The organism is Streptomyces sp. NPDC048462 (assembly GCF_043200175.1).
Lineage (GTDB): Bacteria > Actinomycetota > Actinomycetes > Streptomycetales > Streptomycetaceae > Streptomyces.
On sequence record NZ_JBICXG010000034.1, the window covers coordinates 1 to 55,595 of the forward strand.

55 protein-coding genes and 1 pseudogene (1 of these 56 running past the window's edge) are annotated in these 55,595 nt (G+C 72.3%); 37 read left to right on the plus strand and 19 right to left on the minus strand.

Going from position 1 to position 55,595, the window contains the following annotated elements; all coding sequences use genetic code 11:
• Window positions 1-489: 489 nt before the first annotated feature.
• The 3 genes from ACGFU6_RS34595 (at window position 490) to ACGFU6_RS34605 (ending at window position 3,018) form a co-directional block, all read left to right on the plus strand.
• Complete coding sequence (locus tag ACGFU6_RS34595) at window positions 490-1,830, plus strand: transcriptional regulator (protein WP_393616538.1); 1,341 nt, start codon at window positions 490-492, stop codon at window positions 1,828-1,830.
• A gap of 51 nt (window positions 1,831-1,881) precedes the next feature.
• Window positions 1,882-2,412, plus strand: a complete 531-nt coding sequence (locus tag ACGFU6_RS34600) for an NUDIX domain-containing protein (RefSeq protein ID WP_393616539.1) — start codon at window positions 1,882-1,884, stop codon at window positions 2,410-2,412.
• Between the two features lie 147 nt (window positions 2,413-2,559).
• Window positions 2,560-3,018 (plus strand): hypothetical protein, encoded by a 459-nt coding sequence (locus ACGFU6_RS34605; RefSeq protein WP_393616540.1) that lies wholly within the window; start codon window positions 2,560-2,562, stop codon window positions 3,016-3,018.
• Window positions 3,019-3,106: 88 nt separating this feature from the next.
• On the opposite strand, the gene ACGFU6_RS34610 is transcribed toward ACGFU6_RS34605, so the two are convergent.
• Window positions 3,107-3,964 (minus strand): 3-hydroxybutyryl-CoA dehydrogenase, encoded by an 858-nt coding sequence (locus ACGFU6_RS34610; RefSeq protein ID WP_123528218.1) that lies wholly within the window; start codon window positions 3,962-3,964, stop codon window positions 3,107-3,109.
• A gap of 187 nt (window positions 3,965-4,151) precedes the next feature.
• Between ACGFU6_RS34610 and ACGFU6_RS34615 the strand changes: the two genes are divergently transcribed.
• Window positions 4,152-5,432 (plus strand): glycoside hydrolase family 10 protein, encoded by a 1,281-nt coding sequence (locus tag ACGFU6_RS34615; protein WP_393616541.1) that lies wholly within the window; start codon window positions 4,152-4,154, stop codon window positions 5,430-5,432.
• 14 nt (window positions 5,433-5,446) lie between these two features.
• Here ACGFU6_RS34615 and ACGFU6_RS34620 read toward each other — a convergent pair whose 3' ends face one another.
• Together ACGFU6_RS34620 and ACGFU6_RS34625 are read right to left on the minus strand one after the other, a co-directional pair.
• Complete coding sequence (locus tag ACGFU6_RS34620; protein ID WP_393616542.1) at window positions 5,447-5,653, minus strand: DUF1918 domain-containing protein; 207 nt, start codon at window positions 5,651-5,653, stop codon at window positions 5,447-5,449.
• A gap of 83 nt (window positions 5,654-5,736) precedes the next feature.
• Window positions 5,737-6,738 (minus strand): DMT family transporter, encoded by a 1,002-nt coding sequence (locus ACGFU6_RS34625; protein WP_393616543.1) that lies wholly within the window; start codon window positions 6,736-6,738, stop codon window positions 5,737-5,739.
• Between ACGFU6_RS34625 and ACGFU6_RS34630 the strand changes: the two genes are divergently transcribed.
• From ACGFU6_RS34630 to ACGFU6_RS34645, 4 genes are all read left to right on the plus strand, one after another.
• Window positions 6,737-8,206, plus strand: coding sequence for a PLP-dependent aminotransferase family protein (locus tag ACGFU6_RS34630; protein ID WP_393616544.1), 1,470 nt, complete (start codon window positions 6,737-6,739; stop codon window positions 8,204-8,206). The genes ACGFU6_RS34625 and ACGFU6_RS34630 overlap by 2 nt on opposite strands.
• Window positions 8,203-8,634 (plus strand): GNAT family N-acetyltransferase, encoded by a 432-nt coding sequence (locus ACGFU6_RS34635; RefSeq protein WP_393616545.1) that lies wholly within the window; start codon window positions 8,203-8,205, stop codon window positions 8,632-8,634. Before ACGFU6_RS34630 ends, ACGFU6_RS34635 begins: the two co-directional genes overlap by 4 nt.
• Before the next feature lie 61 nt (window positions 8,635-8,695).
• Window positions 8,696-9,271 carry a histidine phosphatase family protein gene (locus ACGFU6_RS34640; RefSeq protein WP_393616546.1) on the plus strand — a complete coding sequence of 192 codons (576 nt, stop codon included), beginning with the start codon at window positions 8,696-8,698 and terminating at the stop codon, window positions 9,269-9,271.
• Window positions 9,272-9,385: 114 nt separating this feature from the next.
• Entirely contained in the window at window positions 9,386-10,537 is a 1,152-nt protein-coding gene (locus ACGFU6_RS34645; protein WP_393616547.1) for a serine hydrolase domain-containing protein, read from the plus strand.
• Window positions 10,538-10,558: 21 nt separating this feature from the next.
• Here ACGFU6_RS34645 and ACGFU6_RS34650 read toward each other — a convergent pair whose 3' ends face one another.
• The 5 genes from ACGFU6_RS34650 to ACGFU6_RS34670 form a co-directional block, all read right to left on the minus strand.
• Window positions 10,559-12,799: an MMPL family transporter gene (locus tag ACGFU6_RS34650; protein WP_393616548.1), complete on the minus strand. Its 2,241-nt coding sequence runs from the start codon at window positions 12,797-12,799 to the stop codon at window positions 10,559-10,561.
• Between the two features lie 206 nt (window positions 12,800-13,005).
• Window positions 13,006-13,749 (minus strand): Clp protease N-terminal domain-containing protein, encoded by a 744-nt coding sequence (locus ACGFU6_RS34655; protein ID WP_393616549.1) that lies wholly within the window; start codon window positions 13,747-13,749, stop codon window positions 13,006-13,008.
• A gap of 154 nt (window positions 13,750-13,903) precedes the next feature.
• Window positions 13,904-14,401, minus strand: coding sequence for a peptidylprolyl isomerase (locus ACGFU6_RS34660; protein WP_393616550.1), 498 nt, complete (start codon window positions 14,399-14,401; stop codon window positions 13,904-13,906).
• 141 nt (window positions 14,402-14,542) lie between these two features.
• Entirely contained in the window at window positions 14,543-15,055 is a 513-nt protein-coding gene (locus tag ACGFU6_RS34665; RefSeq protein ID WP_393616551.1) for a DinB family protein, read from the minus strand.
• Between the two features lie 39 nt (window positions 15,056-15,094).
• Window positions 15,095-15,898: a LysR family substrate-binding domain-containing protein gene (locus ACGFU6_RS34670; protein ID WP_393616552.1), complete on the minus strand. Its 804-nt coding sequence runs from the start codon at window positions 15,896-15,898 to the stop codon at window positions 15,095-15,097.
• Window positions 15,899-15,956: 58 nt separating this feature from the next.
• Here ACGFU6_RS34670 and ACGFU6_RS34675 point away from each other — a divergent pair, with 58 nt between their 5' ends.
• The gene (locus ACGFU6_RS34675) at window positions 15,957-16,361 is read left to right on the plus strand and encodes a DUF5997 family protein (RefSeq protein WP_393616553.1); all 405 of its coding nucleotides are present in this window, start codon (window positions 15,957-15,959) and stop codon (window positions 16,359-16,361) included.
• A gap of 138 nt (window positions 16,362-16,499) precedes the next feature.
• On the opposite strand, the gene gap is transcribed toward ACGFU6_RS34675, so the two are convergent.
• From gap to ACGFU6_RS34690, 3 genes are all read right to left on the minus strand, one after another.
• Window positions 16,500-17,498: a type I glyceraldehyde-3-phosphate dehydrogenase gene (gene gap, locus ACGFU6_RS34680; RefSeq protein ID WP_393616554.1), complete on the minus strand. Its 999-nt coding sequence runs from the start codon at window positions 17,496-17,498 to the stop codon at window positions 16,500-16,502.
• Window positions 17,499-17,603: 105 nt separating this feature from the next.
• Window positions 17,604-18,560, minus strand: coding sequence for a GlxA family transcriptional regulator (locus ACGFU6_RS34685; RefSeq protein WP_393616555.1), 957 nt, complete (start codon window positions 18,558-18,560; stop codon window positions 17,604-17,606).
• A gap of 37 nt (window positions 18,561-18,597) precedes the next feature.
• On the minus strand, window positions 18,598-19,485 hold the full coding sequence (locus ACGFU6_RS34690; protein WP_393616556.1) for an alpha/beta fold hydrolase: 888 nt from the start codon (window positions 19,483-19,485) through the stop codon (window positions 18,598-18,600).
• Window positions 19,486-19,616: 131 nt separating this feature from the next.
• On the opposite strand from ACGFU6_RS34690, the gene ACGFU6_RS34695 reads away from it, so the two are divergent.
• The 4 genes from ACGFU6_RS34695 (at window position 19,617) to ACGFU6_RS34710 (ending at window position 21,845) form a co-directional block, all read left to right on the plus strand.
• Window positions 19,617-20,060: a winged helix-turn-helix transcriptional regulator gene (locus ACGFU6_RS34695; RefSeq protein WP_393616557.1), complete on the plus strand. Its 444-nt coding sequence runs from the start codon at window positions 19,617-19,619 to the stop codon at window positions 20,058-20,060.
• Window positions 20,057-20,482, plus strand: coding sequence for a VOC family protein (locus tag ACGFU6_RS34700; RefSeq protein ID WP_393616558.1), 426 nt, complete (start codon window positions 20,057-20,059; stop codon window positions 20,480-20,482). The genes ACGFU6_RS34695 and ACGFU6_RS34700 overlap by 4 nt, the downstream gene beginning before the upstream one ends.
• Before the next feature lie 96 nt (window positions 20,483-20,578).
• A complete protein-coding gene (locus ACGFU6_RS34705) occupies window positions 20,579-20,722 on the plus strand; it encodes a hypothetical protein (protein WP_393616559.1) in 144 nt (47 codons plus the stop codon).
• A gap of 208 nt (window positions 20,723-20,930) precedes the next feature.
• Window positions 20,931-21,845, plus strand: a complete 915-nt coding sequence (locus ACGFU6_RS34710; RefSeq protein ID WP_393616560.1) for a GNAT family N-acetyltransferase — start codon at window positions 20,931-20,933, stop codon at window positions 21,843-21,845.
• 55 nt (window positions 21,846-21,900) lie between these two features.
• On the opposite strand, the gene ACGFU6_RS34715 is transcribed toward ACGFU6_RS34710, so the two are convergent.
• The gene (locus ACGFU6_RS34715) at window positions 21,901-22,680 is read right to left on the minus strand and encodes an SDR family NAD(P)-dependent oxidoreductase (protein ID WP_393616561.1); all 780 of its coding nucleotides are present in this window, start codon (window positions 22,678-22,680) and stop codon (window positions 21,901-21,903) included.
• A gap of 204 nt (window positions 22,681-22,884) precedes the next feature.
• On the opposite strand from ACGFU6_RS34715, the gene ACGFU6_RS34720 reads away from it, so the two are divergent.
• The 8 genes from ACGFU6_RS34720 (at window position 22,885) to ACGFU6_RS34755 (ending at window position 29,079) form a co-directional block, all read left to right on the plus strand.
• Window positions 22,885-23,034 carry a hypothetical protein gene (locus tag ACGFU6_RS34720; protein WP_393616610.1) on the plus strand — a complete coding sequence of 50 codons (150 nt, stop codon included), beginning with the start codon at window positions 22,885-22,887 and terminating at the stop codon, window positions 23,032-23,034.
• Window positions 23,035-23,358: 324 nt separating this feature from the next.
• Entirely contained in the window at window positions 23,359-23,739 is a 381-nt protein-coding gene (locus tag ACGFU6_RS34725; protein ID WP_393616562.1) for a tol-pal system YbgF family protein, read from the plus strand.
• A 34-nt stretch (window positions 23,740-23,773) separates the two neighbouring features.
• The gene (locus tag ACGFU6_RS34730; protein ID WP_393616563.1) at window positions 23,774-24,166 is read left to right on the plus strand and encodes a hypothetical protein; all 393 of its coding nucleotides are present in this window, start codon (window positions 23,774-23,776) and stop codon (window positions 24,164-24,166) included.
• A gap of 85 nt (window positions 24,167-24,251) precedes the next feature.
• Window positions 24,252-25,280: an N-acetyl-gamma-glutamyl-phosphate reductase gene (gene argC, locus ACGFU6_RS34735; RefSeq protein WP_393616564.1), complete on the plus strand. Its 1,029-nt coding sequence runs from the start codon at window positions 24,252-24,254 to the stop codon at window positions 25,278-25,280.
• Window positions 25,277-26,431, plus strand: coding sequence for a bifunctional glutamate N-acetyltransferase/amino-acid acetyltransferase ArgJ (gene argJ, locus ACGFU6_RS34740; RefSeq protein WP_393616565.1), 1,155 nt, complete (start codon window positions 25,277-25,279; stop codon window positions 26,429-26,431). The genes argC and argJ overlap by 4 nt, the downstream gene beginning before the upstream one ends.
• A complete protein-coding gene (argB, locus tag ACGFU6_RS34745) occupies window positions 26,428-27,330 on the plus strand; it encodes an acetylglutamate kinase (protein WP_393616566.1) in 903 nt (300 codons plus the stop codon). The genes argJ and argB overlap by 4 nt, the downstream gene beginning before the upstream one ends.
• A complete protein-coding gene (locus tag ACGFU6_RS34750) occupies window positions 27,327-28,517 on the plus strand; it encodes an acetylornithine transaminase (protein WP_393616567.1) in 1,191 nt (396 codons plus the stop codon). Before argB ends, ACGFU6_RS34750 begins: the two co-directional genes overlap by 4 nt.
• A gap of 25 nt (window positions 28,518-28,542) precedes the next feature.
• A complete protein-coding gene (locus ACGFU6_RS34755) occupies window positions 28,543-29,079 on the plus strand; it encodes an arginine repressor (RefSeq protein WP_393616568.1) in 537 nt (178 codons plus the stop codon).
• Between the two features lie 3 nt (window positions 29,080-29,082).
• Here the strand turns inward: ACGFU6_RS34755 and ACGFU6_RS34760 are convergent, their stop codons facing one another.
• From ACGFU6_RS34760 to ACGFU6_RS34770, 3 genes are all read right to left on the minus strand, one after another.
• Window positions 29,083-29,784, minus strand: a complete 702-nt coding sequence (locus ACGFU6_RS34760; RefSeq protein ID WP_393616569.1) for a L,D-transpeptidase — start codon at window positions 29,782-29,784, stop codon at window positions 29,083-29,085.
• A gap of 64 nt (window positions 29,785-29,848) precedes the next feature.
• Window positions 29,849-30,442, minus strand: coding sequence for a pyridoxamine 5'-phosphate oxidase family protein (locus tag ACGFU6_RS34765; RefSeq protein ID WP_393616570.1), 594 nt, complete (start codon window positions 30,440-30,442; stop codon window positions 29,849-29,851).
• Between the two features lie 43 nt (window positions 30,443-30,485).
• Window positions 30,486-31,727: a hypothetical protein gene (locus tag ACGFU6_RS34770; protein ID WP_393616571.1), complete on the minus strand. Its 1,242-nt coding sequence runs from the start codon at window positions 31,725-31,727 to the stop codon at window positions 30,486-30,488.
• A gap of 185 nt (window positions 31,728-31,912) precedes the next feature.
• Between ACGFU6_RS34770 and ACGFU6_RS34775 the strand changes: the two are divergent.
• The 4 genes and pseudogenes from ACGFU6_RS34775 to ACGFU6_RS34790 form a co-directional block, all read left to right on the plus strand.
• Window positions 31,913-32,065 (plus strand): annotated as a pseudogene (locus tag ACGFU6_RS34775) (argininosuccinate synthase); the annotation flags it as partial.
• 89 nt (window positions 32,066-32,154) lie between these two features.
• Window positions 32,155-33,588 (plus strand): argininosuccinate lyase, encoded by a 1,434-nt coding sequence (gene argH, locus ACGFU6_RS34780; protein ID WP_393616572.1) that lies wholly within the window; start codon window positions 32,155-32,157, stop codon window positions 33,586-33,588.
• A 141-nt stretch (window positions 33,589-33,729) separates the two neighbouring features.
• Window positions 33,730-34,701: an aldo/keto reductase gene (locus tag ACGFU6_RS34785; RefSeq protein WP_393616573.1), complete on the plus strand. Its 972-nt coding sequence runs from the start codon at window positions 33,730-33,732 to the stop codon at window positions 34,699-34,701.
• Between the two features lie 111 nt (window positions 34,702-34,812).
• Window positions 34,813-35,706 (plus strand): sigma-70 family RNA polymerase sigma factor, encoded by an 894-nt coding sequence (locus tag ACGFU6_RS34790; RefSeq protein ID WP_393616574.1) that lies wholly within the window; start codon window positions 34,813-34,815, stop codon window positions 35,704-35,706.
• Between the two features lie 41 nt (window positions 35,707-35,747).
• On the opposite strand, the gene helR is transcribed toward ACGFU6_RS34790, so the two are convergent.
• A complete protein-coding gene (gene helR, locus ACGFU6_RS34795) occupies window positions 35,748-37,895 on the minus strand; it encodes an RNA polymerase recycling motor ATPase HelR (protein ID WP_393616575.1) in 2,148 nt (715 codons plus the stop codon).
• Between the two features lie 625 nt (window positions 37,896-38,520).
• Between helR and ACGFU6_RS34800 the strand changes: the two genes are divergently transcribed.
• A complete protein-coding gene (locus ACGFU6_RS34800) occupies window positions 38,521-39,072 on the plus strand; it encodes a TetR/AcrR family transcriptional regulator (RefSeq protein ID WP_393616576.1) in 552 nt (183 codons plus the stop codon).
• Window positions 39,069-40,613 carry an MFS transporter gene (locus tag ACGFU6_RS34805; RefSeq protein WP_393616577.1) on the plus strand — a complete coding sequence of 515 codons (1,545 nt, stop codon included), beginning with the start codon at window positions 39,069-39,071 and terminating at the stop codon, window positions 40,611-40,613. Before ACGFU6_RS34800 ends, ACGFU6_RS34805 begins: the two co-directional genes overlap by 4 nt.
• A gap of 127 nt (window positions 40,614-40,740) precedes the next feature.
• Here the strand turns inward: ACGFU6_RS34805 and ACGFU6_RS34810 are convergent, their stop codons facing one another.
• A complete protein-coding gene (locus ACGFU6_RS34810; protein WP_393616578.1) occupies window positions 40,741-41,412 on the minus strand; it encodes a lysophospholipid acyltransferase family protein in 672 nt (223 codons plus the stop codon).
• 232 nt (window positions 41,413-41,644) lie between these two features.
• On the opposite strand from ACGFU6_RS34810, the gene ACGFU6_RS34815 reads away from it, so the two are divergent.
• The 3 genes from ACGFU6_RS34815 (at window position 41,645) to ACGFU6_RS34825 (ending at window position 44,076) form a co-directional block, all read left to right on the plus strand.
• Window positions 41,645-42,817 (plus strand): glycerophosphodiester phosphodiesterase, encoded by a 1,173-nt coding sequence (locus ACGFU6_RS34815; protein ID WP_393616579.1) that lies wholly within the window; start codon window positions 41,645-41,647, stop codon window positions 42,815-42,817.
• Window positions 42,818-42,968: 151 nt separating this feature from the next.
• Window positions 42,969-43,535: a sigma-70 family RNA polymerase sigma factor gene (locus tag ACGFU6_RS34820; protein ID WP_393616580.1), complete on the plus strand. Its 567-nt coding sequence runs from the start codon at window positions 42,969-42,971 to the stop codon at window positions 43,533-43,535.
• Between the two features lie 37 nt (window positions 43,536-43,572).
• Window positions 43,573-44,076 (plus strand): GNAT family N-acetyltransferase, encoded by a 504-nt coding sequence (locus ACGFU6_RS34825; protein ID WP_393616608.1) that lies wholly within the window; start codon window positions 43,573-43,575, stop codon window positions 44,074-44,076.
• A gap of 44 nt (window positions 44,077-44,120) precedes the next feature.
• On the opposite strand, the gene ACGFU6_RS34830 is transcribed toward ACGFU6_RS34825, so the two are convergent.
• Together ACGFU6_RS34830 and ACGFU6_RS34835 are read right to left on the minus strand one after the other, a co-directional pair.
• Window positions 44,121-44,558 carry a hypothetical protein gene (locus ACGFU6_RS34830; protein ID WP_393616581.1) on the minus strand — a complete coding sequence of 146 codons (438 nt, stop codon included), beginning with the start codon at window positions 44,556-44,558 and terminating at the stop codon, window positions 44,121-44,123.
• A gap of 2 nt (window positions 44,559-44,560) precedes the next feature.
• Entirely contained in the window at window positions 44,561-44,920 is a 360-nt protein-coding gene (locus ACGFU6_RS34835) for a hypothetical protein (protein ID WP_073737483.1), read from the minus strand.
• Between the two features lie 611 nt (window positions 44,921-45,531).
• Between ACGFU6_RS34835 and ACGFU6_RS34840 the strand changes: the two genes are divergently transcribed.
• From ACGFU6_RS34840 to cobA, 7 genes are all read left to right on the plus strand, one after another.
• Complete coding sequence (locus tag ACGFU6_RS34840; RefSeq protein WP_393616582.1) at window positions 45,532-46,590, plus strand: methionine ABC transporter ATP-binding protein; 1,059 nt, start codon at window positions 45,532-45,534, stop codon at window positions 46,588-46,590.
• The gene (locus ACGFU6_RS34845) at window positions 46,587-47,258 is read left to right on the plus strand and encodes a methionine ABC transporter permease (RefSeq protein WP_393616583.1); all 672 of its coding nucleotides are present in this window, start codon (window positions 46,587-46,589) and stop codon (window positions 47,256-47,258) included. The genes ACGFU6_RS34840 and ACGFU6_RS34845 overlap by 4 nt, the downstream gene beginning before the upstream one ends.
• Window positions 47,259-47,328: 70 nt before the next feature.
• On the plus strand, window positions 47,329-48,195 hold the full coding sequence (locus ACGFU6_RS34850; RefSeq protein WP_393616584.1) for a MetQ/NlpA family ABC transporter substrate-binding protein: 867 nt from the start codon (window positions 47,329-47,331) through the stop codon (window positions 48,193-48,195).
• Window positions 48,196-48,296: 101 nt separating this feature from the next.
• Entirely contained in the window at window positions 48,297-48,974 is a 678-nt protein-coding gene (locus tag ACGFU6_RS34855; protein WP_393616585.1) for a GNAT family N-acetyltransferase, read from the plus strand.
• A 104-nt stretch (window positions 48,975-49,078) separates the two neighbouring features.
• Window positions 49,079-50,317 carry a precorrin-6y C5,15-methyltransferase (decarboxylating) subunit CbiE gene (gene cbiE, locus ACGFU6_RS34860; RefSeq protein ID WP_393616586.1) on the plus strand — a complete coding sequence of 413 codons (1,239 nt, stop codon included), beginning with the start codon at window positions 49,079-49,081 and terminating at the stop codon, window positions 50,315-50,317.
• A gap of 333 nt (window positions 50,318-50,650) precedes the next feature.
• Window positions 50,651-54,139 carry a nicotinate-nucleotide--dimethylbenzimidazole phosphoribosyltransferase gene (gene cobT / locus ACGFU6_RS34865; protein ID WP_393616587.1) on the plus strand — a complete coding sequence of 1,163 codons (3,489 nt, stop codon included), beginning with the start codon at window positions 50,651-50,653 and terminating at the stop codon, window positions 54,137-54,139.
• A gap of 306 nt (window positions 54,140-54,445) precedes the next feature.
• A protein-coding gene (gene cobA / locus ACGFU6_RS34870; RefSeq protein WP_393616588.1) for a uroporphyrinogen-III C-methyltransferase crosses the window boundary here: on the plus strand, window positions 54,446-55,595 show its 5' portion. Its footprint extends 104 nt past the window's final position; 1,150 of the gene's 1,254 nt are visible here — the first part of the coding sequence; the start codon lies at window positions 54,446-54,448; the stop codon falls past the right edge of the window.

Consider the following 55,595-nt stretch of genomic DNA (forward strand, 5'->3'; position numbering starts at 1 on the left):
CTCGCCCCAACACGCACCTCACACTTCGCAGCACTCCGCCCCACCGGATAAATCCGATGGGGCGGAACGAAGGGGCATTCGCCAACAGCATCCGGCCACCGGACACGCCCCTCCTGTGTGCTCGCCCGGAGGCGGGGGACCGCACGCGGGCCCTGACCGGGTCCGGGGGAACCCGGCGCCCGGCCGACCCCGCAGCCACCCTCCGATCAGTGGGCAGTGGGTCGTGCGATCCGGCGCCGTCCGCACTGCCGCGGAGTGTCGGGCAGGTCGGCAGAGCGGACGGCGCGGGTGCGGGTCGTCATGCTGTACGAGGGGGAGCAGACGACCCGGCCGCCTCTTGCGAGGGATCCAGTCAAGCCATTCACCGACCGCCGCAACAGAGTGCGCAGCGGGACGGTTCGGGCATTCCGTTCACACCCCGTGTGAATCGTGCTCCACTGGGGCGACACGTCCTGGCGTGCCGACCCACCGGAGGGGGCAATGGGGGCAATGGAGCCCAACACTCTGCTAGAGGCTCTGATCGACGAGGCGGGTGTCTCCCGGGCCGGGCTCGCCGCGCACGTCAACCGGGCCGGCCGGGACCGGGGCCTGTCCCTGCGGTACGAACACACCGCCGTCGCCCGCTGGCTGAAGGGCCAGCGCCCGCGCGGCCAGGTGCCCGACCTGATCTGCGAAGTGCTCGGCACCCGGCTGAGCAGGGCGCTCTCCCTCGACGACATCGGCATGGCGGGCCACAGCGGCAGCCCTCCCGCGCAGGGCTGTTCGCTCACCGGATTCGTCGAACGGGCCACCGCGCTGTGGCGCTCCGACGAACAGCAGCGCCCGCACGTCGTCGCCGCCCCCGCCGTCACCGGGACGATCGCGGTGATGCCCGTGTGGGAGTGGGAGAACCCGCCGGAGGACGCGGACGTGTCCCGTACCGGGCCGACCCGGGTCAGCATGGCCGACATAGCGACACTGCGCGCCGCCCGGGCCCACTACGAACTGATGTACCGCAGGGCGGGCGGCATCGCGACGCGCTCGCGCATCGTCGGCTTCCTCAACGCCGAGACCGCCCCGCTGCTGCGCGGGGGCTACAGCGACGCGATGGGACGTCAGCTGCACCGGGCCACGGGCGGGCTGGTCGCCGTCGCGGGCATCTGCGCCTACGACTCGGACGCGCACGGGCTCGCCCAGCGCTACTTCCACCAGGCACTGCGGCTGGCCAAGGCGAGCGGGGACCGGGGGCTCGGCGGATACGTGATCGCGCTGCTGGTCAACCAGTCGCTGTTCCTGGCCGACTACCGGCAGTCCGTCGCCTTCGCCGAGGCGGCGCTGCGGGCCGCCGGACGCGACATCACCCCCGCGCTCGCCGCCGACCTGCACGCGATGCAGGCCAAGGCGTACGCGCATCTCGGCGACGGCGGCAACGCCCTGAGGTCCATCCGGTGCGCCGAGTCGGAGGCCGAGCGCATCCGGCCGGGCCAGGAGCCGGACGAGACGGGGTACGTCCAGCCGGGCCTGGTCAACGTCCAGGTGGCGGAGGCACTGCTGAGCCTCGGGGATCTGTCGTCAGCCAGGGAGCACGCGGTGGCCGCGGTGCGTACGCCCGCGCACGACCGGGGAAGGGTGCACCGCCTCGCCATGCTGACCACGATCGAGCTGCGGCAGGGCGAGGCCGACCGGGCGGCGGTCACGGCGGCCGAGATGGCGGAACGGGCCAGGGGGATGGAGTCGCAGCGGCTGCGCGACCGGCTGCGGTCGGTGCGCGAGTGCCTGGTCGCGAGCGGCAGCACCGAGGCGGAACGGGCCGCGGAGCTCATCGACGGTTCGCTGCGCGTACCGCTGTGAGCGCGGGTCTGCTGCGATATGGCCACCTACTAGTCAGAAGGTGGCAGAACTGTGCAGTGGACGAACTTGAACGAACAAACTGTGTATGAGAACCGTTGGTTCCGGGTCAATCTGGCTGATGTCGTCCTCCCGGACGGCGACCACCTCGACCACTACGTCATCCGGCTCCGCCCCGTCGCCGCGGCCACCGTCGTCAACGCGGCGAACGAGGTGCTGCTGCTCTGGCGGCACCGGTTCATCACCGACAGCTGGGGCTGGGAACTCGCCGCAGGAGTCGTCGAGGACGGTGAGCAGATCGCCGAGGCCGCCGCCCGGGAGATGGAGGAGGAGACCGGCTGGCGCCCCGGGCCGCTGCGCCCGCTGCTGACCGTGGAGCCGTCCAACGGGCTCACCGACGCCCGGCACCACTTCTACTGGGGCGAGCGAGCCGAGTGGACCGGCGAGCCCTGCGACGCCTTCGAGTCCTCGCGACGCGAGTGGATACCGCTCAAGCTGGTGCCCGACATGATCGCCCGCGGTGAGGTGCCGGCCGCCGGTATGGCGGCCGGGCTGATGATGCTGCACCACTTACGGCTGGGCTGAACCCCGCCCGCACCGGTGCGGGCGGGCCGCATGTGCGGCGTTAGGCCTGAGAGCGCTCCCAGGCCTATGGTCCGGACTGTTGCGACGAATCGCACGCACGGCAGTGGAGGGTGTGGACAGCGATGACCGGGTTCAGACCCACGATCAATGACGTCGCGCTCGCGGCGGTGTGTCCAGGTCGACGTCGGGATCCAGCCGCTCGTCGAGATCATCCTGATGCCACTGGCCGTGGTCCTCGCCCGCCGGACCGGGATGATGCGGCTGATGGCCGTCGCCGCGGCCCTGGGTGTCGCCGCCAACATCTGCTTCGCCACCACCGGGACCGCCGCCGGCCTGTTCGCCGGCCAGATCCTCATGGGCGGCGTATGGGGGGTCTTCGCCGCCCTCGGTATCACCGTGGCTCAGCGCCTCCTCCCGACAGCCGTCGCCACGGCTTGCGCGATCTTCCTCAGCTCCACCGCTCTGGCATCCGCCCTGGGCGGCGTCGCCGGAGGCATCGGATCGGCCGCCATCGGGCTGCCCCACCCGTTCGTCATCCCGGCCGCATTCGGGTGCCTCGCCGTGGCCGGCCTGGCCTGGATGGCCAGGGGGAAGGCGACGGACTGACCGTCGGCCGGTCCTCGGACGGCCCGCACACTGCTGCCGCCCCCCGACAGGCCCGGCGCTGATGCCGCCGGGCCCGTCGGCAGGACGGTCAGTACGGGTAGAAGCCCGACCCCGTCTTCCGGCCGAGCCGGCCCGCGTCGACCATCCGCTGGAGCAGCGGGGGAGCGGCGTACAGCGGCTCCTTGTACTCGGCGTACATCGAGTCGGCGACCGAGGCCACGGTGTCCAGGCCGATCAGGTCGGCGAGCTTGAGCGGGCCCATCGGGTGGGCGCAGCCCATCTCCATGCCGTTGTCGATGTCCTCGCGGCTGGCGATGCCCGACTCGAACATCCGGATCGCGGAGAGGAGGTACGGAATCAGCAGCGCGTTGACGACGAAGCCGGACCGGTCCTGGGCGCGGATCGGGTGCTTGCCGAGTATGTCCTGCACCACGGCCTCGGCGCGCTTGACCGTCTCGTCCGACGTGGTCAGCGCGGGGATCAGCTCGACGAGCTTCTGCACCGGGGCCGGGTTGAAGAAGTGGATGCCGATGACCCGGTCGGGGCGCGAGGTCGCCACGGCCAGCTTCACCAGCGGGATCGAGGAGGTGTTGGAGGCCAGGATCGCGTCCTGCCGGGTCACCACCTGGTCCAGCACCTGGAAGATCTCGGTCTTGACCTGCTCGTTCTCCACGACGGCCTCGATGACGAGATCGCGGTCCGCGAACTCACCGAGGTCGGTGGTGAAGCTGAGGCGGCCGAGGGTCTCGTCGCGCTCCTCCTCGGTGATCTTTCCGCGCTCGGCGGCCTTCGAGAGGGAGTTGTAGAGCCGGGTGCGACCGATCTCCAGCGCCTCGCCGGTGGTCTCGGCCACTCTGACATCGAGGCCGCTGCGGGCACACACCTCCGCGATGCCTGCGCCCATCTGGCCGCAGCCGACCACTCCGACGCGTGCGATGTCCGCCATAGAGTCCGTCACCTCGTGCCTTTCACTGTTCTCCGTGCGGCGGCATCCGTTCGGTTCCGGGCTCCGCCTCGACCCCACGACGTTACTCCGCGCCCCGCACGGGATCGCAGGCCGGGGCGTGCACGCGCAGCCCCGGCCGGTGTTTCCGGGGGCCGGACGAGGACAGAGAGACGGCAGGTGCGAAGAAATGCGGCAAATCGCCAGAAGGAGCTTTGTGGCCGGTGCGGCCGGAGCGGCGGCGGCAGCGGTGGTGGCCTCGGGCACGGTGGCCGCCGAGGCGGCCTCGGACCCGCCGGGCGAAGGGGGCGCGGAGGGGGCGGGAGCGCCCCGCGACGCGCTGCGGCGTGAGCTGCGGGGCATGTGGGTGGGGACGGTCGACAACCTCGACTGGCCCTCGAAACCGGGGTTGTCCGCCGCCGCGCAGGAGGCCGAGCTGACGGCCTACCTCGACGAGGCAGTTGACCGCCGGCTGAACGCCGTGATCCTCCAGGTCCGCCCGTCCGCCGACGCGCTGTGGCCCTCGGCGTACGAGCCGTGGGCCAAGTGCCTCACCGGCGTCCAGGGCAAGGACCCCGGCTGGGACCCGCTGGGGACCGCGGTGCGGGAGGCGCACAGCCGCGGCCTGGAGCTGCACGCCTGGTTCAACCCGTACCGGGTCGCCAACCACACCGACCGCTCCCGGCTGGCCGCCACCCACCCCGCCAGGGTGCACCCCGACTGGGCGCTGCCGTACGGCGGGAAGCTCTACTACAACCCGGGCCTGCCCGAGGTCCGCAGCTTCGTCCAGGACGCGATGCTGGACGCGGTCCGCCGCTACGAGATCGACGCCGTCCACTGGGACGACTACTTCTACCCCTACCCGGTGGCCGGGCAGTCCTTCGCGGACGACGCCGCGTACAAGAAGTACGGTGCGGGCTTCGCGAACAAGGCGGCCTGGCGGCGCTCCAACACCGACAAGCTCGTGCAGGAGACCGCCCGGCGGATCAAGACGGTCAGGCCGGGCGTCCGGTTCGGCATCAGCCCCTTCGGGGTGTGGCGCAACGCCTCGACCGACCCGCTCGGCTCGAAGAGCGCGGCGGGGGTGCAGACCTACGACGATCTGTACGCCGACACCCGCGGCTGGATCAAGAAGGGCTGGATCGACTACATCTGCCCGCAGCTCTACTGGAACATCGGCCTCACCGCCGCCGACTACGCCGTGCTGGTGCCCTGGTGGAACGAGGTGGTACGGGGTACGGGCGTCGACCTCTTCATCGGTGAGGCGCTCTACAAGGCGGGCGATCCGGCCCAGCCGAAGGCCTGGCAGGACCCGGCGGAGCTGTCCCGGCACATCGACCTCGCCGCGAAGTACGACCAGGTCCGCGGCCACGCCTACTTCTCGGGGAGGGCTGTGGTCGCGGACCGGATCGGTGCGATGGAGCGGGTGGTGGCCGACCACTACCGCTCGCGGGTGCGCCCGCCCGGCTGACCGGGCCGGGTACCCTACGGTCCCGGCGCCCGGGGGGCTTCGTCGTGCCGGACGACGCTGTCGGGGCCCGGGGCCAGGAGATGTTCATGTCCGTCGTCGAAGCGGACGCGGTACGGGGGAGTGCCCCCGTCCCCGAGCACCTCGACGATCTCTGCGACCCGGTCCTGCTGCCCCACGGTCCTGCCGTGCGTCACCAGCCGGTCGCCCGTGTGTGCCTCCATCGGGAGTGACCTCCTCACGGGTGGCGGTTCATGTCGACAAGTCTATGTCCGGTCGGCCGGACGGCCGGGTCCGCCCGGTGCGGTCACCTGCCGCGCCCGGTGCCGCCCGTGCGCTGGGTGGCCGCGATGCAGAGGAGCACCGCGACCGCCGCCACCGGTGCGGCCGCCGACACCTCCTCGCCGAGCAGCAGGTACGACCAGACCAGCGTCAGCAGCGGCTGCGCGAGCTGCAACTGGCTGGCCCGCGCCACCCCGATCTCCGCCATGCCCCGGTACCAGACGTACAGCCCGAGGAAGGTCGAGCACGCCGCGACCCAGACCACACCGATCACCCCGTGCGCGGTCAGCCGCACCGGCTCGTACGGCAGTGCGAGCGCTGTGCCGGCCACGGCGAGCGGCAGGGTGAGGATCAGCGCCCAGCCGATCACCTGCCAGCCCGGCATGACCTTCGCCAGCCTGCCCCCTTCCGTGTACCCGGCCGCGCACACCAGCAGGGCGCCGAACAGGAAGAGGTCTCCGGCCGAGAGGGTGCCGCCGCTCTGCAGCACGGTGAAGGCGATCACCACACCGGCGCCGGTGACCGCCGCGGCCCAGAACGTACGGGAGGGCCGCGAGCCGGTCCGCAGCGAGGAGAACACCGCCGTGGTCAGCGGCAGCAGCCCCACCACCACGGCCGCGTGCGAGGTCGTCGAGGTCTGCAGCGCCAGGGTGGTCAGCAGCGGGAACCCCACCACCACCCCGCCCGCGACGACGGCGAGCCCGGCCCAGTGCCGCCGCTCCGGCACCCGTACCCGGGCCGTCAGGAGCACGCCGCCCGCGATCACGGCGGCCAGCAGGCTGCGCAGCGCCACCAGGGACCACGGGCCGAAGCTCTCCAGACCCCACGCGGTGGAGGGGAAGGTCAGCGAGAAGGCGAGCACCCCGAGCCCGGCGAGCAGCGTGCCGTTCGGCCCCGTACGCCGGCTGCCGGGCTCACCGCCCGGCGATTTTGGTGCGCGGGCCGTGCGAGCCGTGCCGTCCGCGTCGCCCACCGTGGGGCCGACCGCTATCGTGCTGGTGGGAGTAGCGCTATCCTCTGCTTTCATGCATGAGCGTAGCAGTGTGGCTGATCTAGCGGGTTCTCTCCGTAGCGAACTGAACCGCTACTCGCCCGGTGAGAAGCTGCCGTCGAGCCGCGCCCTGGTGAAGCGCTTCCGCGCGAGCCCCGTGACGGTCTCGCGGGCCATCGCGCAGCTCGCCGCGGAAGGGCTCGTCGTCACCCGCCCCGGCTCCGGCGCGTTCCGGGCGCAGCCCCGGAGTGCCGCGCCGGCGCCCGGGGACACCTCGTGGCAGGAGGTGTCCCTCAGCGGCGACGGCGGCCCCGAGGTCGTACCCCGCAGCGTCGACGCCTCGGGCGTCCTGGCCACCCTGGCTGCCCCGGCCGCCGGCGTCATCGAGTTCAACGGCGGCTATCTCCACAGCTCGCTCCAGCCCGAGCGCGCCCTCGCCGCCGCCCTGGCGCGGGCCGGCCGGCGCGAGGGCGCCTGGGGCCGGCCGCCCACCGAGGGGCTGACCGGGCTGCGCGCCTGGTTCGCCCGCGAGATCGGGCCCGCGCTCACCGCCGCGGACGTGCTGATCACCGCCGGTGGCCAGAGCGCCCTGGCCACCGCGTTGCGCGCGCTCGGCAGCCCCGGCGCCCCGGTGCTCGTGGAATCGCCCACCTACCCGGGCATGCTGGCGGTGGCGCGGGCCAGCGGGCTGCGGCCCGTGCCGGTCCCGGCCGACACCGACGGCGTACGCCCCGAGCTGCTCGCCGCCGCCTTCCGGGCCACCGGCGCCCGGGTCCTCGTCTGCCAGCCGCTGTTCCAGAACCCGACCGGCGCCGTCCTCGCCCCGGCCCGGCGCTCCGAGATCATCCGGATCGCCAGGGGGGCGGGGGCGTTCGTCATCGAGGACGACTTCGCCCGCCGGCTCGTCCACGACGACGCCGGACCGCTGCCGCCACCGCTGGCCGCCGACGACCCCGACGGAGTCGTCGTGCACGTCTGCTCCCTCACCAAGGTGACGTCGCCCAGCCTCAGGGTGGGCGCCCTCGCCGCGCGCGGCCCGGTACTCGAACGACTGCGTGCCATCCAGGTCGTCGACAGCTTCTTCGTCCCCCGGCCGCTCCAGGAGGCCGCGCTCGAACTCGTCGGAACACCGGCCTGGAGCCGCCATCTGCGCTCCCTGGCGGCCGAGTTGTCGGCCCGCCGCACCGCGATGACGGCGGCGCTGCGCCAGGAGCTGCCCGCTCTCGCGCTCCCGCACGTCCCGGCGGGCGGCGGCAGCCTCTGGGTGGGCCTGCCCGGCAGTGGGCCCGGCGCCGACGAGTCCGCCATGGTCTCCGCGGCCCTGCGCGCCGGTGTCGCCATCGCGCCGGGACGGCCCTACTTCTGCGCCGAACCCCCGGCCCCCCACGTCCGGCTGAGCTACGCGGCGGTCGCCGGGACGGCCGGCATCGCGGAGGGCGTACGACGCCTGCGCACGGCCTGGGAAGGTGCCCTCGACGGGCCGGTGGCTACGCTCGGGGCATGACGGAAACTCCCCAGCAGCGTTACGAGATCTCGTCCGACCCGTCCCGGCTGGATGCGGCCAGGATTCACAACTGGCTCTCCACCGACGCCTATTGGGCGCTCGGGCGGACCCGGGAGCGCCAGGATCTGGCCATCGCGGGCTCCCTCGGATTCGGCGCGTACGACCTCGCGTCCGGCGAACAGGTGGGCTACGCAAGGGTGGTGACCGACTACGCCACCTTCGGCTGGCTCTGCGATGTGTACGTCGACCGCGCAGCCCGCGGCCACGGACTCGGCGCGAGCCTCGTCGCCGCGGCGCGCGACCGCCTCGCCGAGGCAGGTGTCCGCAGGGTCGTGCTCGCCACGGAGGACGCCCACGGCGTCTACGAGAAGGTCGGTTTCAAGCCGCTCGACAGCCCGGACAAGTGGATGTCCCTCAAGCTCGGCTGATCCGGAAGCGCTTGCGGCCGCGCTCTTGACCTGCGGGGCGAACGGCTCCACGATCGCGGCCATGAGTGTTCGAGTCTCACTCGTCGCCGCGGCGCGCAACTCCTCCCTGCTCGGCGAGCGCTTCGACGACGACCGGCCGCTCGACGAGACCGGCTGGCACGAGGTCCAGTTCGCCGCCCCCGCCCTGCTGCACCTCGGGGCGGCCGAGCTGCGCTACTGCTCACCGACCGCCCGCAGCCGTGCCACCGGCCAGGCGCTCGGCTTCGCCCCGATGGTCCAGCCCGCCCTGCGCGACTGCGACATGGGCCGGTGGCGCGGCCTCACCCTCGCCGATGTCACCGCGCGCGAGCCCGCGGCCGTGGACGCCTGGCTCGCCGACCCCAGGTCCGCGCCGCACGGCGGTGAGACGCTGCTCGCGTTCATCTCCCGGATAGGTGGCTGGCTGGACACCCGGCCCGCCTGCGACGGGCTGATCGTCGCCGTCGCCGAACCCGCCGTCGTCCGGGCCGCCCTGGTCTACGCGCTGCGGGCACCGCCCTCGACGTACTGGAACGTCGACGTCCGCCCGCTCTCCACCGTCACCCTGACCGGTCTGCCCCGCCGCTGGAGCCTGTGCCTGGAGACCGGGGCGCGCTGACGGCGTCGGGCCGGGGCGGGATCGGGGCGCACCACGTCTTCCCGCCGGTCCGACCAGTCGGTACGTTGGCCGGTGACCGGGCCCGACCGGTCGCGCCCGAGCGAGGGAGGCCATGTGCCGGCGGTCCACGGTCACTGCGACGAGCGCTTCCTCGCGGTGCGCGCCGCCTTCGAGGCGAACTTCCGCGAGCGCGACGAACTCGGGGCCGCGGTCACCGTCCTGGTCGACGGGCGGCCGGTGGCCGACCTCTGGGGCGGCTGGGCGGACGGCGCCCGCACCCGGGCCTGGGAGCGGGAGACCCTCGTCAACGTCTGGTCGACCGGCAAGGGGCCGACCGCGCTCTGCGCCCACATCCTCGCCGACCGAGGCCTGCTGGACCTCGACGCCCCGGTCGCCGCGTACTGGCCCGAGTTCGCCGCGGCGGGCAAGGAGGGCGTGCTCGTCCGGCATCTGCTCTCCCACCGCGCGGGCCTGGCCGGGCTCCGCGAACCCCACACCCTGGACGAGCTCTACGACTGGGAGCTGACCTGCGCCCGGCTGGCGGCGACCGAACCGTGGTGGGAGCCCGGCACCCGGTCCGGCTACCACGCGCTCACCTACGGCTTCCTGGTCGGTGAGGTGGTCCGGCGGGTCAGCGGGCTGCTGCCGGGGGAGTTCCTCCGGCGGGAGGTGACCGGCCCGCTCGGCATCGACTTCACCATCGGCCTCCCCGGCGGCGATGCGGGGCGCGCCGCCGAACTCGTCGCCCCGAAGCCGGACCGCGCCCGGCGGGCGGCAGTCTTCGCCCGGATGGAGCCGGTCGCCGTCGCCTCGCTGCTCAACCCGCCCAGCGGCGCGGCCGCCGCCAACACCCCCGCGTGGCGGGCGGCCGAGATCCCCGCGGCCAACGGCCACGGCACGGCCCGCGCGGTCGCCGCGCTGTACGCCCTCCTCGCGGGCGGCAGCGGCCCCGACGGCCGGCCCGTCCTCTCACAGAAGGCCGCCGAACGGGTCCGCGAGGGTCAGGGGAGCTGCCGCGACCTGGTGCTGGGCGCGGGCTTCGACCACGAGACGGAGATCGCGCTGGGGCCTTGGCTGAGCGGCCCCAACGGCTCGTACGGCCCCAACCCGCGGGCCTTCGGCCATGACGGCGCGGGCGGCTCCTGCGGACTGGCCGACCCGGAGGCCGGGATCGCCCTGGGGTACGTCATGAACCGGATGGGCCCGCTCATCGCCGACGATCCGCGCAAGAGGGCGCTGATCGACGCCGTCTACGCGTCGCTGTGAGCGGTTGAGGGTCCGGTCCCGTCACGGCGACGTCAGCGGCGGGACGGACTCGCCCTCGGTGTCGATGTGCGGGAGCACCCGGTCCAGCCATCCGGGAATCCACCAGGCGCCCCGTCCCAGCAGCGTCATCACGGCGGGGACCAGCAGCAGCCGGACGATCGTTGCGTCGATGAGCACGCTGACCGCCAGCCCGAGGCCGAGCATCTTGATCACGACGGTGTCGCTGAGGATGAAGGCGGCGAACACGCTGACCATGATCAGTGCGGCACAGGTGATCACCCGGGCGGTGATCTCCAGCCCGTGCGCCACCGCGTCCTTGCTGTCCCCGGTGCGCAGCCAGGCCTCGTGCACCCGGGTGATCAGGAACACCTCGTAGTCCATGCTCAGGCCGAAGACGATCGCGAACATCATCATCGGCACATAGCTCTCGATGGGTACGGTCCCTGAGACGCCCAGCGACGGCCCGCCCCAGCCCCACTGGAAGACCGCCACCACCACCCCGTAGGAGGCGGCGATCGACAGCAGGTTGAGGATGGCCGCCTTCAGCGCGACCAGCACGCCGCGGAACACGATCAGGATGATGACGAAGGCCAGCGCGACCACCACGGCGATGATCAGCGGAAGCCGGCTGACGATGATGTCGAGGAAGTCCTCCTGGGCGGCGGTCGTACCGGTCACGTAGGCGGAGGCCTTCGTGCCGGACACCCCCTCCGGCAGCACGTCGTCCTTGAGGCGGTTGAACAGGGTGGTCGTGCCCGCGTCCTGGGGGGCCTGCGCCGAGACGGCGGTGCCGACGAGGAGATCGCCGTCCGACGTCGCGCCGAGCGGGCTCACGCTGGCCGCGCCGGGGACGTCGGTGAGGGCCTTCTGGAGACTGCTCGCCAGCGCCGAGCGGTCGTCGGCGGGCACCGCCCGCTGATCGACGACCAGGGTGAAGGGCCCGTTGGCGCCCGGCCCGAAACCGGTGGAGATCAGGTCGAACGCGCGCCGGTCGGTGAAGTTCGACGGATCGGCTCCGTCGTCGATGTGCCCGAGGCGGATGGAGAACAGCGGGATCGCCAGGACCCCCACCACGACGAGCCCCGCGAGCAGGAACCACCAGGGCCGCCGCTCCACCCGCCGGGCGTAGCGGTGCCAGCCGCCCTGCGAGGCGGTGCCGGGCACGGCCCCGCCCTCCGCGACCGGCGGCCGGACCCGGTAGCGGTCGATCCGCCGGCCGATGAGGCCCAGCAGGGCGGGGACCAGGGTGATCGCGCCGATGACCGCGGTGACGACGGTGACCGCGGCGGCCGCCCCCAGCTTGCCGATGAAGCTCACCCGGGACACGTACAGCCCGGCCAGCGCGACGATGACGGTGCAGCCGGAGACCAGCACGGCCCGCCCGCTGGTGGCCACGGCCCGGCCGGCGGCCCGGACCGGGTCGCCGCCGTCCATGACGAGCTGGCGGTGGCGGGTGATCAGGAACAGGGCGTAGTCGATGCCGACGCCCAGCCCGATCATCGTGGCGAGCGTGGGGGAGACGCTCGCGAACGTGGTGGCCGCAGCCACCAGCGACAGGACGCTCAGCCCGACGATCACGCCGATCAGCGCGGTCACCAGCGGGACACCGGCGGCGATGACGCTGCCGAACCCGATGAGCAGTACGACCACGGCGACGGCGAAGCCGATGGCCTCGCTGGTCAGGTCCTTGGTCTCGGGCCTGGCGAGCTCGCCCAGCGGCCCGCCGTACTCGACGTCTACCCCGGCGGTGCGCAGCGGTTCGACCGCCGTGTCGACCTGGTGGAGATAGCCGGTGCCCAGTGAGGTCGGGTTCACGTCGAACCGCACGGTGATGTACCCGGTCCTCCCGTCCTTGGACAGTGACGTCGACGTCGGGGAGGACGAGGACGGCAGCGGGTTCTGGGCGGACAGTACATGCGGCAGTTTCTGGAGGTTGCCCACCACCTGGCCGACCTGGCCGCTCACGTCGGTCAGGGGTTTGTCCGCGTCGTGCAGGACCACCTGGGCGCCGGTGCCGCCCGCGGCGGGGTCGTGCGCCCTCAGCAGCTCGGCGCCGGTGTTCGACTGGGTGCCGGGCAGGTTGAAGTCGTCGGAGTACGTTCCTCCGAACGCGCTCTGGAGGGCGTGCAGGCCGCCGAGGGCGACCAGCCAGGCGATGATCACCACGACGAAGTGGCGGGCACACCATTCGCCGAGCCGGAGCAGCCACCCCCCGCGCGGTTTCGCCGGTGCCGCGTACGTGCTGCTGCTGGGCGGGGCCATGCGTTCTCCCGGAGGAAGGGACGGGCCGTTCAGCCGGGGCGCGCCGCGTCTGAGGTGTGCGACGCGCCGCGTTCCCCTGTGTCCAATTCGAGAACGTAGATGGAGCCGAGGGGCCAGGGGCCGCGACACGTGCGGCGGAGCGGTCCGTTCCGCCGCACGGCCGGTACGCGGCGCGCCGTCCCGGCCGGCCGCTCGGTCCCGGCCGGTCAGCTCTCGTCCTGTGCGGCGACGATGAGCGCGAGCGCCTCGGTGATGGCCGTCTCCGTGGTCGCCTTGTCGACACCGAGGCCGGTCAGCAGCCCGGCGCCGTCCTCGTGCTCCAGCAGGGCCAGCAGGATGTGCTCCGTCCCGATGTAGTTGTGCCCCAGCCGCAGCGCCTCGCGGAAGGTGAGCTCCAGCGCCTTGCGGGCGTCGGCGTTGTAGGGGAGGAGTTCGGGCAGCTCCTCCCCGGAAGCGGCCGGGAGCGCGGCGGTGGCGGCCTGGCGGACCGTGTCCAGGGTCACCACCTGCGCCTTGAGGAACGCCGCTCCGAGCCCTTCCGGCTCGCTGAGCAGTCCGAGCACGAGGTGCTCGGTGCCGATCTCGCTGTTGCCCGCGGCGCGCGCCTCGTTCTGCGCGGCCATCACGACGTTCTTGGCGCGCGCGGTGAAGCGGCCGAAGCCCTGGCTGGGGTCGAGGTCGTTCGTCTCGCCGGGGTTCTTGGCGACGAACCGCTTCTGCGCCGCCTGCCGGGTGACACCCATGCTCTTGCCGATCTCCGTCCAGGAGGCGCCGGAGCGCCGGGCCTGGTCCACGAAGTGGCCGATCAGGTGGTCGGCCACGTCGCCGAGGTGGTCGGCGGCGATGACTGCGTCCTGGAGCTGGTCCAGGGCGTCGGGGTGGACTTTCTTGATGGCTGCGATGAGGTCGTCGAGGCGGACCGGGGTCGTGGGACCAACTGGCTTCGTCATGTGTCAACCGTAGGTTGACAGTGAGGGCACTGTCAACCTTCCGTTGACAGTGCCCTGTCGAGGTCCCGGAGAGGCGCCGGAAATGACGAACGCGCCGGCCGACGGTGTTCGTCGGCCGGCGCGTCCGGTCAGCTGTTCAGTCAGCGGATCGGGATCAGAGGGTCCCGGAGTCGGCGATGGTGACCTTCGCCTTGGTGCGGCCGCTCTGCGAGCCGAGGCCCTCGATCTTGGTGACCAGGTCCATGCTCTCCTGGTCGGCGACCTCGCCGAACACCACGTGCTTGCCGTCCAGCCACGAGGTCACGATGGTCGTGATGAAGAACTGCGAACCGTTGGAGTTCGGGCCGCTGTTCGCCATGGAGAGCTGTCCGGGCTTGGTGTGTGCCAGCTTGAAGTTCTCGTCGGGGAACTTCGGGCCGTAGATGCTCTTGCCGCCGGTGCCGTCGCCCCGGGTGAAGTCGCCGCCCTGGAGCATGAACTCGGGGATGACGCGGTGGAAGGACGAACCCTTGTAGCCGAAGCCGTGCTCGCCGGTCGCCAGCTGGCGGAAGTTGTCCGCGGTCTTGGGGACGACGTCGTCGTACAGGTTGAAGACGATCCGCCCGGCGGGCTCGTCGTTGATGGTGATGTCGAAGAAAACCTTGCTCGTCATGGAACCATCCTGACATCCGGCCGCACGGGCCCGTCGGGCGGGCGCGGCAAGGGGCCGCTCACGGGTGACGGGCCGGGCGCATGTGGTCCACGCGTACGGCGCGCGCGACAACTGCCCCGGACCGGCCCCGGAGGCTCGCCGTCACACTCCGGTACTGCCGTCGATCCGTTCGCGGAGCAGGTCGGCGTGGCCGCTGTGGCGGGCGTACTCACCGATCATGTGCGTGTAGATCCACCGCAGGCTCACCTCGCCGCCCATGAAGGCAACGGTGTCCTCCAGGGCCCGCGCGGCGCAGTTGGCACGGGACAGGGCGACCTCGTCCCGCCAGGCCGCGAGGGTCTGTGCGAAGGAGGCGTCGGCGGCGACCTCGAAGCCCCCGTCGTGACCGCCGGAGCCGGCCGGTGCGCGGTGGGTGGGCGGGGCGTCCTCGGTGGCGAATACCCGGCGAAACCAGTTCCGCTCGACCTCGGTCAGGTGCTGGACAAGCCCCAGCAGCGTCAGCGACGACGGCGCCACGGACGTCTCCCGGACCTGCTCGTCGGCCAGGCCCTCGCACTTCTGTGCCACGGTGGCCCGGTAGAAGTCGAGCCAGCTCTCCAGGTTGGTGCGCTCGTCGGCGTTCAGGGGCGGCATCGTGCGTTCGGTGGGCGTCATGATCACCGATCGTGCCAGCCGGGTCTGACAATCGCGGCGCTACGGCCGCCGGCGGGGCTTCCCGCGCTTGGCGCCCGCGGCACCCTTCGCGCCCCGGGAGCCGCCCTTGGCCCCCTTCGCGCCGGCGGAACCGCCCCGGGCGCCCTTCCCCGCCCCGGCGCCGGCCCCGGGCTTGCGCCGGGCACCACCGGTCTCCGGAGCCTTGCGCTTCGGCTTCTCCGCGGGCGGCGTACCGCGGCCCCGGGTGCTGTTCACCGTCCGGCCCCGGACGATCCCGATGAAGTCCTCCACCAGATCGGTGGTCCGGTCCTCCGGCCACGACAGCGCGATGCGCGACTCGGGCGCGCCCGACAGCGGCCGGTACGTCAGGTCCTTGCGGTGGTGCAGGCGGGCGAGCGACTGAGGGACGGCGAGGACGCCCACCCCGGCCGCCACCAGCTCGACGGCGTCGGCCGTCGTGGCCGGGCGCTCGATCGCGGGCCGGCCGGGCAGCCGCTCCCAGCCGAGGGTGTCGTCCAGCGGATGCAGCACGATCTCGTCGGCCAGATCCTCGACGGAGATCTCCTCGACCGCCGCCACCACGTGGTCCTTGGGGATCACCACCACGGTCGCCTCGGTGTAGAGGGGGATCGCGCTGAGCTCCGTCCGGTCCACCGGCAGCCGTACGAACCCGGCGTCGGCGCCGCCGTCGGACAGCAGCTCCGAGGCCTCGGCGGCCGGCACCGATACGAGGGCGAGGGGGATGTCGGGCAGGCGCTCGTTCCAGATCCGCACCCACTTGGTGGGGGTCACCCCGGGGACGTACGCGAGCCGGAACGAGGGGGTTGCTTCCGAGCCTGTCACCCCGCCAGGTTACCGGTCGTGGTCAGCGGTGGCGCACACGCTCGATACTCTTGACCCCATGACGTCGCACCAGACCACCCAGACCATGAAGCCCGCGACCGCGGCGAAGAAACTGGGTGTGTACCTCGAAGCCACACCCGCCGAGTTCCAGGAGGGTGTCGTCTCGCGCGCCGAGCTGGCGGCCCTGCAGTCCGATCCGCCCGAGTGGCTGCGGGAACTGCGCAGCAACGGCCCGCACCCCCGGCCGGTGGTCGCCGCCAAGCTCGGCGTCTCCATCTCCGGTCTCGCGCGCGGTGGCGTCACGGACGCCCTCACCACGGAGCAGATCGAGGCGCTCAAGCAGGACGACCCCGAGTGGCTGCGCACGGAGCGCGCCACCCAGGCCGAGGTCCGCAAGGAGACCGTCCGGATCAAGGAGCGGAACGCGGAGCGCGGCAGCCGGCCGCAGGAGCCCCGTTCCTGACCCCGGCCGCTGAGACCGTGCTGCGGATGGCCCCCGTTCCGGTCGAACGGAACGGGGGCCATCCGCATGTCGTCGCGGCGGCGGCGGCGGCGGGAAACGGACGCCTCACCCCGCCGCGCGGACAGCGCACCGCACCGCTCAGCGCGTGGCGAGCAGCGTCAGCGTGTCGATCACGCGGTTCGAGAAGCCCCACTCGTTGTCGTACCAGGCGGACACCTTGATGTGGCGGCCCTCGACCCGGGTGAGCGCCGAGTCGAAGATCGACGAGGCGGGGTTGCCCGTGATGTCGGACGACACGAGCGCGTCCTCGGAGTACTCGAGCACACCTGCCAGCGGCCCCTCCGCCGCGGCCCGGTAGGCCGCCAGCACCTCGTCGCGCGTCACGTCGCGGGCCACGGTGGTGTTCAGCTCGACGATCGAGCCCACCGGAACCGGCACCCGGATGGAGTCGCCCGACAGCTTGCCGTCCAGGTTGGGCAGCACCAGGCCGATCGCCTTGGCGGCGCCGGTCGTCGTCGGCACGATGTTGATCCCGGCGGCGCGGGCGCGGCGGGCGTCGCGGTGCGGGCCGTCCTGGAGGTTCTGCTCCTGCGTGTAGGCGTGCACCGTCGTCATGAAGGCGTGCTCGATGCCGGCGAGCTCGTCGAGCACGGCGGCCAGCGGCGCGAGGGCGTTGGTGGTGCACGAGGCGTTCGAGACGACGGTGTGCAGGGCCGGGTCGTACGCGTCGGTGTTGACGCCGTAGGCGAGCGTGACGTCCGCGCCGTCCGACGGGGCTGCGACGAGCACCCGCTTCGCGCCCGCGTCGAGATGGGCGCGGGCGGCCTTGGCCGACGTGAAGCGGCCGGTCGCCTCCAGCGCGATGTCCACGCCGAGCTCGGTCCACGGCAGTTGTCCCGGTTCGCGTTCCGCGAGCACCTTGATGCGGCGGCCGTCGACGACGAGGGTGTCCCCGTCCACGCTCACCGGGCGGCCCAGGCGTCCGGCGGTGCTGTCGAACGCGAGCAGCCGCGCCAGCGCCGCGGGCTCCGCGAGGTCGTTGACGGCGACGACTTCGAGGTCGCTGTCGCGCTCCAGCAGCGCGCGCAGCACGTTGCGTCCGATGCGGCCGAATCCGTTGATGGCGATGCGAGTCATGTGAGAGTCCCTTTCTCCTCGCTTTCCAGCATCGCGCTCGCCCCACGCCCCTGACAGCGGCGTGATCGCCATGGTCCGTAAGGATCCCGCCACACCCAATGCGGGCTATTCGCCCTGGGCGAAGGTGCGCCGGTACTCGCTCGGCGTGGTGCCCAGGATGCGCTGGAAGTGCAGCCGCAGGTTCGCGCCGGTGCCGAGGCCGGCATCGGCCGCGATCTGCTCGACGCCCCGCTCCGAACGCTCCAGCAGCTCCCGGGCCATGTCGATCCGGGCGCGCATGACCCACTGCATCGGGGTGTATCCGGTGTCCTCGGTGAAACGCCGCGAGAACGTCCGGGGCGACACCGCGGCGTGCCGGGCCAGTACGTCCAGGGTGAGGGGTTCACCGAGCCGGTGCAGCGCCCACTCGCGGGTCGCCGCGAACCGTTCACCGAGCGGCTCGGGCACGCTGCGCGGCACGTACTGGGCCTGACCGCCGCTGCGGTAGGGCGCCGCGACCAGGCGCCGGGCCGCGTGGTTGGAGGCGGCGACCCCGAGGTCGCCGCGCAGCACGTGCAGGCACAGATCGATGCCCGACGCGGCGCCCGCCGACGTCAGTACCCCGCCCTCGTCGACGAACAGGACGTTCTCGTCGACCCGGACGAGCGGGTACTTGGCCGCGAGCGCCCTCGTGTAGTGCCAGTGCGTCGTGGCGCGCCGGCCGTCCAGGAGACCGGTGGCGGCGAGCGCGAACGCCCCGGTCGAGATGGCGGCGAGGCGCGCGCCCCGGTCGTGGGCGGCGACCAGCGCGTCGATGACGGCCTGCGGCGGGCTCTCCCGGTCGGGGTGGCGGTAGCCGGGCACGAAGACGATGTCGGCCCAGCCGAGCGTGTCGAGCCCGTGGGTGACGTAGTACGACAGGCCGTCACCGCCGGCCACCGGACCGGGTGCCGCGCCGCACACCCGTACCTCGTACGGCATGCTCGCGCGGGTCGTGAACACCTGGGCGGGAATGCCGACGTCGAGTGGCTTCGCCCCGTCGAGGACAAGGACCGCGACGTGGTGCAGGCGGGGGGCTGGCATGGGAATGGAGGGTACGCGGCGCAACCCCGTCCGGCGCTCAGGCCGACGTTTCGGCCGGCGCGAGGAACGGCTCCAGCAGGCGCAGCAGCTCGTCGGGCCGGTGCAGCGGAATGATGTGCCCGCAGTCCTCGACCACATGGCCGACGAGACGGTCCGTCACCGGCCGCAGCTGCTGTTCGAGCGCCCTGCCGACGGGCCGGGCGCCGATGGCCATGGTGGGCACGGTCAGCCGGCCCCGACGGGTGGCGTCCAGGATCTGCCCCGCGCTCGACGGCAGTGAGCGGTAGTACGAGAAGGCGCACCGCAGGGCCTCGCTCCCGCCGTAGGCGTCGAGGAAGGCCGCGCGGACGGCGGGCTCCACGCCGTCCCCGAGGGTGCCGGCGTCGAGGAACCAGTCGATGTACCGCCCCTCGTTCCCACTGAGTACGGCTTCCGCGAGACCGGGCTCGCGGTGGAAGCCGAACCACCACGGTGGCCCCTGAGCAAGGAACTCCTCGGCCCCCGGGAGCCCGCCCAGCAGCGATTCCATGACCACCAGTTGCCGGACGAGCCCCGGGCGGCGCATGGCCAGCAGAAAGGCCGGCGGCGTACCCGCGTCGATGCCGACGACGGCTGCGGAACTCTCCCCCAGCGCGTGGAGCAGGCCCTCGGCGTCCGCCGCGAGCGTGCCGGCGTCGTAGCCGTCCACCGCCCGGGTACTGGCGCCGAACCCCCGCAGATCCGGTGCGATGACCCGGAACCCGGCCGACAGCCCGTCCATGACGTGGGTCCACAGCCGCCAGGTGTGCGGGAAGCCGTGCAGCAGCAGGACGGCCGGGCCCTCCCCGGCGACGGCCACGTTGATCTCGATGCCGTTGGCCGCGACCCGCCGCAGCTCGGGGCCGGGCCGGTGGGGGCGGGGACGGGGACTCGGCGGGACGGGCACGGCGGACTCCAGATCGGTTCGGGCGGCGCGGCTGGTGACCGCGATGCGGTTACCATTGGTGACTACAAAACGATAGGTAACTAGTACGGAGGTGCCAAGACGGCACTTCCGGCTCAGGTGGTGAGCTCCAGGTGACCCCTCCGGCGCAACGGCCCCCGCAAGGGACCCGCGGAGATCTGTTCGACCCGAAGTGCCCGACCCGCGGCCTGCTCGACCGGATCGGCACGAAGTGGATGTCGATGGCCGTCAAAGTGCTGGCTGAGGCGTCCCCGGAGGAGGTGCGCTTCGCGGAACTGCGGCGCAGGATGCCCGGCATCTCGCAGAAGATGCTCTCCGTCACCCTCCAGGGCCTGACCCGCGACGGCCTGGCCGACCGCCGGGTGGAGCCGACGGTGCCGCCGCGCGTCCACTACCGGCTCACCCCGCTCGGCCTGTCCCTGGCGGAACCGCTGGCCATGGTGCGCGCCTGGGCGCAGGAGCACATGGCCGAGATCGGCCGCGCCAACCGGGAGAACGAGGAGGACGAAGCGGTCCCCTCGCGCCCGGTGGCCGGCGGCGGCAATGTGGAGACATGAACGCGGACGACGGGAACATGCTGGCCAGGTCACGAGTGGCGACCAGGCTGCCGGCCCATGACCTGGACCGGGCGCGACGCTTCTACTCCGCCGTGCTCGGGCTGGAGCCGGTGGACGAACGGCCCGGCGGGCTGCTGTACCGGTGCGGCGGTGTGGACTTCGTGGTGTTCCGGTCGACAGGAGCCTCGTCCGGGTCCTTCACCCAGATGGCATGGGAGGTCGACGACATCGAGGCGGCCGTCGCGGAACTGCGGCGCAGGGGCGTGGTGTTCGAGGACGTGGACGCGCCCGGATTCCGTACGAGGGACGGGATCGCGGAGGTCGAGGGGAACTACCCGAGCAAGGGCGCCAGGGGTGAGCGTGGCGCCTGGTTCCGGGACAGCGAGGGAAACCTGCTGGCCATCGGCGAACCGGTCGGGTGACCGGGAGCGGCCGGTGGTCCGGGGCCGCACGACGCAGGCGCGCACCGGCGGCGAGTCCGGCCCCGCTCCGGGCCGCGCGGGATCGTGGGTTCCACCATGACGGCGCAGCACCCCGGCGCATGGGCCGCCGAGGCGATCCGGCGGCTGCGGGAGGACGGTGCGCATCTGCTGCCGACGCCCCTGCGGGCGCTTTCGCTGCCCGGGGTCCCGGGCATCGGCATCCAGTCGAAATCTGCCTGAAGGACGAGTCCGGCGCATCCCATCGGCAGCATGAAGTACCGCCTGGTGCGCGCCACGTTTCGCGGGGCCCGCCCCGACGCCGTACGAAGCCGTCATCGAGCGGTTCGCCCGCACCGGGGACTGAACGGCCGGATGACGGCCGAGGGCGCCCCGGACCGCCCCTCCCGCTCCTCGGCCGCGACGAAGGGCCCTCCCGTAATGTGACCGGGTGACAGAATTCAACGTCCTTAATGACAGCGCTGGTTGGCAGAGCGACTTCGAGCGGCGGCTGACCGCCTCGCACCTCGAGGCCGGGCTCGACGACACCGCGGCGCGGCGCATGATCGAGGAGACACGCGGCAAGGTCGGCGGCTGGACCGTCGCCGGCATCACGGACTCCGGGACCCGGGTGGGGTACGTAGCCGTGTCGGTGGAGGACGACGACGGGGCGCCCGCAGGACGCATGGGCGACCTCCGCGTCGAGGCGGAACACGCCGGACGCGGGTACGAGGAGGCCGCCCGGGACTGGGCCGAGGCATGGTGCGCGGAGCGCGGCGCGGGCCGGGTGGACATACGGATCACCGAGCCCGCCGGCGGCCTGTTCGACGGGTACGGGATCCGGGGCCAGCTCAGGGCGCGGCGCATCGCCTCCCCGCCGCAACCGGTGGAGGGGGTCACCGCACGGCCGATGACGCCGGCCGAGTACCCCGAGTGGCTCGCCGCCGAGAAGCTCGCCTATGTCGATGACATCGTCCGGGCCGGGGCCATGAGCCCCGAGGACGCCGCACGAAAGTCCGACGACGACTTCGCCAAGCTGATTCCCGGGGGCCTGGCGACGCCCGGGACCACGCTCCTGGTCCTTGAGGCGGAGGGCGGCGCGATCGGCACCGGCTGGCTGAAGCACGGGCACTTCCCCGGGGTCACGTACGGCTACTCGCTCCACATCGAGGAGCGCTACCGGGGCAAGGGGTACGGCCGGGCCGCGATGGCGGCCGGCGAACAGGCGACGCTCGCGGCCGGTGACTCGGTGCTGATGTTCACCGTGTGGGGCGGCAACGAGGTGGCGATGAACCTCTACACGAGCGTCGGCTACCGGATCGTGGAGGAGTACCGGTCCCTCGGTCTGCCCCGGTCCGCGGCCTGAGCGGACCCGGGGAAGGGGCGTCCGGAGGGACGTTCGCGGCGGGCGGGGAGCAGGATCAGCTGCTCCGGTACCGGGTGGCCAGCTGCGGGCTCTGGCCGCCGAAGGCGGCCAGGTCGGCGGTGAAGACGGCCTGGAGAAGTGCGGGGTCCTCGACGCCGGGGGCGCTGACGACCTCACCGAGCTCCACCCCGCGCAGCGCGCCGGTGACGAGGTCCTCGGCGCTCATCCTGGGCACGGCGCTCATGTCCAGGCCCTGGGAGGAGTGGAACTCGGTGGCCACGACTCCGGGACAGACCACGTGGGCCCTGACGCCGGTGCCCGCCAGTTCGGCGCTGAGCGTCTGCGTCATGGCCACGAGGTGGGCCAGGGTGCCGGCGTACACGGCGCGGCGCGGCATGACCGAGGCGTCGGCGGGGCCGGAGAAGGCGATCATCCCGGCGACGTTGATGAGGGTTCCGCTGCCGCGCCGCTGCATTCCGCCGACGGCCGCGCGCATCAGCTGGGTGGGGGCGAGGACCTTGACGTTGATCAGCTCGCGGGCCTTCGCGGCGGGCAGGTCGGCCAGTGGCATGTAGTGGGAGACGCCGGCGTTGTTGACCAGAACGTCCAGGGGTTCGTCGGCGCAGTACTTCGCGACGGAGTCGATGCCGTCCTCCGTGGACAGGTCGGCGACGACCGTGCGTACGTGCACCTCGGGGTGGGCCGAGGCGAACTCCGCGAGACGGTCCCGGCGGCGGCCGACGACGATCAGGTCGTAGCCGTCGGCGGCGAAGCGTTCGGCGAAGGCCTTGCCGATGCCGGAGGTCGCGCCGGTGACGAGAGCGAGCTTGCTCATGAGGGGGTGTTTCCTTTCGGTCTCCGGCATCGGGGGTCCGCTTTCCGCCGCCGGCTTCTCTCCTGGCACCACCCTGGAGCATTCTGCGGAAATCAGACAGTGGACGCGTTTTCCTGGGACTCGCGGTACCAGGAAAGCGCCGGTCCGGATTTGCCACAGTGCCCGGTCCGGAATTGTCACAGTGACCGGCGCGGATTCACCGCAGTGACCGGTCCGGGTCTCGCCGCGATGACCAGCGGCCTGCGCGTCATGGTCTACACCGCGCAGCCCGGGACCCCGGATGCGGAACGTCTCGACTTCCTGTCCGTCGTGGGGACACAGAGCCTCACCGAGCAGGAGCCCGGTTCCGTGTGAATCCCCGCGGCGGCCTGAGACCATCGTCGGGACCGGACCAATGAACGCATAGGGGGGAACATGGTCGTTCCGGTGGTGCTCGTCGTCCTGGTGCTGGTTGTCGGCGGTTGCGTGTGCGTGGTGTGGGCGGAGCGTGGCGGGCCGCCCTGGGTCCGTGGTGTGGCGACGGTGACGCTCGCCGTGAGCAGACTGGTGGGCCTCGGGAGGAGGCGTCGGCCGGGCCCGCACGGGACCTCCGGTGACGGCGGTTAGCGACACCCGACGTCGCCCCGTATCGCCTCCCCTGTCGCCGAGCGGAAGACGACGTCCCCCTACCCTCCGGGCATGAAACTCTTCCGGTCGCGCGTCAGACATCCGGAGCCGTCTCCCGTGGCCGGGGCCGAGGCTCTGTATCAGGCCGGGCGTTACGCCGAGGCGGAGGCGAGCGCGTTCGTCCGGTCGCGGCCGCGTGACGAAACGGATGTGCCGACGGCGCTGACCGTCGTCGCGCTCTCGATCGGTGCCCAGGGCCGGCATGCCGAGGCTGTAGCCGCGTACGACGAGGCGCTGCCGGTCTTCGGCAGGATCTTCGGGGCCGGTCACTGGGAGACCCTGAAGCTGCGCTCCGACCGTCGCACAGCAGTTGGCCGCGCTCGGCAGGCACCCGGAGTGCGAGGCGGAGTGTGCGGCCGTTGCCCTGGCCGCGACCCGTGGCGCCGGCCCTGAGATGCGGTTCATAGCGGCGGCAGCCAATAACGCGGTGGTTTTCGCGCTCAACGCGCAAGGGCGCCATGTGGAGGCTGAGGCGCTGGCCCGTGAGGTCCTGGCCAAGGTCCACGAACCGGCCCGGCTGCGCCTGGCCCTGTGGCTCGGCCTGGCCCGCAGCCTCAACGGCCGGGCCCGCTACGAGGAGGCTCTCGCCGAGGCCGCGAGTGCCGACGCCCCGCATCGCGATGTGCCCTCGGAGCACCGCGGTCACGAGGGCGGCTCCGTGGAGCTCGTCGTGGCCAACGCCCTCCTGGGGCTGGGCCGCGAAGCCGAAGCCCGGGTCCGGGCCGGCAGCGCTCGCGATGCCCTGCCGGCCTCCTTCGGCCCGGCCCATCACCGGACTGTCGAGGCACGGGCACTGCTCGACCGCCTTGACGGCGCCTGACCCGGCGAGCCGCCTCCGGTGACCCAATTCTTTGCATAAAAGTGCGACGCTGCGTATAGTCATGCCATCGACGAGGAGGATTTCGATGGTGGTACGTGCAGCGGTGGCAGGGGCGAGCGGATACGCCGGCGGGGAGTTGCTGCGTCTTCTGCTGGTCCACCCGGAGGTCGAGATCGGGGCCCTCACCGCGAACTCCAACGCGGGGCAGCCGCTCGGGGCGCTCCAGCCGCACCTGCGGCCGCTCGCCGGGCGCGTTCTTCAGCCGACCACGCCCGAGGTGCTCGCCGGCCACGACGTGGTCTTTCTCGCGCTGCCGCACGGGCAGTCCGCCGCCGTGGCGGAGCAGCTCGGTGACGATGTGCTCGTGGTGGACATGGGGGCCGACTTCCGGCTCAAGGACGCCGCGGACTGGGAGAGGTTCTACGCCTCGCCGCACGCGGGAACCTGGCCGTACGGCCTGCCCGAGCTGCCCGGCGGGCGGGCCGGACTGGCGGGCACCAAGCGTATCGCGGTGCCCGGCTGCTACCCCACCGCGGTGTCGCTCGCACTCTTCCCGGCGTACGCGGCCCAGCTCGCCGAGCCCGAGGCCGTGATCGTCGCCGCCTCCGGCACCTCCGGCGCGGGCAAGGCGGCCAAGCCGCACCTGCTCGGGTCCGAGGTGATGGGCAGCATGTCGCCGTACGGCGTCGGCGGCGTCCACCGGCACACGCCCGAGATGATCCAGAACCTCAGCGCGGCGGCCGGCGAGCCCGTCACCGTGTCCTTCACGCCGACCCTCGCCCCGATGCCCCGCGGCATCCTCGCGACCTGCAGCGCCAAGGCGAAGCCCGGTGTGAGCGCCGAGTCCCTGCGCGCCGCGTACGAGAAGGCCTTCGCGGACGAGCCGTTCGTCGATCTGCTGCCCGAGGGGCAGTGGCCCTCGACCGCCGCCGTGTACGGCTCCAACGCGGTCCAGGTCCAGGTCGCCCACGACGGGGCGGCCGGCCGGATCATCGTGATCAGCGCCATCGACAACCTCGCCAAGGGCACCGCGGGCGGTGCCCTGCAGAGCATGAACATCGCCCTCGGACTCCCCGAGGACACAGGTCTTTCCACGATCGGAGTCGCACCGTGAGCGTCACGGCAGCACAGGGATTCTCGGCGGCGGGCATCGCCGCCGGAATCAAGGAGAGCGGTAACCCGGACCTGGCCCTCGTGGTCAACAACGGCCCGCGTCGCGCCGCCGCCGGCGTCTTCACCTCCAACCGTGTCAAGGCCGCCCCGGTCCGCTGGTCGGAGCAGGTCCTCAAGGGCGGCGCGGTGACCGCCGTCGTCCTCAACTCCGGCGGCGCCAACGCCTGTACGGGGCCGCAGGGCTTCCAGGACACCCACACCACCGCCGAGAAGGCCGCCGAGGTCCTGGGCGGACACAGCGCCGGCGAGATCGCCGTCGCCTCGACCGGCCTCATCGGGCTGCTGCTCCCCATGGACAAGCTGCTCCCCGGCATCGAGAAGGCCGCGGGGGTCCTGAGCGAGCACGGCGGCGAGAAGGCCGCCATCGCCATCAAGACCACCGACACCGTGCACAAGACCGCCGTCGCCGGCGGCGAGGGCTGGACCGTCGGCGGGATGGCCAAGGGCGCCGGCATGCTGGCCCCCGGCCTCGCCACCATGCTCGTCGTCCTCACCACCGACGCCGACGTGGACGCGGCCGGACTGGACGCCGCGCTGCGCGACGCGACCCGCACCACCTTCGACCGGGTCGACTCCGACGGCTGCATGTCCACCAACGACACCGTGCTGCTGCTGGCCTCCGGCGCATCCGCGATCACCCCGGACCGGGCGGAGTTCGCCGAGGCCGTGCGCACCGTCTGCGACGACCTGGCCCGGCAGCTGATCGGCGACGCGGAAGGCGCGTCCAAGGACATCCGGATCGAGGTCGTCAACGCCGCGACCGAGGACGACGCCGTCGAGGTGGGCCGCTCCATCGCCCGTAACAACCTCCTCAAGTGCGCCATCCACGGCGAGGACCCCAACTGGGGCCGGGTGCTGTCCGCCATCGGTACGACGAAGGCGGCCTTCGAGCCGGACGAGCTGAACGTCGCCATCAACGACGTCTGGGTCTGCAGAGACGGTGGCGTCGGCGAGGACCGCGACCTCGTGGACATGCGCTACCGGGAGGTCAGGATCACCGCCGACCTCGCCTCGGGCACCGAGTCCGCCGTCATCTGGGCCAACGACCTGACCGCGGACTACGTCCACGAGAACAGCGCGTACAGCTCATGAGCGCCGCGCGGAAGCACACCGCACTCCCGAAGGCGCAGATCCTCATCGAGGCGCTGCCCTGGCTGACCCGGCACAACGGCAAGACCGTCGTCATCAAGTTCGGCGGCAACGCCATGATCGACGAGGAGCTGAAGGCTGCCTTCGCACAGGACGTCGTCTTCCTGCGGCACGCGGGCCTCAAGCCCGTCGTCGTGCACGGCGGCGGCCCGCAGATCAGCGCCCAGCTCGACAAGCAGGGCCTGGTCAGCGAGTTCAAGGCCGGTCTGCGCGTCACCACGCCCGAGGCGATGGACGTCGTACGGATGGTGCTCGCCGGACAGGTCCAGCGCGAGCTGGTGGGCCTGCTCAACCAGCACGGGCCGCTCGCCGTCGGCATGACCGGCGAGGACGCCCACACCATCACCGCCACCCAGCACCGGCCCGTCATCGACGGCGAGGCAGTCGACATCGGCCGGGTCGGGGAGATCACCGCGATCGACACCGGGGCCATCCAGGCGCTCCTGGACGACGGCCGCATCCCGGTCATCTCCTCCATCGCCCGCTCGGCGGAGGACAACCACGTCTACAACGTCAACGCCGACACCGCGGCCGCCGCACTCGCCGCCGCGCTGAACGCCGAGACACTGATGGTGCTCACCGACGTCGAGGGCCTCTACGAGGACTGGCCCAACAGCGACGACGTGATCAGCCGTCTCACCGCCACCGAACTGGAGAAGCTCCTGCCGGAACTCTCCAGCGGCATGGTGCCCAAGATGCAGGGCTGCCTGCACGCCGTGCGCAACGGCGTCGAGACGGCCAGGGTCATCGACGGCCGGGTCCAGCACTCGATCCTGCTGGAGATCTTCACCGACGAGGGAATCGGCACGATGGTCGTGCCCGACGCACAGGGGGAAGCATGAGCAACGCTGAGCTCTCGCAGCGCTGGCAGGGCGCGCTGATGGACAACTACGGCACCCCGAAGCTGTCCCTCGTCCGGGGTGAGGGTGCCCGGGTGTGGGACGCCGACGGCACCGAGTACCTCGACTTCGTCGGCGGCATCGCGGTGAACGCGCTGGGCCACGCCCACCCCGCGATCGTCGAGGCGGTCTCCGCCCAGATCGCCACCCTCGGCCACGTCTCCAACCTCTTCATCGCCGAACCCCCCGTCGCGCTCGCCGAACGGCTCCTCCAGCTCTTCGGGCGGACCGGCAAGGTCTACTTCTCCAACTCGGGCGCCGAGGCCAACGAGGCCGCGTTCAAGATCGGCCGGCTGACCGGGCGCACCCACATGGTCGCCACCGACGGCGGCTTCCACGGCCGGACGATGGGCGCCCTCGCGCTCACCGGCCAGCCCAAGAAGCGCGAGCCGTTCGTCCCGCTGCCCGGTGACGTCACCCACGTCCCGTACGGGGACGCCGAGGCGCTGCGGGCGGCGGTCACCACCGACACCGCCCTGCTGGTCATCGAGCCGGTCCAGGGCGAGAACGGTGTGGTCGTCCCGCCCAAGGGCTACCTGGAGGCGGCCCGGGAGATCACCCGGGCCACCGGAACCCTGCTGGTCCTCGACGAGGTGCAGACCGGCATCGGCCGCTGCGGCACGTGGTTCGAGCACCAGCAGCACCAGGGCGTCGAGCCCGATCTGGTCACCCTCGCCAAGGGCCTCGGCGGCGGACTGCCGATCGGCGCCACGGTGGCGTTCGGCGCGGCCGCCGACCTGCTGGCGCCCGGCCAGCACGGGACGACCTTCGGTGGCAACCCGGTCGCCTGCGCCGCCGGACTCGCGGTGCTGGACACCCTGGCCGCCGACGGCGCCCTGGACGACGTGAAGCGGCTCGGTGAACGGATCCGGGAGGGCGTGGAGGGCCTGGGACACCCGCTGGTCTCCCATGTCCGGGGCTCCGGCCTGCTGCTGGGTATCGTGCTCACCGAGCCCCTCGCACCCCAGGTGCAGCAGGCGGCTCAGGGAGCCGGACTCCTGGTGAACGCACCCGCACCCGATGTCGTACGGCTGATGCCGCCCCTGATCATCGGTGACACGGAGGTGGACACGTTCCTCCGGGCACTTCCCGGCGTACTCGACGCGGCACACGGACGATCCGGAGAATGACGTTCCGGAGAATGGGGCGACGACGATGACCGAGGCGCAGGACTCCGAGCACGGCGGGCCGTCCGTGCCGCAGACCCGCACGGCACGCCACCGCCGGATCGTGGACATCCTGAACCGGGTGCCGGTGCGCTCGCAGAGCCAGCTGGCCAAGCTCCTCAGCGACGACGGACTGAGCGTCACCCAGGCGACGCTCTCGCGGGATCTGGACGAACTGGGTGCGGTGAAGATCCGCAACACCGGAGGTGAGCTGATCTACGCGGTGCCGAGCGAGGGCGGTTTCCGTACCCCGCACGCACCGCTCGGCGGCTCGGCGAAGGAGGAGCGGATGCGCCGCCTCTCCGCCGAACTGCTGATCTCGGCGGAGGCATCGGCCAACCTCGTGGTGCTGCGCACGCCCCCGGGCGCCGCCCAGTTCCTCGCCTCGTCCATCGACCAGGCCGAACTGCACGACATCCTCGGCACCATCGCCGGGGACGACACGGTGATGCTGATCAGCCGTGACCCGGCGGGCGGGCAGGCGCTCGCCGACCATCTGCTGCGGCTCGCGCAGAACGACCGCTGAGGCTCAGTAGCGCGTGATCGCGGTCGGGCCCGAACGGGTCCCGATCGCGAGGTGCGGATGACGGGCGGGATCGGCCCAGGCCAGGATCCGGTCCATCGCGGCCGCCGGTACGGAGACGCAACCGGCGGTCGCACCGCGCCCGTTGACGTGCAGGAAGATCCCGGCCCCCCGCCCGCGCACCGGACGGTCGTAGTTGAAGCCGACGACGAGCGCACGCGCGTACTGCGCCGGATACGTGATCAGGTGCTCGGCCTCGGACGCCCGGCAGTCGGCGGGCCTCGGCTCCACCCACCGGTTGTACGTCCGCGCCGCGTTGTCCTGGCACCACCAGGACCCGTTGTGGACCCGGCGGTAGGAGTAGCGGGTACCGGGCGGGGCCGCCGCCACCCCGAAGGCGTACGGCAGGTCGTAGAGGCCGGTGGGCGTGGTGTTCGTGCCCTGTTCGCGCGAGGCGCCCTCGGCCAGCCCGTTGGCCCCGAACCGGGCCGGCGCCGAACCGGCCGCCACCCACCGTCCGGAGCGCCTGTTCCACCAGGTGACCGTGCCCGTGGTGGCCCCGGTGGCGGCGGCCTCCGCGGTGATCAGCTGGGAGCCGCCGCCCGTGTCGGCCAGCCGGTGCGGCAGCGGCCGGTCCGCCGGCGGACCGGCCCCGACGAGTGCCGTGAGGGCGAGCAGTACCGAACCGGTCACCAGACATCTGCGCATGTCCCGGACCGTAGACCGGTCCGGGCGCCACCACCCGTGCGCCTGCTCCGTACGGCCCAACCGCTCACGGCGACGGCGGCATGACCGGCAGCGGGAGCGGCAGCCCCGGCAGGCCGTCGATGCTGGTGGCGACGTGCTCCTTCTTCTCGAAGTAGGCGCTCAGCGAGGCGTCGTCCTCCCGCGCGAACCGCCGGGCGTGCAGCGGCCGGTCCTCTTCGTACGACATGAAGGGGATGGCGTATCCGCAGGTGTCCCGGATCAGCCCGGCGGTCACCACGATGATCGCCCGCAGCCCGTGCGGCGCCGCGTCCACCCCGTCGAACCGCCCGAGCAGACCGGGGAAGCGGGGGTCGTCGCGGAAGACCGGCTCACCTCGGCCGTGCACCCGCACGATGGTCGGCGGGCCCTGGAAGGCGCACCACATCAGGGTGATCCGGCCGTTCTCGCGCAGATGGGCGACGGTCTCCGCGTTGCTGCCGGCGAAGTCCAGGTACGCCACGCGCTGTTCGTCCAGCACCACGAAGGAGCCGCTGACGCCCTTGGGGGAGAGGTTGACCGTGCCGTCGCCGTCCAGTGGCGCGGTCGCGGTGAAGAAGATGTGCTGCGTCTCGATGAAGGTCCGCAGCCGCCCGTCGATGCGTTCGTATGTCTTTCCCATGCGTTCGATTGTCATCCCCGGTTCCCTTACGGACACGGGGATTTCAGCCGGCAGGACAGGCGCGGCCGGCCGCGCGCAGCAGCCGCCGCGCGGCGATCCGCACCGCACGCGGCCGGTCCGCCGCCGCCCGCTCGTACAGCCACTGCGGGGAGAAGCCGGCCGCGTCCGGGAGCAGCGCCCGGGTCGCCGCACGGGCGACGGCCGACGAGGTGTCGTCGAGCAGCGGAGCGAGCCGCTCGCGGGTGACGACGTCGAGGGCCCGCAGACCGGCGACCGTGTGGAGGCGGACGGCGGGCAGCGGATGGTCCAGCAGCGGCCACAGCGTCTCGGCGTCGCCGCTCACCCCGCACTCGCCCAGCCCCGCACAGGCCCCGGGGTGGTCGGCCGGAGCGGCGCACATCGAGCGGTACAGCGGCAGCGGGTCGACGCCGCCCTGCCGGAGCACGTAGCGGGCGCAGGCCCGGACGACGCCCGAACGGTCCGCGAGGAAGCCGCGGGCCTCGCCGTGCCGCCCGGTGCGGCGCAGCGCGGTGACCCCGGCGGCCCGCACGCGCGGGGCGCGGGCCGCCAGGAGCAGGCTCACCACGAGGTCGTGGTCCTCCTCGCCCATCGAGGCGATGGCCTCGTCCGCGCAGAGGTCCTGGAGGGTCGCGTCGTCGCTACCCGCCGCGATACGGGCCAGCCGGCCGGGCGTGAGCAGCCGGCCGGCGACCGCGACGCGGTGGGCGAACCTGCGGGTGGCGCGGTCGTCGCTCCCGAGCAGCGCCTCCACCTGCGCGGCGGGCCCCTCACGCAGCGCCCGTCCGAGCAGGTCGAGCGCGAATTTGCCCTGGGCGCGCCGGGACAGCAGCAGCACCAGCCCGGCCCACGGCACGAGGGCGGTCGCGGGCTCCCGGGACAGCAGTTCCCTGGCCCGCTCGCGTACCGGTTCCGCCCAGTCCGCGCAGCGGACGATCACCAGCGGCAGCAGGGCCCCGGCCCCGGCCACCCGGCCGAGGGCGGCCTCCCGGACCCTGCCGTCCGGGTGGCACAGGGCGAGGGCCAGCTCGCTCTCGGACAGCGGGCGCTCGCGCGGGCGGACGGACGGCAATGGGGCGTCCCAGTCCCACCGCAGCCGCCGCCCGGCCGCCCAGGCATGTGCTGGAAGCAGGTGCGGTGACTCCCAGGTCAGGATGCGCACCCCGAGGTCGAGAGCCACCCATGAGTGCGCGGACGAGGGATCCAGGGCGTCGTGCAGCGCAAGCCCCCGGGCCAGTCGTTCCGCCGCCGCGCAGTCCGTGGTCATCGGCCGCCCCCTCGTGTGTGCCGGGTGCCGATGCTAGGGCCGGCGAGTGGCGGTCGGCCAGCGAGTATCTGCCTCATAAGACGCCTTCCGGGCCCTCCCTCACCTGCGACTTTGACAAACCATACGGGTGAACGCATAATTATGCCTACCAGTGATCGCGGCGTGAGGAGAAGAGCGTGACGGAGCGCGCCGTCGTCACCGGCCGCCGGTCCAGCGAGTCGCTGTACGACCTCGCCACGTACGACTCCGGCGACACCTTCGACCAGTCCGCGGCGCAGGGCTCCACCGAGATCTTCGGCCTCTCGTCGAAGATCGCCGCCACGCGTGACCTGGCCTGATCCCACCCCGTTACGTCACCGCCTCCCCGGCCGTCCGCGCGGGGAGGCGGCCGCACATCCAACCCCCTTGTTCTTCCGAGGAGCACGCAGTGAGCAACGGCAACGGCAACAGCGACGTACGCCTCTGGGGCGCCCGGTTCGCGGACGGTCCGGCCGAGGCGCTGGCCAAGCTGTCCGCGTCCGTCCACTTCGACTGGCGCCTCGCGCCGTACGACATCGCCGGCTCCCGCGCCCACGCCCGCGTCCTCAACAAGGCGGGGCTGCTCACCGAGGACGAGCTGAAGCGGATGACCGCGGGGCTCGACCAGCTGGAGGCGGACGTCGCGGACGGCTCCTTCACCGGCACCGTCGCGGACGAGGACGTCCACACCGCCCTGGAGCGCGGGCTGCTGGAGCGGCTCGGCCCCGACCTCGGCGGCAAGCTGCGGGCCGGACGCTCCCGCAACGACCAGATCGCCACGCTCTTCCGGATGTACCTGCGCGACCACGCCCGCGTCATCGGCGGTCTCATCGCCGAGCTGCAGGACGCCCTGGTCGGCCTCGCGGAGGCCCACCCGGACGTGGCCATGCCCGGCCGTACGCACCTCCAGCACGCCCAGCCGGTGCTCTTCGCCCACCACGTCCTGGCCCATGTGCAGCCCCTGTCCCGGGACGCCGAGCGGCTGCGCCAGTGGGACGAGCGGACCGCTGTCTCGCCTTACGGCTCGGGCGCGCTCGCCGGCTCCTCGCTCGGCCTCGACCCGGAGGCGGTCGCGGCCGACCTCGGCTTCGAGCGCGGCTCGGTGGCCAACTCCATCGACGGCACGGCCTCGCGGGACTTCGTCGCCGAATTCGCGTTCATCACCGCGATGATCGGCATCAACCTCTCCCGGATCGCCGAGGAGATCATCATCTGGAACACGAAGGAGTTCTCCTTCGTCACCCTCCACGACGCCTTCTCCACCGGCTCCTCGATCATGCCGCAGAAGAAGAACCCCGACATCGCCGAACTGGCGCGGGGCAAGTCGGGACGGCTCATCGGCAACCTCACCGGACTGATGGCCACGCTCAAGGCCCTGCCGCTCGCGTACAACCGCGACCTCCAGGAGGACAAGGAGCCGGTCTTCGACTCCTGCGACCAGCTCGAAGTCCTGCTCCCGGCCTTCACCGGCATGATGGCCACGCTCACTGTCAACCGCGAGCGCATGGAGGAGCTGGCCCCGGCCGGCTTCTCGCTCGCCACCGACATCGCGGAGTGGCTGGTCAAGCAGGGCGTGCCGTTCCGCGTCGCCCACGAGGTCGCGGGCGCCTGCGTCAAGGAGTGCGAGCGGCACGGCATCGAGCTCGACGAGCTGACCGACGAGCAGTTCGCGAAGATCTCCGAGCACCTCACCCCTGAGGTCCGCACGGTCCTCGACGTGGCCGGGGCGCTGGCCTCCCGCGACGGGCGCGGCGGCACGGCGCCCTCGGCGGTCGCCGTCCAGCTGGCCGAGGTCAAGGCGGACCTCGCGACACAGCACGCCTGGGCCGCGGCCCGTAAGTAGCCGGACGGGCATCGCGGGCTACGTTGGTTCTGTGGGGCCTGTCCGGGCCGGGTCCGGGCAGGTGCACACCCATGACCTGTGCGGCAGGCCGGGGCCGGACGGCCCCGGCCGCGTTGCCCCACCGAACACGAGGAGCCCGCGATGCCCTTCGCCCGACTGGCCAGTACCACCACCCCGACCGCCCACATCGGGCTCGGCCTGGCAGCGGTCGGCAGGCCCGGCTACATCAATCTCCACCGCGACCGCGACCTGCCGGACGAGCGCACCGCCGACGCGCTGCGCGCCCGCACCCACGAACTGCTCGACGCCGCCTACGCCCAGGGCGTCCGCTACTTCGACGCGGCCCGCTCCTACGGCCGCTCCGAGGAGTTCCTCGGGGAATGGCTGGCGGCCCGGCCCGAGGTGCGCGACGTCGTCATCGGGAGCAAGTGGGGCTACACGTACACCGCCGACTGGAACGTCGACGCCGAGGCGCACGAGGTCAAGGACCACAGCCTCGCCACCTTTGAGCGCCAGCGTGCCGAGACCGCCGAGCTGCTCGGTGACCGGCTCGACCTCTACCAGATCCACTCCGTCACCGCGGACAGCCCGGCCCTGACGGACAAGGAGCTGCACGCCCGCCTCGCCGCGCTCGCCGCCGAGGGCGTCAGCATCGGCCTCTCCACCAGCGGACCCGCCCAGGCCGAGGCGATCCGGGCCGCGCTCGCCGTCACGGTCGACGGAGAGCCCCTCTTCCGTACGGTCCAGGCGACCTACAACGCACTGGAGACCTCGGCCGGACCGGCCCTGGCCGACGCGCACGCCGCCGGACTCACGGTGATCGTCAAGGAGGCCATGGCAAACGGCCGGCTCGCGGGCACGGAGGCCCCCGCCGTGGTGCGGGAGATCGCCATCGAGGAGGGGCTCGGCAGCGACGCGGTGGCCCTGGCGCTGGTGCTGCACCAGCCGTGGGCCGGGGTCGCGCTCTCCGGCGCGGCGACCGTCACCCAGCTCGCGGGCAACCTGCACGCCGCCGTCCTCGACCTCGACGAGGAGCGGCGGGCCCGGCTGGACGCGCTGGTGGAGGAGCCGGAGGCGTACTGGCGCCACCGCGCCTCGCTGCCGTGGAGCTGAGCCGCCCGCTCCGTGCGACGGCCCCCGGGACGACGGCCCCCGGGACGACTGTCACATCTCGGGGGTCCGCCGCGTCAACGGGGTGAGGACACCTGACACGGGAGGACGGCTGTGGACGAGAACGAGATCCTGGCGGCACGGTTCGAGGAGAACCGCACCCATCTGAAGGCCGTGGCCCATCGGATGCTCGGCTCGTCGAACGACGCGGAGGACGCCGTCCAGGAGGCCTGGATCCGCCTCTGCCGGTCCGACAGCGCGGCCATCGACAACCTGGGCGGCTGGCTGACGACCGTGGTCGGGCGGGTCTGCCTCGACATGCTCCGCGTCCGCCGCGTCCGCCGCGAGGAGCCCCTGAAGACCGGGGCGCCCGAGGCGCCGGAGCCCGGTCCCGTGCCGGACCCCGAGTCCGGCGGCGACCCGGAGCAACAGGCGCTGACCGCCGACTCGGTGGGCCTCGCGCTGCTCGTGGTCCTCGAAACGCTCGACCCGGCCGAGCGGCTCGCCTTCGTGCTCCACGACATGTTCGCGGTGCCCTTCGACGAGATCGCCCGCATCGTGGACCGCACCCCGGCCGCCGCCCGGCAGCTCGCCAGCCGGGCCCGCCGCCGGGTGCGTGGCGTCGCCCCGGAGCCCGGCTCCGGGGCGGTCCGCCGCCGCGAGGTCGTGGACGCCTTCCTGGCGGCTGCCCGGGGCGGGGACTTCGAGGCGCTCGTCGCCGTGCTCGACCCCGATGTCGTGTCCCGGTCCGCCGGCGGTCCCGCCGAGACCCCCGTGGTGGTGCGCGGGGCCGAGAACGTGGCGCGGCGGGCGATCATGTTCGCGCCGTACGCCAGGTCGGTGCGGTTCGCGCTGCTCGACGGCGCCCCGGCGGTCCTCGCGGCGCGCGAGGGAGCGGGCTTCTCACTCATGAGGTTCACGGTCGAGCGCGGGAAGGTCGTCGAACTGTTCGTCATCAGCGACCCCGCCGGGCTCACCGGCCACGATCTGGTCCTCCTCGACGAATGAGGCGGCGCGGCCGGGAGCGGGCGCCGCGCCCGCTCCCGGCTTCAGGGGGTCGTGAGGATGACGAGCTGCCGGGTCGCCCTGGTCATCGCCACATAGCGGTCGACCGCTCCTTCGATGCCCTCCCCGAACGTCTCCGGGTCGATGAGGACGACCAGGTCGAATTCGAGGCCCTTGGTCAGCTCCGGGGCCAGCGACCGGACGCGGGGCGTCGCCCGGAACGCCGGATCGCCGACGACACAGGCGATCCCGTCGGCGTTGTCGGCGAGCCAGGTGTCCAGGACCCGGCCCAGCTCCGCCGTGGAGCCGTGCCCGACCGGGAGGCCGCTGCTGCGGACGGAGGCCGGCACGTTGGCGTCGGGGAGCACGGCGCGGATGACCGGCTCGGCCTCCGCCATGATCTCCTCCGGCGTCCGGTAGTTGATGCTCAGTGAGGCCAGGTTGATCCGGTCGAGCCCGATCCTGCTCAGCCGTTCCCGCCACGACTCGGTGAACCCGTGCCGGGCCTGGGCGCGGTCCCCGACGATGGTGAAGCTCCCGGACGGGCACCGGAGCAGCAGCATCTGCCACTCGGCGTCGGTCAGTTCCTGAGCCTCGTCCACGACGACGTGCGCGAACGGTCCGGCGAGCAGGTCCGGTTCGGTGCCGCCTGCCCCGTTGTCGTCGACCAGGGCCTCCTGGAGGTCCTTCCCGTGCAGCATCGTCACGGCGCCCTCGCCGTCGTCGTCCGCCTGCAGCAGGGTGTCGATGACCTTGTCCATGTGCTCGCGGTCGGCGGCGAGCGCGGCCTGGTGCCGGCGGCTGCGGCGGGACGCCTCCGGGTCGCCGAGGCGCTGCCGCGCCGCGTCCAGGAACGGCAGGTCGCAGACCGTCCACGCCTGGGCGTCCTCCCGCTGGAGCCGGGACACCTCGTCGCGGCTGAGCCAGGGAGCACACCTGCGCAGGTAGGCGGGGACCGACCACAGGTCTCCCACGACGTCGGCCGCCTCCAGCAGCGGCCACGCGCGGTCGAAGGTCGTGAGCAGCTCCCGGTTCTTCAGCAGCGACTTGCGCAGTACGGCGTCCGAGACGTCGCCCTCGTGCTTCTCGACCAGGATCGTGAGCAGCTCGTCGCGGACCTGGTCGCGCGCCTCGTTGTGCGGGGTACCGGGCTCCGCCGCCTCGAACGCCACGGCCCAGTCGGCGGCGGTGAGCTGGATGTCGGACCAGTGGGTCGTGACCTTCATCCCCTTGGCGGGCGGCTCCTCGTAGAACCTCGCGGCCGCTTCGACCGCCGCCACCAGCTTCCCGGAGGACTTCAGCCGGGCCACCTCCGGGTCGGCCTCGGGCCCGGCCGCGGCCCCCTCCGTCACGAGGTCCCGCAGGGTGCACGTCTGCACGCCCTCCTCACCGAGGCTGGGCAGCACGTCGGCGACGTAACCCAGGTAGGGCTGGTGCGGGCCGACGAACAGTACGCCGCCCCGGCGGTGACCGAGCCGGGGGTCGGAGTAGAGCAGGTAGGCGGAGCGGTGCAGGGCGACGACCGTCTTGCCCGTACCGGGGCCTCCGTCGACGACGAGCGCGCCGCGGGAGCCCGCGCGGATGATGGCGTCCTGGTCGGCCTGGATGGTGCCCAGTACGTCCCGCATCCGGGCCGAGCGGTTGCTGCCCAGGCTGGCGATGAACGCGGACTGGTCGTCGAGCGCGGCGTGACCGGCGAACCCCTCGGAGGTGAACACCTCGTCCCAGTAGTCGCTGATCCGGCCACGGGTCCAGCGGTACCTGCGGCGGCTCGCCAGCCCCATCGGGTTGGCGTGGGTGGCGCCGAAGAACGGCTCGGCCGCCGGGGAGCGCCAGTCGATGAGCAGCCGGCGGCCCGAGCTGTCGGTGAGGCCGAGCCGTCCGACGAACAGGGGCTCGCCGTCGTCCTGCGCGACCATGTGCCCCAGGCACAGGTCCAGGCCGAAGCGGCGCAGCGCGCGCAACCGGGCGGTCAGCCGGTGGATCTCCACGTCCCGGTCCATCGCCTGCCTGCCCGCGCCGCCGGGCGTCCGGCGCTCGGCGGCGAGCCGCTCGGTCAGTTCGGAGATCGATTCGTCGAGGCACTCGGCGATGGCCGCGAAGTGCTCCTCGTCGCCGGCGATCAGTGCCGGGTCGGCCTTGGGGGAGAGGTGGTCGGGAAGGTCGAACGCGCTGGTGGTCAGGGGGTTCACGTCGTCAGCTCCGATCTGGTGCCGCGTGCGGTCGGCGCGTGCGGCGGGGCGCCTGGACCGGCGCGGTGTACCTGGTGGCCATGACGGGGGCGGGCTCCGTCGGCGGGGTACGCCGTGGCCGGGTGCCGGTCCGGGGCGCCAGGGTTTACGGGTTCTCGGTCATCTGGTCCTGGCTCGGTGGGTCCGGGCGGTTCACCCGGACCCGGACCGTGGCGGAGCGAGCCCCGGCATTGGTTCGGTGTCCCCGCGCGACCCGCGGGGACGCAACAGCACTCGCACTTCGTGACTCACCCGTCTCCGCAAAATTCTGGCCTTCGGCCGATGATTCTGCGCCATGACCGGGGCCTTGCCGCAAGCCCCCCCGTGCGCTATAAGTTGAAAGTGGCAAGGAGTGGGTTCGTGCTCACGACCCTCCGGCCGGTGCCCCGCACTTCCGGGGCCGACCGCCACGATACGGGCCCGTGGCCCGCTCCCCTCCCGGCCGGTTTCCGGCGCCACCCCGCCTTCCCCGACGGCGTACCGCACCGCGCACTCCGACGGCGCACCGCACCTCCCCGCGACACGCAGGGGCGCCTGACGACACCCGAGTGAGACATCATCGTCTCATCTGGGTTAATCTCGTCTCATGACTCTCGATCGTGAGCAGGTGCTGCGGAGTGCCGCCGCCCTGCTGACCCGTAAATCGACCGCCACCATGGACGAGGTCGCCAAGTCCGCCGGTATCGGCCGCGCCACCCTGCACCGGCACTTCGCCGGACGGGACGCCCTGGTCAGGGCGCTGGAGGAACTGGGGATCCAGGAGTTCGAGGCGGCGCTCGACGCCGCCGAGCTCGACGAGGGCACCTCCGAGGCGGCGCTGCGCCGGTTCGTCGCGGCCGTCGAACCGAGCGCCGGGCTGCTCTCCTTCCTCGTGACCGAGAACCAGCTCTTCGAGGGCGCTGAGGTGAACGAGGGCTGGGACCGGCTGGACGCACGGGTCTCCGCCTTCTTCCGGCGCGGCCAGGAACGCGGCGAGATCCGTATCGACCTGACCCCCGCCTGGCTGACCGAGGCCCTCTACGGGCTGATCGGCACCGGCGCCTGGGCCGTCCAGGTGGGACGGGTGGCCGCGCAGGACTTCCAGTACATGATCGTCGAGTTGCTGCTCGGCGGCGCGCGCCGGAGCGTGGAGCAATGAGCAGTATGGAACAGCACCCGGAGGCCCCGACCGAGCTGCGCCGCCCCGGGCGGTGGATCGCGCTGTCCGTGCTCGTGCTCGCCGTGCTGCTGGTCGCCATCGACGCGACCGTGCTCGGTCTGGCGACCCCGTTCCTCAGCGAGGACCTGGAGCCCACCGGCACCCAGCTGCTCTGGATCGGTGACATCTACTCCTTCGTCATCGCCGGACTCCTGGTCTCCATGGGCAGCCTCGGTGACCGCATCGGCCGCAAGAAGCTGCTGCTCTGCGGAGCCACCGCCTTCGGCGCGGTCTCGGTGCTCAACGCCTACGCGACGACGCCGGAGATGATGATCCTGGCCCGTGCCCTGCTGGGCGTCGCCGGAGCCACTCTGATGCCGTCCACCCTCGCCCTGATCCGCAACATCTTCCACGACGCGCGCGAACGGAGCCTCGCCATCGGCATCTGGGGGGCGATGGCCTCGGCCGGTGCGGCCGTCGGACCGGTCGTCGGCGGTTTCCTCCTGCAGCACTTCTGGTGGGGCTCGGTCTTCCTGATCAACCTGCCGGTCATGGCCGTGCTCGTCGTCGTCGGGATCAAGCTGATCCCGGAGTCGAAGAACCCGGCGCCCGGACCGTGGGACGTGATGAGCGTCGGTCTCTCGCTGGTCGGCATGTTCGGAGTCGTGTACTCGATCAAGGAGCTGGCGGCGCACGGCGGCAGCTGGCCGGTCGCGCTCGCGGGCGCCGGGGGAGCTGCCGCCCTCGTCTGGTTCGTCCGCCGGCAGTTCCGCCTCCCCGCACCACTGCTGGACATGCGGCTCTTTCACCACCGGGGCTTCTCCGGCGCCGTCCTCGCGGATCTGCTGACCATTCTCGGCCTGTCCGGCCTGGTCTTCTTCCTCTCCCAGTTCCTGCAACTGGTCCAGGGCCGCGGACCGCTGGAGGCGGGCCTGGCCGAACTGCCCGCCGCCGTCGGCGCGGTCACCGCGGGCCTGCTGGCCGGGACCACCGCCCGCCGCTTCTCGGTACGGTCCGTGGTGGCCGGGGGCCTCGGCGCCATCGGCCTGTCGCTGGCCGCGGTCGCCGCGATCCACAAGGAGACCGCGTACCCGCTGATCGGTGCCCTCCTGCTGGTCGTGGGCGTGGGCGCGGGCTTCGCCTTCACGGTGACCTCCGACGTGATCCTCTCCAGCGTCCCCAAGGAGCACGCGGGCTCCGCCTCCGCGGTCTCCGAGACGGCGTACGAGCTCGGCGCCGCGCTCGGCATCGCCCTGCTCGGCTCCGTCGTGACCGGGGTCTACCAGGGCTTCGCCACTCCGGCGGGGGTACCGGCCGCCACTTCGTCGGCCGCCCACGAATCACTGGGCGGCGCGGTCGAAGCGGCCAAGACGCTCCCGGGGCAGCAGGGGACCGCTCTGGTCTCCGCCGCGCAGGACGCGTTCGTGGACGGGCTGCGGCTGGCCTCGGCCGTCGGCGCGGCCGTGCTGATCGCGACGGCGGTCGCGGCCTGGTACCTGCTGCGCGGCCAGGAGCTGGAGGAAGGCATCGTCCACGACTGACGCCGCCCGGCCCCCGCCGGCACCGGCCCCTGAGCCGGACGGGTGGAACCGGTACGCGGAAGGGCCCGTACCCCCAACCGGGGTACGGGCCCTTCCGTAAGACCTGCGTCCTGTGTCCTGAGCGGGCTCAGGCGGCCTTGGCCTTCGTCGCGTACATGTCGACGTACTCCTGGCCGGACAGCCGCATCACCTCGGCCATCACGGAGTCCGTCACCGCCCGCAGCACATAGCGGTCGCGGTCCATGCCCTCGTAGCGGGAGAACTCCATCGGCTCACCGAAGCGGACCGTGACCTTGCCCGGCCGGGGCACGCCCGAGCCGCCCGGCTGGAGCTTGTCCGTACCGATCATCGCGAACGGCACGACCGGCGCACCCGTCATCAGCGTCAGCCGCGCGATACCCGTACGGCCCCGGTAGAGGCGCCCGTCGGGGGAGCGGGTCCCCTCCGGGTAGATCGCGAACGCCTTGCCCTCGTCCAGCACCCGGCGCCCGGTCATCAGCGCCGCGACACCGCCCCGGCCACCGTCCCGGTCCACCGGGATCATGCCGACACCCGTGAAGAACCACGCCATCAGACGGCCCTTGAGGCCCTTGCCGGTGACGTACTCGTCCTTGCCGATGAAGTACACCGGACGTTCGCAGCAGATCGGCATGATCATCGAGTCGATGAACGTGAGGTGATTTCCCGCCAGGATCACCGGCCCGGATCCCGGAATGTTCTCGATGCCCTCCACCCTCGGCCGGAACATCAGGCGCAGGATCGGTCCGAGCACTGCCTTGATGAGTGCGAGTCGGGACAACGGTTCCTCCGGTGTAGTGGCCGGGCCGGCCGAGCGACGGATTGAGCGGTCCATGCAGGTGAGGACGATACTCGCGGGTACTCGCTGATCGCACATCGGGTTCACGCAGTGGATACGCAGTGTTGACGTGTGTTTGCGCCACGTTGGCCCGGGTGCCGCCGTCCGGACGGCCGTACTGCCTACGCTCGGGCCCCGCTCGACAGATGCCGGACATCATATGCGAGGAGCCTTCATGACAGAGCGTGCGCACGCCACACCCGGACGACGGACCGTCATGGGCGTGGGGGCCGCGGTACTCGGTACCGCGGCCGCCGGCCTGTCCGGGACGGCGCGGGCCGCCGGGAACACCCCGGAGCCCTCCGGTGGCCACGGCGGCTCCGGACACCGCCTCGACCTCCCGGTGCCGACCGTCATCGGACACCGGGGCACCAGCGGATACCGCCCCGAACACACCCTCGGCTCGTACCAGCTGGCCCTCGACATGGGCGCGCACATCATCGAGCAGGACCTGGTGCCGACCCGGGACGGCCACCTCGTCTGCCGCCACGAGAACGACATCACCGCCACCACCGACGTCTCCGCCCACCCCGAGTTCGCGAGCCGCAGGACCACCAAGACGGTCGACGGCATCCCGCTCACCGGCTGGTTCACGGAGGACTTCACCCTCGCCGAACTGAAGACGCTGCGCGCCAAGGAGCGCATCCCGGGCAACCGCCAGAAGAACACCCTGTACGACGGCCGCTGGGAGATCCCCACCTTCGAGGAGGTCCTCCAGTGGGCCGACCGCGAGGGCCGCAGGCGCGGTAAGCAGGTCTGGCTGTACGTCGAGACCAAGCACCCCACCTACTTCCGGGGCCTCGGCCTCGGCCTGGAGGAGCGCCTCGTCAGGCTGCTGCGCCGCTACGACCGCCACCGCGCCCAGTCGCCGCTGATCCTCCAGTCCTTCGAGCCCAGCAGCATCCAGCGGCTGTCGAAGCTCGTCGCCACCCCGCGCATCGTCCTCCTCTCCGGCACCGGCACCCAGCCCTGGGACTTCACCGCGACCGGCGACCCGCGCACCACCGACGACCTGGTGAAGCCCGCAGGCCTGAAGTGGCTGGCGTCCTTCGCCCAGGGCATCGGCCCGACCCTGGACCTGATCATCCCCAAGAACGCCTCCGGCGGGCTCGCCGAGCCCACCACCCTGGTGCGCGACGCGCACGCCCAGGGGCTGATCCTGCACCCCTACACGATGCGCAACGAGAACACCTTCCTGCCCGCCGACTTCCGGCGCGGCAGCGACCCGAACGCGTACGGCGACGCGTTCGGCGCCTTCGCCGCGTACTTCGCGACGGGCATCGACGGGATCTTCTCCGACAACCCGGACACGGCGCTGCTCGCGGCGGCGGACTTCACGCACAAGTAGCGGACCCGCCCCGGCAGATGGGCGCAGGGGCGGCGCGAGGGTCCGTCCGACGGTTCGCCGGTCCGTCAGCACCCGGCCGGGGAGTGCCCCGGTCGGGTGGTGCCCGGCCGGTTCGGCAACCGGCCGGTGGACAACCGCGTCGGGTGGGGGCATGACGCTTCTCGATCTTCTCCCGGCGCCGTCCCCGCCGGCCCCGGCGGCTGTCGTCCGGACCCTGTACCCGCTGGTCAGCGCCGAGGCCGGAGCCGAGGCGGCGGCCTCGGCCACCGGCGCCGCCGTCGACCGCGCCGATCTCGAACAGGCCGTCTGGCTGCGCCTGCTGGAACGGCTGCCCGAACACGGGCCGCCCGAGGACGCCGCACGCTGGGTCCGGGACACCGTGCGGGGAGAGGCCCGCCGGGCCCGCCGGGCCGTCCGCAACGAACGGCCCTACCGCGACGAGCACGCCCCCGACCCGGCAGGCTGCCCGGAACGGGCCTTCGCCGGCGCCGACGAACGCCGGGTCCTGCGTGCCGCGGTGGACCGGCTCCCCGCCCGCTGTTCACGGCTGCTGAGAGCACTGCTCGCCCCGCACGATCCCACCTACCGGGAGATCGCAGGGGAGTTGGCTATGTCACAGGGGAGTTTGGGCCCGATCCGTTCCCGATGCCTTGGATGTCTGCGCAGAATGCTGGCGGCGGAGGTTGTAGCTCCTGAACCGCGGGGAAAGGAGCGGTAGACAACCGGCGGATCAGATGAGCGGGAGGCGTGCGCGGATGGGCATGAGCGTGATCATCTCGGCGGCGGGCACACAGGACGCCGAACAGATCTTGAAACTCCAGTACCTCAGTTTTCAGAGTGAGGCGGAGCTGTACGGGAACTACCGGATCGACCCACTCGTCCAGACCCTCGACTCGCTGCGCGCCGAAATCGCCACGGACCTGGTGTTCGTGGCCCGGCTCGGCGAGGAAGTCGTCGGTTCGGTACGGGGATCGGCGGACCAGGACGGCATCGGCCAGATCGGGCGGCTCTGCGTCCACCCCAGGCTCCAGGGACACGGCCTCGGCGCCCGGCTGCTGCGGGCGGCGGAGTCCGGCCTCGCGGACCAGCGCTCGGCAACCCGCTTCCAACTGCACACCGGGCACCTCAGCGAGAGCAATCTGCGGCTCTACCGCCGGGCCGGTTACGCCCCCGTGGGCAACGCCACCGGCCAGGACGGCGTCCGGATGATCCTGCTGGAGAAGGAGGCCTCGGCCGCCGCGTACGTCACCAGTGCCTGATCCGTCCGGCGCCTGATCCGTCCTGCGTCCGACCCGTCCGGCGCCTACGCGGTCCTCGCGCGGCGCAGCCAGATCATCCCGGTGACCGGCAGGATCGCCGGGATGAGCAGGTAGCCCGCGCCGAAGTCCGACCAGACGGTGGCGTCCGCGAAGGCGGACGGCTCGGCCAGCGTCCACGTACCCACGATCAGCACCCCGGCGAGCTCGGCGGCGCAGCACACCAGCGCCGTCCTGCGCGCCCGCTCCCCGCCGCGCACCAGCGAATACGTGATGAAGCCGTAGACCAGCGCCGCGACGGCGGACAGCACGTAGGCCAGCGGCGCCCTGCCGAAGTCCAGGATCATCTGGACGATCGAACGGGACGCCGCCGCCACGGTGAACACGCCGTAGAACCAGACCAGTACCCGGCCCGGACCGGTGCCCAGGTCGAAGGGCTTCTTCTCGCCGGTGTCCGCCGCGCGGCTGCTGTCGGTGTCGGTCACGGTCAGTTTCCCCAGATGTCGTAGAGCCGTACTTCGAGGACGGCCAGTACGACCGCGCCCGCCGCCACCGTCACCGAACCCCAACGGGTCCGCTCGCTCAGTGACAGGAATCCCGCCGCCGGTACGGCCAGGAAGGCCCCGACCAGGTACGCGATGAAGATGGTCATGCCCTGCTCCGGCCGCTCGCCGCGGGCCAGCTGCACGATTCCCACCACCAGCTGGGCCAGCGCGAGCACCGAGACCACGGCCATCCCGATGAAGTGCCAGTCCTTGGTCGGCTGGTCCCGGTAGGCGGCGAATCCGCACCAGGCGGCGAGGGCGAGGGCGGCCACGCCGACCGCGATCGTCAGGGCGTCAAGCATGAGCCGAGGGTATTACGGGCCGGGCCGCCCGCCGCGTGCGCCCCCATGCCTGCAACGGGCCACCCGCCGCCGGCGCCCCCGTGCCGGCACGGAGATCGTGGCCTTGGCCACAGGACAGGGCCGGCCGGTACCGGTGACCGAAAGTGTCACCGAGGGGCCGTTCCCCGTATCAATGCAGGTCACAGTGTTGTGGCCGGAAATCGTGGCGGCCGTCGGAGCGCGGCCGGCGTGCCATCCACAATCGTCCGCTATTCGGACAACCGGTTCGGGCGGAACGTTACGTCTGTTTTACTTGGGACATGACCACGACGAGCAGCCGCACCCTTGCGACCGAGGCGATCACGACGCCCGGTGCTCGTTGTATGTGTCGAATGCGCGCCTTCTGAGGGCCCCCGCCTGAGCCTCGCGCCCCGAAGCGAGACCGAGCCCGAGCCGTCCGCACCCAGCGGAACGAGCCTGCTCCGGCACGCCGCCCCGCGGTCACCACCGCGCCGGGCCGTGCCGAGACCCCGCTCGAAAACGTCCGATCGAACGTCCGAACAGCCCCACCGGACGAATGCCCCGTGCCCGGCGGACACCGCGCCGCGCACTCGACAGTGACGGAAACCCCTGTGATCACCACTACGGGCCTCACGAAGGTCTACCAGTCGCGCGACCGTGAGGTCACCGCTCTGGACGGCGTCGACCTCCACGTCCGCGAGGGCGAGGTGTACGGCGTCATCGGACAGAGCGGCGCCGGAAAATCGTCCCTGATCCGCTGCGTCAACCTGCTGGAGCGCCCCACCTCGGGCACCGTGAACGTGGCCGGCCAGGACCTCACCGCCCTCGCGGGCCGGGGCCGCCGGGCCGGCAAGGAACTGCGCGAGGCGCGCAGCCGCATCGGAATGGTCTTCCAGCACTTCAACCTGCTGGCTTCCCGCACGGTGCGCGACAACGTCGAACTCCCCCTGGAGATCCTCGGCGTCACCGGCCGCGAACGCACCCGCAAGGCACTGGAACTCCTCGATCTCGTCGGCCTCTCCGACAAGGCCAAGGCCTACCCCGGTCAGCTCTCCGGCGGCCAGAAGCAGCGCGTCGGCATCGCCCGCGCACTCGCCGGCGACCCCAAGGTGCTGCTCTCCGACGAGGCGACCTCGGCCCTCGACCCCGAGACCACCCGCTCCATCCTCCAGCTGCTGCGTGACCTCAACCAGCAGCTCGGCCTCACCGTCCTGCTCATCACGCACGAGATGGACGTCGTCAAGACCGTCTGCGACTCCGCGGCCCTGATGCGCGGCGGCCGCATCATCGAGTCCGGCACCGTGGGCGAACTGCTCGCCACCCCCGGCTCCGAACTCGCCCACGAGCTGTTCCCCGTCGGCGGCAGCGCCTCCGGCGCCGACAGCACCGTCGTCGACGTCACCTTCCACGGCGAGGCCGCCGCCCGGCCGGTCATCTCGCAGCTCTCCCGTACGTACAACATCGACATCTCGATCCTGGGCGCCGCGATGGACACCGTCGGCGGCAGGCAGATCGGCCGGATGCGCATCGAGCTGCCCGGCCGGTTCGAGGAGAACGTCGTGCCCATCGGCTTCCTGCGCGAGCAGGGCCTGCAGGCCGAGGTCGTCGAGAGCGCGGACGCCGAACCCGCAACGATTCCCGCACAGCTCACCAAGGAGGTGGCGAAGTGACCTGGTCCGAAATGCAGCCGCTGCTGACACAGGGCACCGTCGACACCCTCTACATGGTGCTGTGGTCAGGAGTCGTCACCGTCCTGGTCGGACTGCCGCTCGGCGTCCTGCTCGTCCTCACCGACAAGGGCGGACTGCTGCGGAACACCCCGGTGAACAAGGTCATCGGCGTGATCGTGAACATCGGCCGCTCGCTGCCGTTCATCATCCTGCTGATCGCCCTGATCCCGTTCACCACCTGGGTCGTCGGAACCTTCATCGGCCCGACCGCGATGATCGTGCCGCTCGCCGTCGGCGCCATCCCGTTCTTCGCCCGGCTCGTCGAGACGGCGGTCCGCGAGGTCGACCACGGGCTCGTCGAAGCCGTCCAGTCCATGGGCGGATCCATTCCGACGATCGTCCGCAAGGTCCTCCTGCCGCAGGCGCTGCCCTCACTCGTCTCCGGTGTCACCACCACCGTCATCGTGCTCATCGGCTACTCCGCGATGGCCGGCGCGGTCGGCGGCGAAGGACTCGGCTCCAAGGCCGTCACCTACGGATTCCAGCGCTTCGACAACCAGTTCATGCTCATCACCGTCGCGCTCCTGATCGTCATCGTGACCGTGATCCAGCTGATCGGCGACACCGCCGTACGCCTGCTGGCCCGCCGAGGCCGCACCACCTCCTGAGACTTCTCTCCCCGAGCCCGCACTCCTTGTCCGGGCGTACCACCATCACCACCTGAAAGAGGCACTCTTCGTGCGCAAGAACATCAAGATCACCGCAGCTGCCGCCGCCACCGCCGCCCTCGCCTTCGGCCTCACCGCCTGCGGCACGGACTCCGACCCGGCATCCAAGAGCGAGACCGGAGCCAAGGCCGACACCTCCAAGGCCCTCGTCGTCGCCGCGTCCCCGACGCCGCACGCCGACATCCTGGACTTCGTCAAGAAGAACCTGGCGCAGAAGGCCGGCCTCAAGCTGGAGGTCAAGGAGTTCACGGACTACGTCCTGCCGAATACCGCCACCGAGACCGGCCAGGTCGACGCCAACTTCTTCCAGCACCAGCCCTACCTCGACGACTTCAACAAGAAGAACAACACCCACCTGGTCTCCGTCGGGACCGTGCACCTGGAGCCCCTCGGCCTCTACTCCAAGAAGGTCAAGAAGGCCGACGACATCAAGCCCGGCCAGACCATCGCCGTGCCCAACGACACCACCAACGAGGGCCGCGCACTCCAGCTGCTCGCCGGCAACGGCCTGATCACCCTCAAGGACGGCGTCGGCACCAGCGCCAAGCTGAGCGACATCACCGACAAGAAGGGCCTCAAGTTCAAGGAGCTGGAGGCCGCGACCGTCCCCCGCGCCCTGAACGACGTGGACGCCGCCGTCATCAACGGCAACTACGCCATCGAGGCCAAGCTCAAGCCCGCCACCGACGCCCTCGCGATCGAGAAGGCCGACGGCAACCCGTACGCCAACATCGTCGCCGTGAAGAAGGGCAACGAGAAGGACCCCCGCGTCCAGAAGCTCGTGAAGCTCCTGCACTCCGACGAGGTCAAGAAGTTCATCCAGGACAGCTACCAGGGCTCGGTCATCCCGGCCTTCGGATCCGCAGCCAAGTCCTGACCCCCGCACGGCATTTGCCCGACGAGCCCCGCACACCCCGCCCGGGTGTGCGGGGCTCCGCCGTGCGGACCCGCCCATGCACAGGTCCGGCCCGATGCTGCATGCTGTGCCTTTACACGGTCTTCGGCATGGAGCTGCGCATGACTTCCACCTTTCCGGATATCTCCATCAGCACGGATCGGTTGGTGCTGCGCCCCTTCGACATGGCGGACATCCCCGCGTACATCGAGATGATGAATGACGAACTCGTCACCGCCTGGACCGAGGCACCCCAGCCCTACACCCAGGTCGACGCCGAGCGCTGGGTCCGCAGGATCGCTCCCGCGCAGCGCACCAAGGGTGACGGCATCGTCTTCGCCGTCACCGAGTTCCTCACCCAGCGCCTCGTCGGCTCGGTCCGGCTGCACAACACCGACTGGCGGACCCTGGCCGCCGAGGCCGCCTACATCACCGCCCCCTGGGCGCGCGGCGAGGGATACGCCACCGAGTCCGTGCTGGCCCTCGCCCAGTGGCTCTTCCGCGACCAGGGCTTCGAGCGGATAGAGCTGCGCACCGCCGCGGACAACACCGCCTCCCAGCAGGTCGCCCAGAAGCTCGGCTGCATCAGCGAGGGCATCCTGCGCAACGCCCGGATAGCCCGCTCGCAGACCGAGGACGGCGGATGGGCCGACATCAGGACCGACCTGATCGTCTGGGGCCTGCTCCCCGAGGACCTGGAGGGAGTCGCCGAGCAGCTCGCCGACGCCGGTGGATACGGTACGTACAACGACTGGAACTGACCCTTCCCCCGCTCGGCCCGCACCGGCACGGACCGGGTGATCCCGCCGTGACCGCCCCGGGGCGACCAGCCCCGCCTGCGACAACTCCAGGAGACTGACGAAAGATGGCCGACCGGGTCACTGTGATCGGCTGGGACGGCTCACCACTCAACCGAGCGGCCACCGCCGCGCTCTCGGCCGCCACCCTCGTCGCCGGAGCCGCCCACCACCTCGCACTGCCCGAAGTGCCGCCCGGCGCGGAACGGATCCGGCTCGGCTCGATCGACCTGGCCGCCCGGCGGATCGCCGGCCACCGCGGCAGCGCCGTGGTCCTCGCCGACGGCGACCCGGGGTTCTTCGGAGTCGTACGCAGTCTGCGCGCGCCCGAGCACGGCCTCGAAGTCGAAGTGGTGCCCGCCGTCTCCGCCGTCGCCACCGCCTTCGCCCGCGCCGGTATGCCCTGGGAGGACGCCCAGACCGTCGTGGCCCACCCCCGCAACCTGCGCCGCGCGGTGAACGTCTGCCGGGCCCACCACAAGGTCGCCGTCCTCACCTCGCCCGGTGCCGGACCCGCCGAACTCGCGCTGCTGCTCGAAGGCGTCCACCGTACGTTCGTCATCTGCGAGGAACTCGGCACCACCCGCGAACAGGTTACCGTCGTCACCTCCGAGAAGGCCGCCGACCACGTCTGGCGCGACCCCAACGTCGTCATCGTCATCGGCGGCGGCCCCGAACAGCGGGCCGACGGAGCGTGGATCGCGGGCCGCCACCCCGCCTACCCCCAGGGCGTACGCGGCTGGGCGCTGCCCGCCGACGCCTACCGGGGGGACGGACCGGGCCCCGCGGGGGAGAGCGGCGAGGGCGAGACCCCCGGACTGCGCGCCGCCCAACTCGCCCACCTCGGCCCCAGGACCGGCGACCTGGTCTGGGACATCGGCTCCGGCAGCGGCGCCCTGGCGGTGGAGGCGGCCCGGTTCGGCGCCGCCGTCCTGGCCGTCGACAGCGACCGGGACGCCTGCGCCCGCACCGCGGCGGCGGCACGGTCCTTCGGCGTCCAGCTCCAGGTGGTCCAGGGGCGCGCCCCGCACGTGCTGGAACGGCTGCCCGAGCCCGATGTCGTAAGGATCGGGGGCGGCGGCGTACCCGTCGTCACCGCCGTCGCCGCCCGCAGGCCGGAGCGGATCGTGACCCATGCCTCGACCCGGGACGAGGCGGAGGCACTGGGCGCCGCCCTCGCCGAGAACGGATACACGGTCTCCTGCTCGCTCCTGCAGTCCGTCGAACTCGACACGTCCGCATGGTCGGAGCGCGAACGCTCGGTCGTCTTCCTGCTGTCCGCACTGCGTTCGGACCTCGCCCCCTGACCCTGCCCGCACACGGCGGGAGGTAGGCTGGCCGATCGTTGCACCGCGCCCGGATCATCGTCGCTTCGTTCGTCAATGTCCGGAAAAGGGGACCGTTTTGGCCCCCGTTGTGGTACGGCGGGACCGGGGGATGCGCAACGTGGCGCAGTCCACAGCGAGCCGTGGCGAAATGAGCTGCCGCGGCGGCGAACGACCGCGAGAATGCAGTATGTCCGCGACCGTTTCGTGCCGCGCGGCGCGCCGGCTCGTTCCACTGGACGAGTGCCTGTGTGCCGTGTTCGGGCGTCCCGGGCGATGGGCCGAAGGAGCACTGACGATGGGCGAGGGGTACGCATGAGTGACACCGGCCAGATCCCGGGCGAGGGACTGCCGGAGAACGCAGGCATGGTGGAGCAGCCGGGCGTCCCCGCCCCGGACGGCTACACCTTCCTCGATCCCTCCGAGCAAGCTCCCGAGGACGACGACCTTCTGCTGATGCCCAGCCCCCAGGGCGCCTGGAGCGAGCCGCAGGCCGCCCTGCCCGAGCAGGGCGGTTACCAGCCGCGGCCGGCGGGCGACAGCAACCCGTCGCAGAGCCAGGGCGCGGTACCGGCCCAGGGCCCCGTGCGGCTTCAGGAGCAGGCACAGGTCCAGGTGCCCGCCTACGCCATGCAGGCTCCCGCCGAGCCGCTTCCGCCGGCCGGCCCGGGGACCCACGAGTCCGGCGGCCGTGACTCCGGCGCGGTCGACCTCAGCGGCGTACGCATCCCGTCGCCCGTCCCCGCACCGGCGCAGGCCCAGGTGCCGGTGGCCCAGGCGCCCGTGCGCCGGCCGCTGCACCGCGGCCCGGCCTCGCCCGAGCCGGGATACGGCGGTACGTCGGGCGGCGGCGTGGTCCGTTCGCTCGCCGACCGGGGGCCCGCGGGTACGCCGCAGCCCCAGGCCCAGGCACCCGCCCCCGCGCCCGCACGGCACGCGGGACCGGCCACCGCCGAACCCGAGTACTTCGAGCTGACGGCCGAGGAGTCGGCCGCGCTGCCGGGCCCGCAGCTCGGCGAGATCCCGCCGCAGGGCGTGAACCAGTGGGTCGCCCAGGCCCCGCAGCAGGCCGCCGCACCGGCGGTGGCGCAGGAGCCGCAGGCAGAAGCAGAAACGGTCGTCCCGGAGGCCGCCGCCGAGCCCGTGCCGGTCGAGCAGCCCGTCGAGCCCGCAGCGGCGCCCGCTCCCGAGCCGGTCGTGGCCGAGGAGCCCGTCGCCGTACCGGTGGTGGCCGAGAGCCCGGCAGACTCTGCTCCGGCCGAGGCCCTGCCGGAGCAGGAGCAGGAGCCCGCGCCGGCACCGGTTGAGCCGGTTGTCGAAGTACCGGCCGCTGAATTCCCGGTTGCCGATGTACCCGTTGCCGAAGCGCCGGTTACTGACATGCCGGTGGCCGAGACTCCGGTTGTCGAAGCCGCACCGGCGGAGGCGGCGCCCATCGAGGTGGCTCCCGCCGACGTGGCGACCGCCGACGTTGCGACCGCCGAGGTGGCGACCGCCGAGGTGACTCCGGCAGTCCCGGCACCGGTCGACGCGCCGCCGGTGGAGCCCGCGCAGGACGGTGCCTCCCTGGACGGGTTCGTGCCGGTGCAGGGTTCGCTGCCGACCGCCCCGCAGCCGGCCACCGCGTCGGTCGTCGAACAGCCGGAGGAGCCGGAGGCGGTCGTGGAGCCCGCTGCCGAGGCCCGAGCGATCGCCATGGAGCCCGTGGCTCCCGAGGCCGCGGAGGTGGCGGAGCCCGCCGGTGCGGCAGTGGTGGAGCCCGCGCCCGAGGCGGAGGCGGGCCCCGAGGTCATCGAGACCCCTGACCTGACGGACAGCACCGAAGCCGCACCGGTACAGGTGCCGGAGACCGGGCACGCCGTCGTGCGGCCCGAGCAGTCCGCACCGCAGAGCGCTACGGAGCCGGTACAGCCCGAGGCCGTACTGCCGGAGCCCGTGGACGCCGTCCGTACCGAGGACGCGCCGGACGCGCCGGACGCGCCGGATGCGCCCGAGGCGCCCGGGACCGTCGAAGCACCTGAGGCGCACGAAGCACCTGAGGCACCTGAGGCCGAGGAAGCGCCCGTCACCTCGCCGCCGGCGCCCGGCTACGACGATGCCGAGCGCGAGGCCGTACTGCGCGTCATGCGTGAACGCCGCGACATCCGCAACGGTTTCCGTAGCGATCCGGTCCCGCACGAGGTCCTGCTGCGCGTCCTGGAGGCGGCGCACACCGCGCCCAGCGTCGGGCACTCGCAGCCCTGGGACTTCGTCGTCATCCGTTCCGCGGAGACCCGCCGTTCCATGCACGAACTGGCGCAGCGCCAGCGCGACGCGTACGCCAAGTCGCTCCCCAAGGCGCGGGCCAAGCAGTTCAAGGAACTGAAGATCGAGGCGATCCTCGAGACCCCGGTCAACATCGTCGTCACCGCCGACCCCACCCGCGGCGGCCGCCACACCCTCGGCCGGCACACCCAGCCGCAGATGGCCCCGTACTCCTCGGCGCTCGCGGTCGAGAACCTCTGGCTCGCCGCGCGGGCCGAAGGGCTCGGCGTCGGCTGGGTCAGCTTCTTCGACGAGCGCGAGATGGTCCGTTCGCTCGGACTGCCCGAGCACCTCGAAGTCGTCGCCTACCTCTGCGTCGGTTACGTGGACGAGTTCCCGGAGGAGCCCGAGCTGATGCAGGCGGGCTGGTCCAAGCGCCGCCCGCTGTCGTGGGTCGTCCACGAGGAGACGTACGGCCGCCGCGCCCTGCCCGGCGAGGAGCCGCACGACCTGCTGCAGGAGACCATCTCCAACATCCGGCCGCTGGACGCCAAGGCACTCGGCGAGGCCTGGGAACGCCAGAAGCGGATGACCAAGCCGGCCGGTGCGCTCGGCATGCTGGAGATCATCTCGGCGCAGTTGTCCGGGCTCTCCCGGATGTGCCCGCCGCCGATCCCGGAGCCCGCGGCCGTCGCGATCTTCGCGGGCGACCACGGGGTGCACGCCCAGGGCGTCACTGCCTGGCCCCAGGAGGTGACCGGCCAGATGGTCGCCAACTTCCTCGGCGGCGGCGCGGTCTGCAACGCCTTCGCGGCTCAGGTCGGCGCCGAGGTATGTGTGGTCGACGTGGGCGTCGCCTCTGAGCTGCCCGCGACCCCGGGCCTGCTGCCCCGCAAGGTGCGAGCCGGGACGGCCGACTTCACCACCGGCCCCGCGCTCACCCGAGAGGAGGTCCTCGCGGCGATCGAGGTCGGCATCGAGACCGCCCGCGATCTGGTCGCGGCAGGCAACAAGGGCCTGCTCACCGGTGAGATGGGCATCGCCAACACAACCGCCTCGGCCGCCCTGATCTGCGTGTACACGGGGATGGACGCGGCGGAGGTGACCGGTCGCGGTACCGGCATCAACGACGAGATGCACGCCCGCAAGGTCGACGTCGTCCGCCGTGCGCTGGACCTGCACCGGCCGGACCCGGCCGACCCGATCGGCGTGCTCGCTGCCGTCGGAGGCCTGGAACACGCCGCGATGGCCGGCTTCCTGCTCGGCGGGGCCTCGCTCCGTACGCCGGTCATCCTCGACGGCGTCAGCGCGGGCGCCGCGGCCCTGGTGGCCCGTGCCATCGCGCCGGAAGCCCTGGCGGCCTGCGTCGCGGGCCACCGCAGCGCCGAACCCGGCCACGTCGCCGCGCTCAACAAGCTGGGCCTGCGTCCGCTGGTCGACCTGGACCTGCGCCTGGGTGAGGGCACGGGCGCACTCCTGGCGCTGCCCATCGTGCAGAGCGCGGCCCGCGCGATGCACGAGGTGGCGACGTTCGACTCGGCCGGCGTCACGGAGAAGTAGCACGCGGCAGCGGGGGCTCCGGGGGCGCCGCCCCCGCACCCCCGCGCCTTGATGGGCCGGGCACGACAAGCCCCGCCGGGCCGGACACACACCCCGCCGGGCCGAGCACGGCAAGCCCGCCGGCGTTTGAGGCGCGGGGTCCTGGGCGGAGCCCCCGGAGGGCGGCCACCGCACCCCGCGACCCCCACCCCGTATCGTGGGCCACGCTCCACCCCAGCTCCACCCCGTCCCACGAAACCGCACGTCACAGCCGCTCCACCGCCGCAGCGGCCCGCACCCCGCACCGCACGAGGAGCCCGCACCGCCATGGCCGAGCACGCCGTTCACCCCGCGTACCCCGTCGGACTGCGCCTGAGCGGGCGCCGCGTAGTCGTCGTCGGTGGCGGCCAGGTCGCGCAGCGCCGACTCCCCGCCCTCATCGCGGCCGGCGCGGACATCGTCCTCGTGTCGCCGTCCGCCACCGCCTCCGTCGAGGCCATGGCCGACGCGGGCGAGATCCGCTGGGAGCGCCGCGTTTACGCCGACGGGGACCTCACGGACACCTGGTACGCCCTCATCGCCTCCGACGACACCGCGGCCAACGACGCCGCCTCCGCCGAGGCCGAGCGCACCCGCACCTGGTGCGTCCGCAGCGACGACGCGGACGCCGCCACCGCCTGGACCCCCGCCACCGGCCGCAGCGAAGGCATCACCGTCGCCGTGCTCACCACCGACGGGCAGGGCCGCGACCCGCGCCACTCCGCCGCCGTCCGCGACGCCATCGTCGAGGGCCTGCGCGACGGCACCCTCGCCGCGCCCCACCACCGCACCCGGACCCCCGGCGTCGCCCTGGTCGGCGGCGGCCCCGGCGACCCCGACCTGATCACCGTTCGAGGCCGCCGGCTCCTGGCCGAGGCCGACGTCGTCATCGCGGACCGGCTCGGCCCGCGCGACCTGCTGGACGAACTGCCCCCGCACGTCGAGGTGATCGACGCCGCCAAGATCCCGTACGGCCGCTACATGGCGCAGGAAGCGATCAACAACGCGCTGATCGAGCACGCGAGGGCCGGCAAGGCCGTCGTCCGGCTCAAGGGCGGCGACCCGTTCGTCTTCGGACGCGGCATGGAAGAGGCCCAGGCGCTCGCCGCCGAGGGCATCCCGTGCACCGTCGTCCCCGGCATCTCCAGCTCGATCTCGGTGCCGGGTGCGGCCGGCATCCCGGTCACCCACCGCGGGGTCGCCCACGAGTTCACCGTCATCAGCGGCCATGTCGCCCCCGACGACGAGCGTTCGCTGGTCGACTGGGCGGCCGTCGCCCAACTGCGCGGAACCCTGGTCCTCCTGATGGCCGTCGACAAGATCGGCGCCATCGCCCGAGCGCTCATCGCCCACGGCAAGGCCCCCGACACCCCGGTCGCACTCGTCCAGGAAGGGACCACGGCCGCCCAGCGCCGCGTCGACGCGACGCTCGCCACCG

Excerpts from the sequence above, each read along its gene's own strand:
- ACGFU6_RS34595 (WP_393616538.1), top strand. The coding sequence starts at position 490 with ATGGAGCCCAACACTCTGCTAGAGGCTCTGATCGACGAGGCGGGTGTC.
- ACGFU6_RS34605 (WP_393616540.1), top strand. The coding sequence starts at position 2,560 with ATGACGTCGCGCTCGCGGCGGTGTGTCCAGGTCGACGTCGGGATCCAG.
- ACGFU6_RS34610 (WP_123528218.1), bottom strand. The coding sequence starts at position 3,964 with ATGGCGGACATCGCACGCGTCGGAGTGGTCGGCTGCGGCCAGATGGGC.
- ACGFU6_RS34615 (WP_393616541.1), top strand. The coding sequence starts at position 4,152 with ATGCGGCAAATCGCCAGAAGGAGCTTTGTGGCCGGTGCGGCCGGAGCG.
- ACGFU6_RS34620 (WP_393616542.1), bottom strand. The coding sequence starts at position 5,653 with ATGGAGGCACACACGGGCGACCGGCTGGTGACGCACGGCAGGACCGTG.
- ACGFU6_RS34630 (WP_393616544.1), top strand. The coding sequence starts at position 6,737 with ATGCATGAGCGTAGCAGTGTGGCTGATCTAGCGGGTTCTCTCCGTAGC.
- ACGFU6_RS34625 (WP_393616543.1), bottom strand. The coding sequence starts at position 6,738 with ATGAAAGCAGAGGATAGCGCTACTCCCACCAGCACGATAGCGGTCGGC.
- ACGFU6_RS34635 (WP_393616545.1), top strand. The coding sequence starts at position 8,203 with ATGACGGAAACTCCCCAGCAGCGTTACGAGATCTCGTCCGACCCGTCC.
- ACGFU6_RS34640 (WP_393616546.1), top strand. The coding sequence starts at position 8,696 with ATGAGTGTTCGAGTCTCACTCGTCGCCGCGGCGCGCAACTCCTCCCTG.
- ACGFU6_RS34650 (WP_393616548.1), bottom strand. The coding sequence starts at position 12,799 with ATGGCCCCGCCCAGCAGCAGCACGTACGCGGCACCGGCGAAACCGCGC.
- ACGFU6_RS34655 (WP_393616549.1), bottom strand. The coding sequence starts at position 13,749 with ATGACGAAGCCAGTTGGTCCCACGACCCCGGTCCGCCTCGACGACCTC.
- ACGFU6_RS34660 (WP_393616550.1), bottom strand. The coding sequence starts at position 14,401 with ATGACGAGCAAGGTTTTCTTCGACATCACCATCAACGACGAGCCCGCC.
- ACGFU6_RS34665 (WP_393616551.1), bottom strand. The coding sequence starts at position 15,055 with ATGACGCCCACCGAACGCACGATGCCGCCCCTGAACGCCGACGAGCGC.
- ACGFU6_RS34675 (WP_393616553.1), top strand. The coding sequence starts at position 15,957 with ATGACGTCGCACCAGACCACCCAGACCATGAAGCCCGCGACCGCGGCG.
- gap (WP_393616554.1), bottom strand. The coding sequence starts at position 17,498 with ATGACTCGCATCGCCATCAACGGATTCGGCCGCATCGGACGCAACGTG.
- ACGFU6_RS34685 (WP_393616555.1), bottom strand. The coding sequence starts at position 18,560 with ATGCCAGCCCCCCGCCTGCACCACGTCGCGGTCCTTGTCCTCGACGGG.
- ACGFU6_RS34700 (WP_393616558.1), top strand. The coding sequence starts at position 20,057 with ATGAACGCGGACGACGGGAACATGCTGGCCAGGTCACGAGTGGCGACC.
- ACGFU6_RS34705 (WP_393616559.1), top strand. The coding sequence starts at position 20,579 with ATGACGGCGCAGCACCCCGGCGCATGGGCCGCCGAGGCGATCCGGCGG.
- ACGFU6_RS34715 (WP_393616561.1), bottom strand. The coding sequence starts at position 22,680 with ATGAGCAAGCTCGCTCTCGTCACCGGCGCGACCTCCGGCATCGGCAAG.
- ACGFU6_RS34725 (WP_393616562.1), top strand. The coding sequence starts at position 23,359 with ATGAAACTCTTCCGGTCGCGCGTCAGACATCCGGAGCCGTCTCCCGTG.
- argC (WP_393616564.1), top strand. The coding sequence starts at position 24,252 with ATGGTGGTACGTGCAGCGGTGGCAGGGGCGAGCGGATACGCCGGCGGG.
- argB (WP_393616566.1), top strand. The coding sequence starts at position 26,428 with ATGAGCGCCGCGCGGAAGCACACCGCACTCCCGAAGGCGCAGATCCTC.
- ACGFU6_RS34750 (WP_393616567.1), top strand. The coding sequence starts at position 27,327 with ATGAGCAACGCTGAGCTCTCGCAGCGCTGGCAGGGCGCGCTGATGGAC.
- ACGFU6_RS34755 (WP_393616568.1), top strand. The coding sequence starts at position 28,543 with ATGACCGAGGCGCAGGACTCCGAGCACGGCGGGCCGTCCGTGCCGCAG.
- ACGFU6_RS34760 (WP_393616569.1), bottom strand. The coding sequence starts at position 29,784 with ATGCGCAGATGTCTGGTGACCGGTTCGGTACTGCTCGCCCTCACGGCA.
- ACGFU6_RS34765 (WP_393616570.1), bottom strand. The coding sequence starts at position 30,442 with ATGGGAAAGACATACGAACGCATCGACGGGCGGCTGCGGACCTTCATC.
- ACGFU6_RS34770 (WP_393616571.1), bottom strand. The coding sequence starts at position 31,727 with ATGACCACGGACTGCGCGGCGGCGGAACGACTGGCCCGGGGGCTTGCG.
- ACGFU6_RS34785 (WP_393616573.1), top strand. The coding sequence starts at position 33,730 with ATGCCCTTCGCCCGACTGGCCAGTACCACCACCCCGACCGCCCACATC.
- ACGFU6_RS34800 (WP_393616576.1), top strand. The coding sequence starts at position 38,521 with ATGACTCTCGATCGTGAGCAGGTGCTGCGGAGTGCCGCCGCCCTGCTG.
- ACGFU6_RS34805 (WP_393616577.1), top strand. The coding sequence starts at position 39,069 with ATGAGCAGTATGGAACAGCACCCGGAGGCCCCGACCGAGCTGCGCCGC.
- ACGFU6_RS34815 (WP_393616579.1), top strand. The coding sequence starts at position 41,645 with ATGACAGAGCGTGCGCACGCCACACCCGGACGACGGACCGTCATGGGC.
- ACGFU6_RS34820 (WP_393616580.1), top strand. The coding sequence starts at position 42,969 with ATGACGCTTCTCGATCTTCTCCCGGCGCCGTCCCCGCCGGCCCCGGCG.
- ACGFU6_RS34825 (WP_393616608.1), top strand. The coding sequence starts at position 43,573 with ATGGGCATGAGCGTGATCATCTCGGCGGCGGGCACACAGGACGCCGAA.
- ACGFU6_RS34835 (WP_073737483.1), bottom strand. The coding sequence starts at position 44,920 with ATGCTTGACGCCCTGACGATCGCGGTCGGCGTGGCCGCCCTCGCCCTC.
- ACGFU6_RS34855 (WP_393616585.1), top strand. The coding sequence starts at position 48,297 with ATGCTGTGCCTTTACACGGTCTTCGGCATGGAGCTGCGCATGACTTCC.
- cbiE (WP_393616586.1), top strand. The coding sequence starts at position 49,079 with ATGGCCGACCGGGTCACTGTGATCGGCTGGGACGGCTCACCACTCAAC.
- cobT (WP_393616587.1), top strand. The coding sequence starts at position 50,651 with ATGAGTGACACCGGCCAGATCCCGGGCGAGGGACTGCCGGAGAACGCA.